We start from the raw sequence: 57,671 nt of genomic DNA on the forward strand, positions 1-57,671 counted from the left end.
TGGCTGTTAGTCAATATGTACCCCGGTTTTCTCAGTCCCATTTTTGAAGGTTGCCTGTTAAGGATAAGCGAAGTATTATTTTCCAGGGCGTAATTTTATTGTCGATAGTACCAGCAGTAGTGATCCGGCGAGTAATCCTATCGCTGCAAACCACAACAGCCATTTGTAAACAGCATGAGCTGTGCCTAACAGCAGGCCAATACCCTGCACCAGTAAAATAGTTTCTTGTAAAAGAACCGCGGAAGTAAAGATCGATAGTGAAAATCGAACAAAATAGTTTTGAACGTTTATGGCGCCTGCCATGATATAATTGGAGAGAATATAAAATGTAGCCAATCCCAAAAATACAAGGTGTAAGAAGCCGATAATGATAGGGCGCAATCCGAAAACAGCATTGCCCAGGCCTGGGATGACCGTGCCAATTTGTAAGATTGATTTAATAATAAATGAGACTAATACCAAAAAACAAAGTGTTCTGGCCAGCGTTGAGTTGTAAACCCGTTTAAGCGGGAATGAACTGCCCATCCGGAAAAAAAAGATCAAAGACGCAATGATCAGTGCCGCACCGGTTTTTGCAAGGATACTTATTATGGCACTATTGGAATGCCACAGTAATGCGAGAAAAAAAGAAGGGATAACACTTGCAAGTAGTAAGCTGGTAAACCACTTCGTGGCTTTTGGAACAATATTTCCCTTTACGGTATTGTAAGCCGCATGAAAAAGCAACGCAAAAACAGCCAATGTAAAAAAGCCATTATATTGAAAATGCAGGTAAAAGAAATTGGAATCTTTATATAATAAAACATTCTTATTGCCTGAAGCAAGCAGATAAGTGAAAGTAAATGGGCCGGCGGATGAAATTACCAGGCATATAATGGCGCCCAGCGCAAGATAATTGGCAGGTCCCTTTGGGTTTACTGATAACAGGTCTTTTATAAAACAGCCGCTGTATCCGTAGGTGAAAAATATAAAAAAGGTGGAAAAAAGCTCCGCAATTACTCCATTCCCCAGGAAAAAGAATGAGAATAACATGCCAAAGGAAGTAATGAGCAACCCCCATAGCATACGTTGATACCACGATCGCTGTTGAAATGGCGGCGGCAACAGGGTATAGGTCAGCAGGTTTAACAAAGCTATAGTGACCCAGCCGCCCAAGGCAAAATGTGAATGAGCGCCCAATAAAAAGTCGTAATTAATAACCGGTAACGGAAATAATATTTTGCTCCGGAGTAAAAATCCCAGTATCGCTACAAGGCTTAGGCTGACCAGTGAAATGTTTATCCAAAATCTTTTGTTGCTCATTGCTCGCAGGTATAATTTCTTTCCGTTGTTTTTTACCCATAAATTAAATGCAAAGATCTTGATGTTTTTATATTCTTTTAATGACTATGGTCATATAGCGAAATGACGTTCTTTTATTCAAATAAACTTATCAGGTCTTTGTTATTTGAATCTTTTGCCAGCCTGCTTCCCATTGTCCAGATTTCCGACTCCCACTTTTTCCACTCAGCAGAATTGGGGTTATTAACGTGAATGAATGTGTCGATATTCGATGCAAGTATTCGTATCTTATAACTCACGCCGTCCAATGCAATGCCTTTGTTAGCGTCAAACAGGTTTAAATTGAAATGCCTGATCATTTCATGGGAGGTGTCAGTCGAACTTTCAGTATATAAACTTTCTATTCCGTTGTTATTCGAAATATAGGCGCCCTGGATAATTTCTTCTTTGTTGGCGTATTCACGGAATTTGTTTTCGTTAAACCTGATCCCAAAAACACCGCCCCAGCCAACAAATGAACGTGACACCTGAACGATCCAGCTATACGCTATTGACTTTTCGTTCTCGCGCCAGCCATTTTTGTCTCTGATCACCTGGATACCACTGCTAAGTTCTGTTAACCCGAGATTTGCTGCAAGCGATCTTTCCAGCTTTTGAAAGTATTCAATGCTATTGTAGTAAATGTCAGGATTGTCTGATTCTTGTCTCATGCTGACTTTTTAGTAATAGTAAAGAATCGGTATTATACGTTTCTTTTGGCAGAAAACAATATTTGTAAATTGTTATTTCAGAGTTTTTAGCGATCAGCTTAGTGCAGTATCGTTAGATTCAAAATATACAGGTTGCTTATTTTTTTGTAATTTTATTCTTCCAATATCTGTTACCGGGAAAGGGAAGTGTCAGCGTGAGGTGGGGAAAATGATTACGAAATACCTGAAAGTAATAATTACTCAATAAATAAATTTTAGAATCCTTGGAAAGCTACAAAGATAAATTACTAGAAGCGATGTTTCCGCTGGTGGACGATCTTCTTGAGAAATATGGCGAATTTTTTCCGCTGGGCGCTGCAATACTACGAGATGACGGCATAGCCAGTTTGGCTACTTATGATGGTGATGAAAGACCAAAGTCTGATGCTGTAATTGCCGATTTAAAAGAAGCCATCAAGGCAGGGTTTAAAAAACGTGAATACAAAGCTGCAGTGATTTTTTACGATATTTACGTTACACATCCCGAGACAAATATTAAGTCAGCTGCTGTGGCAATAAATTATGAAAGTGTAGGGGAGAACTCAGGATTCATATTCTTCTTCCCATATAAATTCAGTGAGGATAAAGAATTGTCTTATGATCCTGGCTGGTATGATGAAGTTCCCAAAGAATTATTTATAGAATTTAGCTAAGTAGGATGCTGCCCCGGTAAACGGGGCAGTTTTTTTATCGGTATGTGGTTTTCTGATTGGAAGATCTTCAATTATGGGGCGACAGATTATAGCCATGGCGGCTGTAGATCCGGGGCCAGCCAGTTTTTTCTGGCTTCTTTACTCATTAATAATTCCCGGGTGTAATATTTAAGCGGAAAATCTTTCCTTAAAAAATCCTGTTGCCAAAGCCCGTTCAGTTTGCTGTCAAAATCTTTGGCTGCATCCGTTTGCACGATATAGTTAATAATATGCCTGGTGTAAAACAGGGTGATCGTTTCGTGATAGCCTGAGTGATCGGTGTTTTCTCCACCAATACTAATGTTGAATTTCTTTATTCCTTCTTTGATTGAGTCAATTGCCTGTGGTAATGGCTGCCGGCAACAATACCAAAGCGCCATTACAAAATGCGCTTCGTGCGTCCATTTTTCTTTTGGTAATCGGCCAATTTCAAATTGATGGACCAATTCTTTTGCTTCCGTGGTTGTCATCTTAAAAGTTTTTTGTGTTGACCTCTTCTTTATAGGTGTTGAGGATGATGGTGGTATTGGTACGGGTGATCGCTTTTATAGATTTTATCTTTTTTACCAGCAGTTCTTCCAGGGCCAATGTGTCTTTTACGAGAACTTTCAACAGCAGATCATGATCGCCAGCGGTATGGTGGCATTCGAGCACTTCGTTTAAGGCAATAAGGTTCTCTTTTACCGATCCGGTTTTGGTATGATCGATCCAAACCTGGATAAACGCCAGCAATTGCAGATTTACTTGTTGCCGGTTTACTTTTATCGTGTACTTTTCTATATACCCCGATCTGTCAAGCTTGCGTAATCTTTCTGTTACCGCAGGCAGTGATAGGTTTATTTTTCGAGCTATGTCCGCACCGGTAATGCGGGCATTTTCTACGAGCAACTGCAGTATTCTGCTGTCATAGCGATCCATCATTGTTCATTATTTATCCCGAAAGTAATCTTTGTCTTTATATTATAATGTAAATGTTGTAAAATGACAGCAACTATTAAGGAAAACTGATAAGATACTTTACAATAGATTGAAATAGTATTGTTTTGTTCCCAATGCCAGCATTAATAAGGAGGCATTTTCGGCGCGGGCTGTTTCATTGCGTCGATGCTGTTGTATGTAACCGGCGATCTATCGTGTTTTTAATGTTTTGCCATTTACTGAAGATCACTGTACTGAATGTGCGCCATTTTCCGGGATGCCTCATTGTTGAAGTAGTAGCCATGCAAAGTGTTTATAACCGATAGTGGCGAAATGACATACAGCTGAAAATTGCGGTTGTGATCAAAGGTTGGAATGATGTAGGAATTAAGTTGGCCTTGTGCAATCGTTTGCGTTAAATTTCGTTACAGATAGTTAAAAAATATCATAAATCAGCAGTTGCTCCGTTTATGTACGCTGAAACCGAAACGTGAAATTGATCTGAAGAATTTTTTACCTTAACCCTACCCGAATTAAGGTGACTGCTTATACCCAATACACCGACGTCCATCTGTTAGAGTTGCTGGCGCAAGGCGACCGTGTCGCTTTTGACGCAATTTACGATCGTTACTGGCAAGTAATGTATCAGCCCGCCTATAAACGTCTCCGTAATAAAACTCAGTGCCAGGAAATTATCCAGGATGTGTTTATCGATCTCTGGCTAAGAAGAGGGCAGGTGGAGATCAATAATATAAAGGCCTATCTTTTAACCGCAGTTCGTTTTCAAATCTATAAAGCAGTACCGAAGGAAAAAGCAAGCCCGACGTTTTTCGAGCTGCATGAAGCCGCACATGTTTCATTTTCTGGTGCAGAAACTAATCTTATTGAAAAGGAATTCATGCGGTTTGTAAAGTCCTGGATAAATGTGTTGCCCGAAAAAAGAAGAAGAATGTTTTTGATGCATATCGAAGACAATCTATCTACAAAGGAAATTGCAAATCGTTTAAGGGTTTCACAAAAAACGGTGCAAAATCAGGTGGGTACTGCCATGCAGGGATTACGTGTGCACATTGCTGGTTTTTTTTCACGTTCTTAATAATAGAGATCTTCTTCTTTTTTGTCCAATAATATTATCGATTACTATAAGTGTTATACATTAGTTGTTAAAAAATCTTAATTTTTGTTTGGGAGTTTTTCCTGTTTCCGGTACTTATAAGTAAAGGAATGTAAATGATTGCTGTCAATACCATAAAGACATTGAATTGTCTCCAACAAAATCTTCTCCTGCGCATAGAAGAAGAACATACCGTGGTGTTGTAGAGTGACCGTCTGTTCATGCCTTGTTAATCCTGAAAACAACTGTTTACCTCTTTAAACCCTTAAAATACTTCCCGACATGATCACACTGACTTCCGGTTAATTACCAAATCAAATAACGAAAACAAACATTTCGACTGGCTATCAGGATAGACTCACATAGCCAAGAGGGATTTTTTTGCACTTTATAACCCTAACGTTAACCTGGGAAATGAGCGCTGCAAAAGAAATGCAATCGCCATGTCTCAACAATCTTGAAAAATCTATGTTCCTGAAAAATCCTTGCCTTATGTCTTCATGCCGAAAGGTGTTGAAGGCGAACGGGCTCGTATCCAGAACAACCATGCTACTGGCGTTCAGTGTTGTATGCTTGCTTGCTGTTTGTTTGCCAGTGCATGCCAACGTACCGATATTTGAAGATGTTCGCGGTGTGGTTCAAAATTCTATTACCAAAGAACCTTTGGCCGGCGTTACTATTTCTGTTAAGGGGGCATTGAATAGCACCCGCACCAATTCAAAAGGAGAATTTATTGTAAGGGGCATTGAGGCAGGTGTTGTGTTGGTCTTCACTTATGTTGGATTTGAAGAGCACGAAGTAAAAGTTATGGATCCCTCTCAACCCCTTACCATCATGATGGAAGTGGCGCAGCAAGGTATGGATAATGTAGTAGTGGTTGGTTATGGAAGTGTTAAGAAACGTGATCTTACGGGTTCCGTTGCCCGTTTATCAATAGATGATCTGCAGAAGGCGCCTGTACGGGCTTTTGATGAAGCCCTGGCCGGCCGCATTTCGGGCGTAATGGTGTCTTCTACCGAAGGCCAGCCCGGTTCGCCCACTACTATCGTCATCCGCGGGAATAACTCAATTACCCAGGATAACTCGCCTTTGTATGTAATTGATGGATTTCCCATTGAAACGCCGGATAATAATATTCTTAATCCAAACGACATTGAATCGATCGACGTATTGAAAGATGCGTCAGCGACCGCCATTTACGGGGCCAGGGGCGCTAATGGTGTTATTATTGTGACTACTAAAAAAGGTAAAGATGGACCGCCGGTAGTAAGGTATAATAGCTATTATGGCGTGCAGAAGAATTTAAAGACAATTCCGGTAATGAACCCTTATGAGTTCGTTAAGCTGCAACAGGAAGTGCCTAACGTTAACGACCTCGACGCTACTTACCTGGCAAATGGTGTAACGCTCGATGATTATAAAAGTGTAAGTGGTATCGACTGGCAGAAACGTTTGTATCGTCAGGCTCCCATGCAGGATCACAGCGTGTCTGTTACCGGCGGTGCGGCTAAAACAAAATACAGTATGTCTGGTGAAGTATTTGACCAGGATGGTATTGTGGTAAATTCATCTTTCAAGCGTTACCAGGCCAAGCTCAGTCTCGATCAAACGGTGAATGATAAATTGAAAACAGGGGGCTATGTTTTATTTACAAATACAAAGCGGTACGGCAACATCCCTTCGTCGATGTCAAGCTCCTCAATGAATAACCTGTTGTACAGTACATGGGGGTACCGGCCCGTTTCACCAATTAACTCGGTAAAGCCATTCAATCCGTATTATGATGAGACTTTGTATGATGATATGGTTAACCCAACCACCGATTACCGGTTAAATCCGATCATTATAGCCGAAAATGAATACCGGTTAAAAAATGTAAATAATCTTATTGCCAATGCCTATGTTGAATACAGCGTTTTAAAGAATTTAAAGTTACGGGTGACAGGGGGGCTTAATAAAACCATGCAGCGTAACGATGAATTCAATAATTCACGCACCCGTTCGGGTAATCCAGGCAGCCTGTATGGAATGAATGGTTCTGTGATGTATAATGAAATCAATAACTGGTTGAACGAAAATACCCTTACTTATAATGGATTCATCGGTAATGATCATAAAATAAACGCAGTGGGCGGCATTACCCTGCAGGGTAACCGTTATCAGTCATATGGATCAATGTCGAACCAATTACCTTATGAAGAGCTGGGTCTGGCCGGTTTGGGATTCGGGGAACCACAACCTGTTTACCCGGAGTTGGCAAAATGGTCATTGGTTTCGGGGCTGGCAAGGGTTAATTATTCTTTTAAAGAGCGTTATTTATTGACTGTTTCTTTCCGTGCCGATGGAAGCTCAAAGTTCAGGGAAAATAGTAAATGGAGTTATTTCCCATCGGGTGCGTTTGCCTGGCGGATAGGCGCCGAGCCATTCATGCAAAGATTAACGTTCCTGTCTGATGCGAAAGTACGCGCCAGTTGGGGTATTACGGGTAATAACCGAGTGCCCGAATACGGAACTTATGCTAAGGTCGACTTCCCGATCAACAACTATTACTCATTTAACAATGTATACGGCCAGGGCGCCATACTGGCGGAAATGGCAAACCCTGATCTCAAATGGGAGAATACTGCGCAAACTGACGTAGGGTTGGATGTTGGATTGTTGCATCACCGGGTGCAGTTTACTGTTGATTATTATAAGAAGATAACGAAGAACCTGTTATTGGATGCCGGTCTTCCGCCAACAACTGGTTATCCTTCGGTGTACAGGAACATCGGGAAAACCAGCAATGAGGGTATAGAGCTGAGCCTTTCTTCCATCAATATTGATCGTAATGATTTCAAATGGCGTACGGCGTTCAATATTTCTTTTAATAGAAGTAAAACACTTGCATTGGCGCAAAACCAGGAAAGCATGACCTCTTCATTGGCCTGGGACCAATGGTATGCATCGATACCGCTGTATATAACCAAACTGGGTATGCCCTTAGGTCAGATCTACGGTTTTATCTGGGATGGCGTTTATCAGTATGATGATTTTGACAAATTAGCCAATGATACTTATGTATTAAAGGATGGCGTGCCTGCCAACGGCAACGCCCGTAATAAAATTCAACCCGGCGATATCAAATACAGGGATATGAATGGGGATGGTGACGTAGACGATTATGATCGTACCATAATCGGTCATGGTTTCCCGGTGCATATAGGTGGTTTTACGAACAACTTCAGCTATAGAAATTTCGACCTGAATGTCTTCTTTCAATGGTCGTATGGTAACGACATAGTAAATGCCAACCGCCTGATCTTTGAGACCGGGAATAAATCGTATTTGAACCAATATGCCAGTTTTAAATCACGCTGGACGCCTGAAAATACCAATACAACCATGCCCAGGGCCGGTGGTCAGGTTGGATATGCTTACTCAACCCGCATTATTGAAGACGGTTCATACTTACGTTTGAAAACCGTACAGCTTGGTTACACGTTGCCGGAAAGTATCATGAAAAATAGCAAAATAAAAAGCTGCCGGTTTTATCTGGCTACCCAGAACCTGTATACCTGGACTAAATACAGCGGGAACGACCCCGAGGTGTCTGTCGGTTATTCCGCGCTTACTCCGGGGTTCGATTATTCGGCTTATCCAAGAGCCAGGACTGTTACACTCGGTGTGAATTTATCATTATAAAAATAATCACGCTACCTAACTACCAATACTTATGAAACGAAGATTTCTTTTTCTGGCTTCGCTGATTGCGATGATTGCAGCGGGCAGTTGTAAAAAATTTCTGGAAGAGAGTCCTACATTCCTGGTAAGGGATAATTACTATTTAAACGACCAGGAGGTTACTGCTGCCTTAAATGGTGTTTACGATATTTTGTCGCAGGAGACAATGTGGGGCGGCCAGATCCCTATTCGGCATAATGCTACCACCGATGAATCCTATTTTTCGTATCAGACTTTTCCAACGGGACCATTCCGTAATAACCATGACCCCTCGGATACCTACGTAACAACGCTTTGGAGAAATCTGTACACCGGTATTGAGCGGGCGAATACGCTGCTGTCGAAGATCGATAGTACAAACATGGACGATAATAGAAGATCGATCGTGAAAGGGGAAGCACTTTTTTTACGTGGCTTTTATTATTTTACCCTGGTCCAGTATTTCGGCGATGTTCCTTTAAAACTTACGCATTCTGAATCGATCGATGAACTTGATATTGAAAGAACGCCTGTTAAACAGGTGTATGAGCAGATCATTTCAGATATGAAGGAGGCGGAGTCGAGGGTTCAGCCAGCTGCTGTTATTAAAAATAGCGGGGAAATATCCAGGTCAGCAGTTCGTGGTATTCTCGCCAGAGTGTATCTGACTATGGCAGGAGCGCCCTTGCATGATACGGAGAAATTCAAAGATGCACTTGAATATGCAAAGAAGATAAAAGAATCAGGCGATCATGTGTTGAATCCCGTTTATAAAACGATATTCATTAACGAATGCCAGGATATTGAGGACTATAAAGAGTGTATCTGGGAAGCCGAATGTAAAGGCGCCAACGAGGATGAATTTCGTGAGGGCGGCCGGATCGGTAATGAGAATGGCGTGTTATGCCGTGCCAACAGCTTCTCGGTCGTTGGTTATGCTTATGGCTTTAACAGTACCACGTACAAACTCTTCAATTTGTTTAACCCGCTTGATGTGCGGCGCGATTGGGCAATATCCACATATACCATGGATACTGCCGGCGTGAAAAAGTCAATTGCGGCCACCAATATTTACGGACGTAACTGTGCCAAATGGCGTCGCGAATATGAGCTGGTATCCCCTAAAAACAAGAATTATACGCCTACTAATTTTCCCATGTTGCGTTATGCAGATGTACTACTGATGCATGCTGAGGCTGAAAATGAAGTAAATGGAGCTACCCCTGTTGCACTCGGATCGCTGAACCTGGTTCGCAACAGAGCCGGTTTGCCCGATACAACTATCGCAGACCAGGACGGTTTACGGCTCGAAATACGCAATGAAAGAGCCCGTGAACTTTGTTTTGAGGGTTTGCGCCGTCACGATCTGATCCGTTGGGGAATCTATGTTCAGACTATGCAAGATGCTGCAGATGAGATCGTGACCATGAAGGGACCGGCTTATGCAGCAATCAATGCATCGAATGTAAGCCAACGCCACTTGTTATATCCTATTCCGCAAGTGGAAATGTCGTTAAACAAAAAAATGATCCAAAACCCGTATTGGTAATGGTAAGGTCAATTAAATAAAAAAACAACATGCGAAAATTATATATTATAGCAATATTTTTTTTGGTTGGCGCAGCCTGTACCAAAAAGGATGTAGGCAGCCCCAACTTTTCGGTTGCTGCCAATAAAGAATCCTATACCACTGCCGATACTGTTTTTTTCGCTTTAAGCGGAACACCCTGGTATCTTACATTTTACTCTGGCGAACCCTATCATAAATACGAGAACCGATTACGGGTTACAGCTGATGGAATACCCACATTTCAATTTGGTTCTACTGTAACAACAGGCACCCAGGCAAATACGCTTCGTTTGCTGGTGTCTTCTGATTTTAATGGCACATACGATTCCGCAAATATTTACCAGGCTACCTGGTCAGATATCACGGACAAAGCAAAACTGGCAACCGGTTCCGCCACTGTATCATCAGGTGTTATTGACCTTACTCCGTTTATTAATGAGGAACACCCTGTATATATCGCCTTTAAATATATCGGCAATGCCGGCTCCGCCCAAAGGAACTGGACTTTAAAAACATTGACGTTGAATAACGTATTACCAGATAGTACCAGTTATAATCTGCTGGATATTTCAGAATCTACTGCTGGTTTCAAATCAGTGGCCATGAAAAATACAGCCGTTAAATGGACCGTTTCAACTTCTCAACTGAATTTTAAAGGCGGAACCACCACTACCAGCCCTGAAGCGGAAGGCTGGGTCATCTCCAAACCGCTTAACTTAAAAAAGGTAGTGCCTGACTACGGCGTTCCCTTAAAGAACATGACAACTATTATGGATGCTTACTATTACATTTATACAGCCCCCGGCAGTTATACGGCCACGTTCGTAGCATCGAACGCCAGCCGGTACGACAGTAAAGACGGCGTGTATGAAGTGCCTGTAACAATCCAGTAATTCACCAAATATGTCCTGTCACAACCGTAGTGGCATTGTATCTGAAAACCCCATTATTTTAACAAACACGTACGCAATGAAAAAGAACATGTTGGTTTCCCTTTCGCTATCGTTATTATTAGCAACCGCATGCACCAGGCAATTGAATGATTCTCCTGTTATCGACCATCTGAATGAGAATGCATCGGAACATGCTGCAGCTGCTCTGGAAGACGCCGGCTCGAAAATTATCATCGCCGCTGACCAATTGAACGAGCGGCTGGTTATGATCGACCTGAACCACGACAATAAAGAAACGTGGGAATGGAAAGCTGCTGAAGATCCAAACGTATTGCCCGAACACGCAAAATGGTTTATTAATCTTGATGAATGTAAACCGGTATTTGATGGCAAATATCTTATAACTACTGCATCTGGCGGTGGAGTTGGTTTGATCCATATTGCCTCCAGAAAAGCTGTTTGGTATGGCTTTGCAGGTGGTAATACCCACTCGGCAGAAGTGCTGCCCGACGGTAACATGGTGGCTGCTTCTACAACCGGTAACTATCTTACGCTGTTCGTTACTGATCCGGAAGATACCACACATCGTACTATTAAATACGATTTCCCTGATGTACACAATTGCACATGGGATAAAACACGTGAACTGTTGTGGTGTGCTGGTAAAAACAAGATCAGGGCTTACAAGTACAACAACGATCGCAAGAATCCGGCGCTCACTTTGTTCAAAACAGTTAACATGCCCCAGGGCAATGCGCATGATCTGTTCCCGGTTTATGGATCTACCGACGAACTGTGGTTGAGCAACTCCAGTCACATTTACAGATACAACATCACCAGGAACAAATTTACTGAGTTTAAAACATCAACTGGCGCTACTATTGCAAGTGTAAAATCAATTCAGGCTGGCCCTGAAGGGTATGTGACATTTATGGACCAGGCAAATGGTATCGGCGGTGAAAGCTGGAGAACCGATCGTCTTACAGATTTTGATGGCAATATTGTTTATCAAAACGATAGTGTTGGTATCTACAAAGCACGTTACTTCCTGACGAACTCGTTCAGCTATCCCGATAAACACAAATTCCAACAAGTATTTAATGGCAATGGTGGCGGAAATGATGATGATGCTCAGGATCAAACTGCAAGCATCGAGGAAAATGACAGCCATGTAAAATAGGTTTTTATTCAATAGCAGTGTTTAAGATCAGGCGGCCCCGTATCATCCGGGGTCGCATCTTTTTATATTCAGGGCCGATCTATGCGGTTTTGCATCAGTGGCTTTCGGGGGCCGTGTATATTAATTTCGATTGTCAGTATTAACCTGTTTTTTTTCTGTAAAGTATTGAATAATTAGCTTTACATTTATCCAGCTCAAAGAAACAGTCAATTGTTTTTCAAATCCCGGTTAATGGGAATATGATAGGCGAAGCCATTTCCGATGTCCAACTCTCCTGCTGTGATAAGAGCCACAGCAAAAGCGATAGGAGCTTTATATAATACAATCTTTACAAATTATTTACTTATGAAACAAAGAAGCAGTTGCTTCCGGGCCGCGCTCGGTGTACTGTTTTGCGCATTCCTGTTTTCTGCCTGTGCCAGTACGAAAAATGTTGTTTATCTGAAGGATGCCAAGGATTCGGAAATTGGTATTAATGACAATCTGGAGCCTGTTATTCAAAGAAATGACCTGCTTAGCATGACGGTTACCAGTCCCAATGCCACTGCAACCCAACTCTTTAATACAACTGTAACGGTATCTACAAATGTGGTAGGTTACACCAGCACCCAGGCCTCTGGTTACCTGGTTGATCAGGATGGCTATATTGACATTCCTATGCTTGGCCGGATGAAAGCAGCTGGATTGACCAAAAAGGAGTTGAAAGAAAAAATAACGAGCAGCCTCGTTGATAATAAATTACTCATGGATCCGGTGGTCAGCGTCAGGTACCTGAATTTTAAAGTAACGGTGCTGGGAGAAGTTGCCCGCCCCATGGTGATCAATGTGCCTGATGAAAAAATAAATATCCTGGAAGCATTGGGGTTTGCCGGGGACATGACGATCTATGCAAAAAGAGATAATGTAGTACTGGTCAGAGAGGAGGGCGGAAAACGGATAACGAAACGCCTTAATCTGAATTCAGATGAGGTGTTGCGATCGCCTTATTATTACCTCAAAACAAATGACATCATCTACGTAGAGCCCACTAAGGCCAAGGTAAATTATTCAGGCAATACCAAAACCTGGCTGCCTGCCCTTCTTGCCGGACTGTCTGCAGCAGTGGTTATTATAGATTATGTGACAAGGTAACGGGACGTATATGCTGGTTAGTTGTCATTTTTTGTTGGTTCATAATAAAGCGTTACCACGCCATTGCTAAAAGTTTTGGTTCTTACAAGTGTAAGATCAATTTTATTGTTGATGCTTTTAAATAACGGTAATCCGCTTCCTATTATGACCGGGTGAACACTGAGTTGGAACTCATCAATTAAATTAAGGTTCATTGACTCCACAATTAAACTGGGACTGCCAACTAAAACATTTTTACCTGGTTGTTGTTTGAGTGATAATAACTCTTCTTTTATACCTCTATTTGCCAGTCTTGAATTTCTCCAGGTTACATTTTGCAAGGTGCGGGAAAAGACAATCTTGGAAAGGTTGTCTATTGTTATTGCAAATTCATCCATCGATTTATTGCCAGTAGGATTTTTTACTACAGTGGGCCAATATTCCATAAGCTGGTATGTTATCCTTCCAAATAAAATGGTGTCTGCGCTATTTAATAACTCCGTATAATGTTGGTGTGTTTCATCATCTGCAATTCCTGCAGTATGATCGCAAAATCCATCCAGTGTTACGTTGATCGCTGCAATTATTTTTCTCATAGCTGTCGTTAATTATCTATAAATGAAATTTGATTCATCCAGCAGTGTATCATAGGATAACTTTTTTCATAAAAGCATACAGTTTAGGTTAGTGTATCTCTTTGTCAATATGAGAGGTGAGTTTTGTATCTCTTACAACTGCATATACTATAAGAGAGATAAGGATACATCCCGTCACATACCAGTAAAACAGCGGCTCATTGCCTGTCTTCTTGAAGTATAAGGCAATATATTCAGCGGTGCCCCCAAAGATCGCCACGGTAAGTGCATAAGGCAATCCTACTCCCAGCGCCCTTACCTCAGCTGGAAACAGTTCTGCCTTAACAACCGCATTGATGGAAGTATATCCGCTTATGATGATCAGCGCGGCTAATATCAGAAAAAAAGCACTCCACTCAGTAGTCGTATGGCTGATCGCTGTAAGAATAGGCACGGTGAATAAAGTTCCCAGGATACCAAAACCCAATAGGAGTGGTTTGCGGCCTATTTTATCGCTTAACATACCGAACAATGGTTGTATACATGCGTAGATCAGCATTAACCAGAAGGTTAGCTGTGTAGAACGTTCTTTGCTGAGGTGTACCGTATTTACCAGGAATTTCTGCATGTAGGTAGTATAGGTATAAAAGGCCAGCGTTCCACCCATGGTAAGACCTACCACAGTCAGCACCGCACGCGGATGTTCTTTTAATAACGTGATAACGGATCCGCGTTTTACATCTTTTTTCTCCACCACAATTGTCTCCTGCATATGCCGGCGAATAATAAGCGCAAATAAGGAAAGTACTGCGCCAATAACAAAAGGGATGCGCCAGCCCCAGTCGTGTAACTGTTCAGGGGTCAGGAAAACCTTTTGCAGCAACATTTGTACACCCAGTGCAATAAGCTGACCACCTATAAGGGTAACGTACTGAAAGCTGGAATAGAAACCACGTTTTCCCGCCGTAGAAATCTCACTTAAATAAGTGGCGGAAGTACCATATTCTCCGCCCACGCTAAGGCCTTGTAATAACCGGGCAGTGAGCAGGATAATAGGAGAGAGGGCGCCGGCAGCTGCAAAGGAAGGTGCCAGTGCTATCATAAGACTTCCGGCCGACATCAGCAAAACAGAAAGCGTCATTGCCGTTTTACGTCCGGCCCGGTCTGCAATACTACCAAATAACCAGCCACCGATTGGCCGCATAAGAAAACCTACCGCGAAAATGGCTGCTGTATCCAGCAGTTGAGCGGTGGGGTTGCTTTTGGGGAAAAATACAGGTGCGAAGTATAAGGCAAAGGCCGCATAAGCGTACCAGTCATACCATTCCACCAGGTTACCAATGGAGCCTGTTAAGATGGCTTTCAGCCGTTTTGCCGTATCGCGTTTTTTAACATTTGTGGTGTTCATACTGGGTAGTAGGCAGGGATTTATGGAATGACAATAAAAGCATTTATATTGAGTCTAGTAATTGCATGGCCAGTTCTTTCTTTTTTTCATTTTCCATTTCAATGATCACGGATGGTGCAGCGGCGCGTTCTTTGCAATCCATAATGCCACATCTTTCACAGGTTGTATGGACCATGTAAGCCGGGATAGCGGGGTCCTTCACAAAAGGCATGGTGTACTGCAATTTTTGATCTATTAACAAGCCTATGGTCACACTGACTGCATCCGTTTCTTCTTTAACGGCAGGTTTAGCAATAGATATACACAAGTATTTATTGTGTGTTTGCCAGTACTCCGAAATTTGCGCTTCTATGATAGGGGCCCGGTATTTCTTATTTTTTACGAGTTCTGCTACCCGTTTTATGGATTTGATAGAGACCCAGCGGTGGCAATAATGTTCATGCAATGCGTTGGCATATGGGTTGTGTAATTGCGATAAATGCAATTCCTTGGTCATCTCAAAACGGTTCTCCTCTTTATTGCCATTCATTCTTAAGAAAAATAGATTTTCGATCCCAAAATGCTTCGGCAGGATGTTCGTTAACCGTTGCATCATCATCTCGGGTGTTACATTATAAAAAGCTATCAGGTCTGCCCATGATTTTGGGCTCCATTTTGACTGCGTTATGATCCTTTTAATATCCTCTGTAAAATGTTCTTCAGGCATTAGCAGGGCTACTGCGAAATAAGATGCTTTGAAATTATTCAGCATGGTATCAAAGGAAGAACTATGGTTATTTACCGTATCATAGGGTCTGTCGGTAAGCGTTTGAAACTGGAATCCCAATTCCCTTGCTATTAAAAAAAGTTCCTGGGCTTTACTTAATCCTTTATTCAGGAATAACGTTTTTGTTTTTAAAGAATAATATGACCGAAGAGTAGTCAATGCCTCCATACTTCCCATCTTCTTTTTATTGATCCTGATCCCAAAACGCAGCAGGATCGTTGTGAGCCGGTCTTCTTCCACTGGGATCATTTCTTCCAGATCATACTGGGCCCTGAATTGTTGCACCGCCTCTTCTATCTCTTCGAAATAGTTATCCCGCAAATGCTGGTATGATCTCAGTGCCGCTTTGTAAAAGCTTTCTTTTGACAGCTGGTAGCTTCTCGAGATCTGTAACAGGGTACTGATAAAGGCCGTGACCTTATCGGGGGTATTGGAAAAAAGATCGAGCAGGGCGGCTGGGGTTAAGCCGAAATGTTCCCAGGGAATGGCATTGATAAAATCTGAATTGATCAGGTCAATGATCGGCTGCAGTTTTTTACTGGCGCGTAATGAAACAAGATAATCATAATCTACACCCAGGGTTTTTGCCAACATAATGATCTTGTCAGACTTTGGGAATTTTTTACCTGTTTCTATATCATGCACATAGGAGAGTGATAATCCGGTTTTATCGGCTAACTGCTGGTACGACAATCCTTTTTCCTGCCGCAGCGATCTTACTTTCAGGCCAAAGATGAGGCGAATGCTTTCATTTTCTGAGATCATATGGCAAAATAAGCCAAAAACTAAAAACTGTCGAAAATAAATTTATTAGCGAAAATTTCGCTTTCAAGATATTTTTCTATATTAGTATAAAATTAGGCGTATGAGAAAACCTTCAACACCATCCCCCCGCGATGTAAATACAGCCTGGCATATTAAGGCACCTCTGCCTGCAGCTTACAAGGACATACTTACTGATGATGCGTTACTCTTTTTAGTTGAATTACAACGGCGTTTTAACCAGGCCAGGAAAATTTTATTAATGGAAAGAACAACCATTCAGCACCAAATTAACCATGGCTGGAAACCTCATTTTCTGCCAGAAACGGCAGCCATTAGGAAAACTGACTGGACCATCGCCCCGGTGCCTGCCGATCTGCTGGACAGAAGGGTTGAGATAACAGGCCCGGTAGAAAGAAAAATGATCATTAATGCCTTAAACTCTGGTGCCAGTATATTTATGGCGGACTTTGAAGACAGTAATACGCCCACCTGGGACAATACCCTACAGGGGCAGATCAATCTGAAAGACGCCATTAATGGGGCCATTAGTTATGTTAATGATAACGGGAAGGAATACCGGTTACAGGAAAAGGTAGCCACACTGATGGTACGTCCCAGGGGCTGGCATCTGGAAGAAAAACATCTTCTCATTGATGGAGAACCCGCCAGTGCCAGCCTGATCGATTTTGGGCTGTACTTTTATCACAATGCAAGGACCCTGGTCAAAAATGGAACAGGCCCTTACTTCTACTTACCCAAGTTAGAGAGTTTCAAAGAAGCAAGGCTATGGAACAATGTGTTTGTGTTTGCCCAGGAGTATTGCGGAATTCCCCAGGGAACGATCAAGGCCACGGTACTGGTAGAGACCATCCTGGCTGTTTTTCAGCTTCATGAAATATTATGGGAACTGAAAGATCATTCTGCCGGCATGAATTGCGGCAGATGGGATTATATTTTCTCTTATATTAAAAAATTCCGGAACAGGCCTGGTCATGTTTTTCCCGACCGTTCACAGGTAACCATGGCAGTGCCGTTTATGCGGATGTATATTCAGCTGGTAATACAATCCTGTCACCAAAGACAGGCGCATGCAATTGGTGGCATGGCTGCTCAAATACCAGTCAGGAATGATAATGCTGCCAACGAAATAGCCTTTGAAAAAGTAAAGGCCGATAAATTACGGGAAGTCAAAGATGGGCACGATGGTACCTGGGTAGCGCATCCGGGTTTGGTGCCTGTTGTCCTGGAAATATTTAATGACCACATGCCCGCTGCCAACCAGTTACATCGCAAACGGGAAGATTTTAGCTGCACGGAAGCTGACTTGTTACAGGTCCCGGAAGGTTACATAACTGAAGAGGGAGTACGTACCAATATTTCCATTGGTATACTTTACATGGAAAGCTGGCTGCGTGGCAATGGGGCCGCTGCAATAAATAATTGCATGGAAGATGCGGCAACCGCAGAAATATCAAGAACACAACTTTGGCAATGGTTACGCGGTAATGTCACGCTTGCTGACGGACGAATATTTAACCTGGCATTATATGAAGATTGGCGTGACGAAGAAATTGAAAAAATAAAACAGGTAGTTGGGTCATTGCAATATCAGCAAGGGCAATTTGTGCAGGCAATCTGTTTATTCAACAAACAGGTGGTGAATGATGAATTTGAAGAATTTCTCACTTTATCGGCATATGAGTCCATTCTTTCAAATGGTGAAAGCACTGCCAGCCAGGAACAGCCATACAGGGCGGCTGGCGAGCTGCAAAAGAAACCTGCAGCATAAAAGATATAGGGTAACGGTACTGAATTATGTCACTTAAAAAATACGGTTATGACCAGGGATCAACAATTATTGCAAATGACAAATGATTGGGAGAATAACCCCAGATGGTTTGGGATCAGGCGTCCCTACACCGCTGCCGAAGTCTTAAAATTAAGAGGCCGGGTAAATATTGAATATTCTCTGGCCAGCCAGGGGGCAGAAAAGCTTTGGAAATTATTGCATACACAGCCATATGTGGCAGCCCTTGGTGCACTTACCGGAAATCAGGCTATCCAGGAAGTGGCTGCTGGCTTAGATGCCATTTATTTAAGCGGCTGGCAGGTAGCGGCAGATGCCAATTCCGCGGGCACTATGTATCCCGATCAATCTTTATATCCTGTTAATTCAGTTCCGGATGTGGTGAAACGAATTAATAATGCGTTGCTTCGTTGCGAACAGGTAGACTCGGTAAACGGCATTACCGCTACTGATTGGATGTGCCCAATTGTAGCTGATGCGGAAGCGGGCTTTGGCGGAAACCTGAATGCTTTTGAATTAATGAAGGCAATGATTGAAGCCGGAGCCTCTGGCGTACATTTTGAAGACCAGTTGTCGAGTGTAAAAAAATGCGGGCATCTTGGTGGTAAAGTACTGGTGTCAACCCAGGAAGCCATTAATAAACTGGTGGCCGCCCGGCTGGCGGCTGATGTAATGAATACTTCCACCCTGATCATTGCAAGAACGGATGCCGAAGCAGCCAATTTGTTGACGTGTGATATTGATCCAAGGGACCAGCCATTTGTTACCGGTGAAAGGACCAACGAGGGGTTTTATCATGTGCGCAACGGGTTAGCGCAATGCATAGCGAGGGGCATTGCATATGCGCCCTATGCCGATATGCTTTGGATGGAAACGTCGCATCCTGATCTTGGGATGGCAAGGGAATTTGCCCAGGGTATTCATGAGCTGTATCCTGATAAGTTACTTGCCTATAATTGTTCTCCCTCCTTTAACTGGAAAGAGCATTTAAGCACTGGAGAAATGGAATCTTTCTGCGAGGAACTGGCTGCCATGGGCTTCAAATTCCAGTTTATAACGCTGGCCGGTTTTCATGCATTGAATCTTTCCATGTTCGAATTGTCCAGGTCGTATAAAGAAAAAGGAATGGCGGGTTTTTCTGAACTGCAGCAAAAAGAATTTGCGCTTCAGACCAAAGGTTTTAAAGCGGTAAAACATCAAAGTTTTGTTGGTACCGGTTATTTTGACACAGTTCAAAATGTTATTCAACAGGGCGCCTCCTCTACTATTGCTATGAACAATAGTACAGAAACAGCGCAGTTTCAATAAGGATGCAAATAATACAGCAAACACGGTTTGACGAATTATAAAGCCACAGCGATCGCTGTGGCTTTTATTTGTTGTTTAAAAAAGGTGTTTTAACGGGTTATAAGTAGATAGGCAAGGCGTAACTTCAAGCTATAGAAAGGATATGTCAGTTTTAAGGAATAGTTGCCTGGCAGTAATTATACAAACGGAGTGGATCTCGATCAGATAACAATCAACTTCTAACTAATAAAATTTATTGTATGATTGACTTTCAACAAAATCTCCAAACAGAGGAGCACGACTTGCAGGAAACCTTTGAAACCAGCAGGCATATCCCTGGCCTGGCAATGGGAATACCTACTTCTAAAGAATTAACAGGCATTGAAGTTCGTCTTCAAAATATAACCGTTTTGGACAATAAGACCCCGAAAGTCCCTCCATTTCCGGGTTTGGCAAAAGTATATCTTATTGCCCTTGCGGCGTCCGATGTTAATGTTCAGCCAATAACTGTCGATCTCAAAAGCTTTGAAAAGGTTGATGATGGAAGTAATCTAAATATAGATGAAGCGATGTTTTTTTGGGAAAAGAAAGAGAACAACATCGATGCACCCAGCCAGATCCATTGTTTTGTTTCATTGATAAAAAGCAAACAACCGTTGCGTGATGTAAGCAAAATAATGACAGAAGTGCAAAACGATAGCGGGTTTAAAGAAACTGTATCTACTTTAGGGGCACTAATAAGAACAGGTAGTAACCTTACTACTGTCAGCGGACTTGTATTTCAGACTGCTGGGATAATAGGGAAATTCTTAGGGCGGGTAGATGATAAGCCTCTTTTAACCTGGGTACAAAGCTTTACAAATATCCATGGCGATTTTGATGCAGTGGGTGAGCTTAAAAAGAATGCAAATAATAAATTTGCGACCATGGACCTCGCGATGACGGTTCGTGATAAAGAGAGACAGCAGGCTGCTGTTGCTGCTGCAAATGGTTAATAATAATAAGTTTCCGATAAAGAGCTGCTTCCATTTATACAAATGAAAGCAGCTCTTTATTTTTTTAATTAGCTGTTGCCGGATTGCCAGGAGCAGGGACTAATTTTCTTTCTTTGAGATCATAACGTTGTCCCTTACCCAGGAAGGTGAAAGGCTTTGCTTCTTCAGTAGCTGTTTTTGTGGCATGGCCGTCGTAAACGGCAACATAAGAATTGCCTATTACCTCAAACGTATTCTTTTGTACCACCACAGCGGTATTTTCATCTATTCCTATGCCTAACAACTCCGGACGTGTTTTAATAAACCCGGCCAGATCGAACTGGCGGTTACGGCGTAGTATGTGCTGGTCAATGGCAACATTATGAATAAAATCGAGCCCCTGGGTGTGATCGCCAACAAGTACGTTATTTCCCTTCGTGTCGCCGCGGAATAAGAATGAGCCCTGAATGGTAGCGCCGGCAGAAGTGCCGCCAATAACGCCACCCCGGTTTAACAGCGCATTAAATTCTTTATGGGCCAGCGTATTGAGGTAAGCATCTGCCAAACGCCATTGCCGGCCGCCAACAAACCAGATGCCGGTTGCTTTTTTTATGGGAGCTACAAAGCTGTCGGTATTGGCGATCTTTGGATTACGGGTATGCAGCACCACTACATTCTGTATGCCCAGGTTCTGTAATAATTCTTTTTCAAATGATTTGCCAATATGGAGCGAAGAATCTTCGCCTGCTGTTGGGATCACTACAATACGCGCATCAGGGCCGCCAGCCAGTTCTATAAAACGGGCCCAGATGTCGGGGCCCAAACGGCCGCCACCCACAATTACCAGCGACCCTTTTTCCGGCCCTATAAATTCGGTTGCTTTTTGTTGAGCGAAGTTGTTTGTTGTTGTCAATGTCAGGCTTAACGCCAGTATAACTTTATTAATTCGTGTCATGTTAAGTAGGTATGGTTTTAAGTTAGTAACCTAAATTGGGATCCAGGTATTTATCTGCAATAATTTCTGAGATCGGGATCGGAAAAACAAATTTATTCGGGTCGCTTATGTTTAGAACACTTGATACCCGGCCTGTACGAACGAGGTTGAACCAGCGGTCGGCCTCAAATGCAAACTCAAACCGTCGTTCGTTTTCAATAGCCAGTAAAATTGCTTCGGGTGTGGCAGCGGTAGCCGGTGATAAACCAGCACGGTCACGCACTGCATTTAAATCTGTTAAGGCCTGGGTGAGTTTGGTTTGTTTTACCCTTGCTTCCGAGCGAATGAGGTACAATTCCGCCACACGCATCAGATAAGCAGGATCGGTGCCGGTCGGATTTCGATAGTACAGTTTACCATACCATAAATTGCCGGGAGGTGCTGTTTGTGCAATAAGGGAATTACGATTGCCACCAATGGCCGGATCATTTAATAAAGTTACCAGGTTATTATTAGGTGCCCATTCCCGGCGCCCTCCCAGTGCTGGTGGTAACCACCAGTTATAATGACCGTTCTTGAACGATGTGCTATAGGCCAGTTCAAAAACCGATTCAGCCGTAGCAGTTACATTGTTGGCAAAAAAGGCGTTGTAAGGTTTAAGCAATTTGTAGTTGGCCGCGTCATCGATAATTTTGGAGGCATAGCTTTCTGCTTTCACCCAATCCTGCTGATATAAATAAAAGCGGGCTTTCAATGCCCATACTGTTTTTTGCGTAGCCTTGTTACGGTTGACCGTAGCTGGTAACAGCGCTTCTGCTTTGTCAAGATCACTTAATACCTGTGCATAGGTTTCTGCTAAACTGCTTCGGCGAATTCCTTCCTGGTCAGTTTTTGAGTAGGTAGGGCTTGTGATCAACTGCACACCGCCCCAGGCCCTTGCCAGGTCGAAATAGGCCAACGCCCTGATAAAGTAAGCTTCTCCCTGGTATTGATTTTTCTTTGCCTCCGTAAGTAAAGGGTCGGTTAAACGGGGAACAATATCTATGATATAATTAGCTGAGAGAATGGTTCGGTAAATGGCCATCCAGGCACTGGCAATATTTGAATTATCAGCCGTTAATGCCCGTGCTGCGATTTGCGAAGGCGCTGATTGGGAACCGGTCCATTGAATGTCGCCTCCCATTAAATAGGAGAGGGAAATGAAATTAGAACCATAGTAGCCATCGCTGCCCAGGCGGTTATACAATCCATTTACAGCAGCTTCGGCGCTTACTGCATCGGTAATGGCCACGGATGCATCTACCTGCTGCTGCGGTTGCACATTCAGGAATTTCCTGCAACTGGTTGTTAGAAGAAAAAATGCCAGGTATAGGTATAGATAACGTGTCATGATTTTTATTTACAGAGATATATTAATGCCAAACTGAATGGTGCGTGGTTGTGGAGGCGTACCAAGGTCATAACCCTGTACATTAGGGTCTGAGGTCACATTGATCTCCGGATCGGGGCCCTGGTATTTCTTCCACAACCACCAGTTGGCGCCGCTGGCATAAATGCGGATTGAATTGGTGTGTATTTTAGTTGTTAATTTTTTGGGAAGTGTATAGCCCAATGTTAAAGTGCTCAACCGAATGAATGACCCGTCTTCAATAAACCGGCTTACAGGGCTTAAAGTATAGTTTGTGCCCAATGTAGTAATACGGGGCACCTCTGTAATATCACCAGGCTTTTGCCACCGGTTGAGCTGGTTTTTATTGATAGCACGCCGGTCGTCCCGTGTACCACCCGATTCATGAAAGAAACGGTTGTTGTTAAAGATCTTGTTGCCAAACTGAAAATTGAAGAATACGGAAAAATCAAATCCTTTATACCGCAGGTTGTTGTTGAGACCGCCAAAGTATTTTGGTTGGGCATTTCCTGCTATCTGCCGGTCGTCCGCAGTGATCTTTCCATCTTTTACATAATCTTCATATACGGCATCACCTGTTTGCGGATCAACGTATAATTGGTTATATACGTAAAAAGAATGCATGGAATACCCCTGGATCATTCTTTCCGCGGAATAAGAAGCATCAACCGGGATATCCAGCTTTTCAATTTTATTTATATTGTGGGCAATGTTAAAGCTGGTTGTCCAGGTGAATTGTCGGTTGCTGATGTTGGTGGTAGAAATGCCTAATTCAAATCCTTTGTTACTGATCTCTCCGGCATTGCTCGATATGGAGGAGAAGCCAGTGGTTACTGGTAAGGGCAGACTTAACAACAGATCACTGGTGTATTTTTTATATAGGTTGAATTCGATGCTGATGTGGTCTTTCAATAATCCAAGGTCAATGCCAAGGTTGGTTTGCCGGGTGGTTTCCCAGCTTAAACCGGTGTTGCCCAGTTGTTGGGGTACAGTACCGGGATTGTCGAGATAATTTGCACCGCCATTCCATAAATTACGGGAAGCAAAATTACCAATACCATTCTGATTTCCGGTTATCCCAATATTCGCCCGCAATTTTAACGTACTGATGGCATTAACATCCCTGATAAATGATTCCTCACTGGCCAGCCATGCCAGGCCTACAGATGGGAAATAACCCCATTGTTTGTTGGTGCCGAATTTGGAAGAAGCGTCGCCACGTACATTGAACTCGGCAAAATATTTACCGCCATAGTTATATTCCAGTCTGCCAAATACCGATACCTGCCGGTTGCCGGCACTGCTGCTGGAGGAAGTGGTGGTTGCTGCAGAAGCAATTTGTTTATAAGAGTCGTTGGGAAAATTGGTGCCCTGGGCCGAGGTCACTGTTTCTACTGCTCCCTGCACTGAATTCCCCACCAGCACACCCAGGCTATGCTGGCCCGGTTTTGCTTTATAGGAAAGCGTTTGTTCTGTTATCCAGATGGCATTCTTACTGATGCTGGAAGTAGCAAGTCCTTTACTGGCGCTGCCGCGGTTGGTAAGACTATTCCAGTATTCATATTCGTTATAATCATTATAGTCAATGCTCCAGCTTGTTCTGAATTTAAGGTTGCGTAAAAGATCCGCCTCACCATACATATTCCCAATGTAGCGGATGCTGGTGCTGTGCATGTCAGTGTATTTGATCAATACATCCAGGTTATCGAATCCGGCCCATTTGGCGTAGGTGCCATCGTCGTTGAATTTAGGCAGGTAAGTGGGCGTGTGCAGAGCAGCTTGTAAGATGCCGCCTTGCGGGCCATCACCCACCCGCGCATTGGTACGGTAAGAACGCGATAATAAATTGCTTGATCCTATTCGAACTTTGCTGTTTATCTGCTGGTCGAGATTGAATTTAAAACTGGCCCGCTGAAAGTCATTTGTACGCAGGATAGCTTGTTGTTTGTTATACCCTCCCCCTATATAATAGCGGGTTTTATCATTTCCGCCTGACACAGACAGGTCATAGTTTTGCAGATTGCCTGTTCTGAAAATATCATGCAACCGGTCATAGGTAGGTTGTTCTTCCGGAAGTCCGCGCCCGCCTTCAGATTTAAGGCGGAAGGGCCTGGTTGAAGCCGGTTTGCCATCATTGATCCAGGCTTCATTGATGATGGTTGCATGTTCCGGGCCGGTAACCAGGTCCCATAATTCCGGTGCCCAAGAGGAACCGTAATAGGCATTGGCGTTCACTTTTGGCAGGGTATTGTATTGACCACGTTTTGTTGTGATCAATATAACGCCATTGGCTGCGCGGGCGCCATAAATGGCAGTGGCTGAAGCGTCTTTTAATACCGAGATGCTTTCAATGTCCGCGGGGTTAATGTCTGCAAGCGGATTATTAGCCTGCCCCTGGGTGGTTATTTTTTGTAATGACTGATTATTGATAAAAACACCATCTATCACATACAACGGATCATTGCCTGCATTGATAGAGGTTGTGCCTCTAATGCGAAAGAAGATGCCATCGCCGGGAATGCCGGTATTAGCGCTTATCTGAACGCCGGCTACCCGGCCCTGCAATTGCTGGTCAAAGCTGGCTACGGGTTTATTCTTTATTTCATCTGCTTTTACCGTGGCTACTGCACTTACCAACGATTTTTTACTTTGTGCGCCATAACCCACCACTACCACTTCTCCCAGCGCATTGCTGGTAGTAGCAATAGTTACGTCAATGAGCTGTTGGCCATTGACGGGTTGTTCAACCGCTGTATGGCCGATGGCGGTGATCAATAAAATATCATTTGATGGGACCAATAAACTGAACTGGCCATTTTCATCAGTGCTGGTGCCTATGTTAGCCGTTTTTGCTTTCACCGATACACCGGCTACAGGTTTTTGTGTTCCCGTTTCCCGAATGGTACCCTTTACCGGAATGGTTGTTTGGGCATAGACTGCTATTGTAACAAAAAGAAAGGTTGTTATGAATAAGAATGGCTTTGGTAGTGCTGTCACATGTCGGTTTCGGTACATACAATTATTGTTATAGGGGTGTTACTCGTGTTCGTTTTCTTCGGCGAAATTTCTACCACCGCTTACCAGGTTAGCAAAAAAGATACTGTTCAGGAACAACCGGGTTGTGCCCAGCCAATAACTACGGTAAGTGGGATCGTCGGCAAACAACACTACCTGTCCGTTGCCACTGTTGCTAAACAAAATAGTTGCTGAATTGCTTACTTTTTTAATGTTCTCTTTGGATGCATAGCCATTTACAAACGGTTTGCTGTCATACAGCGCTACGGTTGCATACTTGTTGGTGCTGCTTTGTAAAAAGGTATTGCTGTTCTTGTTGACAAACAATTTGCGGGTGGTAATGCCAAAAGCCAAGGGATGGGTAGTGTCGAGATCGGCAGTGAAAATGGCGCCATTGATACGTTTGGCGCCTTCTACATCCTGCTGCGCGTCATAGTCAAGCCGATTGTTTTTGCCTTTTGATCCCGGTTCAATCTCGGGTCTTTCTACACTGCTTTGTCCAAATGAAGTTTGCTGAACAGGACGCAAGGGGCGATTGTCTGTTGCTGCCACAGTAGTTGCAGGCGATGCGGGTTTGCCTTCGGGCTGCGCATCGGGGAGCAACTTCTCTTTTGTGAGCTCGTTTTGGATGGCCCAGGCGCTGGCGTTTTGCAGGGTGATGAGCACACCGCCTTCAGCTACCCAGTCCTTTATTTTTTCAATGGTGGCTTTATTCCAGGCACTGTAATTCCCGCCAGGCAGTATCAATGTATTGTAACGTTTCAACGAGGCCCGTTCAAAGTTTTGCAGGTCCAGTTTTACCACAGGTAATCCTAAGTGCTGATTCAAAAGAAACCAGACCTGTCCAGCTTCTGATGAGGTGACGCCCTGACCAAATGCCAGCGCCACTTCGGGTTTTCGAATGGCTTTTATATTGCTGCTGCCTAAGTCGATGCCTTCTGCACTAAAACCAGTGGAAACTGCAGTGAAGGTGATGTTTGCATTTTCCGCCACTTGTTTTATAAGTTTGTACAGGCTGTCTGCTGCAATATTTTGTCCTGCTACGGGAATGATAAGTGTGCCATTGCCAAACGCCTTTTTGCTGTTGTTATAATTAATGGTAAAGGGCCTGAATGCCGTTTTTACCAGGATCTCTTTTTGTAATAAAGTATACAGGGCTTTGGTGGCATTGAAATCAGTATAAGCGGTTATATAGGCGAGGTTTGATTGTCCGCCCAGTACTTCCCCTTTTGCTGAAACGGGCGTGGTTACCTGTTTGCCTTTTATAAAAGTGGGTGCATTGATGGCGGCATATTGTAAACCATAAGCGTGTATCACACTCCACCCGGTGTTGTCGTAAAAGATACTATCCTTTAAAATGTTCTCTTCAAACAGGGAATGAACGATCAGGTAATTGGGTTGTTCTGCCGGAACAAGGTAGCTTTTTCCCTTTTCGAACTTTTTACCATCCTGTAGGGTATTTCCATCCAGTTCGTATACCTGGATGTGATGTTGCAATAACAGGTTCAAAAATTTAATGGTGAGGTTTTCGTCACGACTGTCGCCAAAAATGTAAGCTTTTGTTTTGCTGGCTTTAGCTTGGTCCAATGCGTTCTTAAAAAGATTCTTCTGCACCCTGAATAAATTGGCTTTTTCCGCTACTGAACCCCGAATGGTTGATAAGCTGGTGGTTACATGGTTGCGAATGGAAAAAGAAAAGGTGAGCAAACCGTTGGTTGATTCTGTTACCAGTCCGCGTGAACCGGCTTCTTCAAATGTAGCTGCTACACTGCCATAAAACTTTGGATAGGTGCTGCCATAAATGGGCGAGAGGTTATCGTAATTTTCTTTGGTGAAATATAATGAACCGATCTCATCGAGGGCTTTTGCATGATAGGTGGCCAATACGGCGTTCTCATCATACAGGAACTGTGGTACGATAGGGCTTTCATGGCGCTTAGGGGTTGGTTCAAAATAATAGGTGGCATTGGAGCCCTGTTCATGAAAATCGATCTGTACGTTGGGATACCATTGGTGAAAGAACTGTACCCGGTTCCGGCTTTCAACATGTACCAGGTTCAGCCAGTCTCTATTGAGATCAGCAAAGTAATGATTGGTTCTGCCACCAGGCCATTGCTCCTGGTGTTCTTTATCCAGTGGGTCGGCAATTGGTGGAAAGGAGGCATAACTATTGAACCAGTTGGCAGCGCGGTCGCGGCCATCAGGGTTTAATGAAGGATCAATAAAGATAACGGCTTCCTTTAGCCACTGTTGGGTTTCCGGGTCGTTGTTGGCAGCAAGGTACCAGGCGGTGAGCATGCTTACTTCTGCGCTTGATGATTCATTGCCGTGTACATTATATCCGAGGTGAATGATCACCGGCGCTTTGCTGTCGATAATTGGTTTGGCCGGATCAACGAGTGTGAGGTGCTCCTGTCTGATCTCCTCCAGCCGGTTATAATTGTCGGACGATGTAATGGTGGCAATGATCTGTTCTCTTTCTTCATACGTTTTGCCGATGGTTTGTACATGTATGCGGTTGCTTACCCGGGCCAGCTCGCGGAAGTAAGCAACAATCTGTTCGTGTCTTGTATAATGGGTGCCTATTGCATAACCGAGAAAACTTTCGGGCGAAGGAATAGCTGCGTCAAAAGTGGTTGCCCTGGGAAAAAAGTAACTGGTTTGTGCCAGACCGGAAAATGCCGGCAGTAATAGTAGCAGGGGTATAATATTTCGAAGTTTCATAAAAACGATTTTTGTGTCAATTGTTTTGGTTTATTAGTAACCATCGTTTTGCTGCGCGTCGGGGTCTGATAAAATATCGGAATAGGGCAGAGGAAATACCCAGTAGTTTTTATTAGTGATCCCCAGGATGTCATCCACTCTTTCGGTACGCACCAGGTCGAACCAGCGATGGGCTTCAAAAGCGAACTCGATACTGTTCTCATTTTCTATAGCCTGAAGCAAGTCGCCTTTGGTAGCGGCTTTTGAGTCAGCTACCCCTGCACGGTTCCTGATCCTGTTCAGATCGGATAGGGCGCCATTGAGGTCCTCTAACTGTGCCCTGGCTTCTGCTCGTACCAGGTACAGTTCGGCTATGCGGATTATATAGGAGGGATCGGTGCTGGTAGCGCTGGTGTTGTACAGTACGCCGTATACATTATCGCCGGTGCCGGCGATAAGACTGTTCCGGCTGCCGCCAATTGCCGCATCGTTTATTTTGCTTACAAAGGAGGCGGAAGGTTTTAAGGTATACTGTCCACCGGCGGAACTGGGGTACCACAAATTCCAGAAAGAGTTTTTATCATTGGCCGAGAAGGTTAATTCAAAAACAGATTCTGTTGTGCCGAAGGGTGTTGTAAAGAATGCTTTAAAAGGTGTTACCAGGGCGTACTTGGGATTGGTGATCACCTGTGAGGCGTATTTGTCGGCTTCTGCCCATTCTTTTCTATATAAATGTAATCGTGCCCGCAATGCCCGGGCCGTACTTTTTTGCGCCCGGTTACGCGTGCTGGCATCTTCGGGTAATAGATCTTCTGCTTTTATCAGGTCGTTCAATACCTGGTCATAGGTTTGTTGCAGTGTACTGCGTTTTATTCCCCGTGCTGCGGAGAGGTTGGTGGTTGGTTGTAATTGTAATTGCACCCCGCCCCAACCGCGACCCAGGTCGAAATAACCCAGTGCCCGAATAAAGTAAGCTTCGCCAAGCAGTTTGTTTTTTTCTGCAGCCGATAATAAAGGATCTGTAACCTCCGGTACATATGCTATTGCACTGTTGGCGGAGTTGATTGCCTTGTAAATATTCTGATAGGCAGCCACAGTGGTTACATTGTCTGCCGGTATGGCGTTCTGGTCTAGTTGCAGATACTGGCTTAACGTACCATAAAAGATCACATTATCGGCTGTTATAGTACCCAGGGTAGGGTAGCTGGCCGCATAGTAATCCTGCACCGAGTTGTAGGCGCCAATAATAGCCGCTCTGGCAGTAGCGGCATCGGTAATGCTTTTGTTAGTGGGTAACGCATTGTTAGGCGTTTCTTCCAGGAATTTTTTGCAGGAAGAAAGAAGGAATAAACCGCCTATAAGTATGATAGAGCTGATACCTGATTGCATAATGTATTTTTTCCCGTTAAAAAACAAGGTTTAAACCTATCTGAATTGTTTTTGGTTGTGGCACTGTAGCCCAATCGTACCCAGCTGTGTTTTGATTACCGCTTTGTGAACTTACTTCCGGGTCGGGGCCACCGTATTTGGTGATAGTGATGAGGTTGGTGCCCTGGATATATGCCCTGATGTTGTTGAATTTTAGTTTATTGATTATAGATGAAGGCAGGGTATAGGAAAGTGACAGGGTCCGTAACCGTATAAACGAACCATTCTCAAGGTACCTGCTGCTTAAATTGGCTACGTTACCGCCATAATTATTGGCAGCGCTGTTATTGGCTTCAATATTACGATTGGAAGTAGTTACGCGTGGGATGTCGGTAATGTCGCCTGGTTTTTGCCAGCGTTCCAACTGCCGGGGCACAAACCCGATATTGGCCTGGGTATTTCCATGCACCAGGAAGAAATCGTTCATGTTCATGATCTTGTTTCCTTGCTGGAAATAGAAAAAGATGTTCAGGTCAAACCCTTTATAGCTGAAAGAATTGGTAAATCCACCGGTGTAACGGGGCAGTGCATTGCCAACGATCTGGCGATCGGCTGCTGTGATGTTGCCTTCTTTGGTAAGATCTTCATACACTGCATTTCCTGTTTGCGGATCAACATACAATTGTTTATAGAGCTGGAAGGAGTTCACCGCATACCCTTGTCGCAGAATGGAAATATTGCGTCCTGATGCGCCCAGTGTAATATCCGAGGCCAGCTTTTCAATACGATTGGTGTTTTGTGAAATGTTGAACTCGGTTGTCCATTTGAAAGTGCGGGTATTGATATTGGTTGAACGGATAGCCAGTTCAAATCCCTTGTTGCTCACAGCCCCATAGTTTTGTAAGTAAGTGGCAAAGCCTGTTCTGTTGGGCACTGGAACGTTTAACAATAAGTCATAAGTGTACTTGTTATAATAATCAACAGACACAAACAAGCGGCTGTTTAAAATACTGAACTCAGTACCGAGATCGGATTGGCGGGTAGTTTCCCAGGTAAGATCCGGATTGGCCAGTTGTGATGGGGCAATACCGGGCTGGTCGAGGTAATTACTGCCTGATTGCCATAGTCCCTGTGCTGCATACGGACCAATCCCATTCTGATTGCCTGATAAACCAATACTTGTCCTAAAGCGCAATTCATTGAACAGGTTTAAGGATTGAATAAAATCTTCCTGATCGGCCCGCCAGGTAAAACCACCCGAGGGGAAATATCCCCACCGATGGTTCTCCCCAAATTTGGAGGAACCATCTGCGCGGAAACTCGCATCAAGGGTATACCGGTTGTTATAGGTGTAACTGGCTTTTGCAAATACTGATAATAGCTTAGACCTGCTTTCCGCTGATGATCCGGAACGTACAGAAGCCACGGATACTGCTGTAAGGTCATTGCTGGCAAACCCGGTGCCTGTAGCGCTGGTGCTTTGAGACAGTACCGTATTAATGGTATTGCCCACCAGGGCGTTGATGCTGTGTTTGCCGTCCTCACCAAATGATTGTATAAACGTAAGTACCTGTTCGTTGGTGAGCACCAGGTTCTTGGTTTCGTAAGAAGCGGCAGACCCATTACTGGCCACACCAGCTGCCAGTAAACTACTGGTGAAATTATTTTCATATTCACTGGCATTATCAAGGCTCCAACTGGTACGGAGTTTTAATTGAGGCAGTATGGCATATTCACCATACACATTTCCGATCGTGCGCCAACCCACTGCATTATTTCCCAGGTAATTGATCAGGGCCAGATGATTATCAAAGCTACCATAACGGGCATAGGTGCCATCAGAATTAAAAACGGGCAGGTAGCTGCGCACAAAAATGGCGGAATTAATGACACCCTGAGGGTTATTATCATTACTACTAACATTACGCCAGGTACGGCTGATGTTTACACTGGTACCGATCTTTACTTTCTGGTTCAGGTAATTGTCATAGTTCAAACGGCCCGAATACCGTTCGAAGTTCGAAGGGCGTACAATGCCTTCCTGTTTAATGTAACCGAATCCGGCATAATAGGCGCTTTTGTCGGTTCCGCCCTGAACAGCCACTTCATAATTGCTGGTATGTGCGGTGCGGAACAGATCGGAGATCCGGTCAAAAGTGGGTTGTGAATCGGGTTCGGCAATAAGGGAAGGTGGCGGCAATGCCGGATTGTCCTTCACTGTATTGATCCGTGATTCATTGGTCAGCAGGGCTGTTTCGGGTCCGGAGGCCACTTTGAACTTTTTAGTGGCTGTACTCCAGCCATGATATCCGTTCAAACTGACTTTAGCCCGGCTGTTCAAACGGCCACGTTTGGTAGTTACGATCACCACGCCATTGGCACCCAATGAACCATATATGGCGGTAGCATTGGCATCTTTTAAAATAGTGATGTTCTCTATGTCTGAAGGGTTTATGTCTGCGATGGGATTAGAGCCCTGTTGCTGCCCCATACCGGTTTGAATAGGATCGGTATTGGAAATAAAAACACCATCGATGATATATAAGGGATCAACCGAAGCATTGATGGAATTATTACCTCGTATTCTGAATGTTATACCGCCACCTGGAACGCCCGAGTTGGCATTCACCTGTACACCGGTTGCTTTTCCCTGCAGCAATTGATTGAACCCGCTGGCCGGCACATCGCGGAAAGCCTGGCTGTTAATAGTTTGAATGGAACCGGCGATCAGTTTTTTATTCTGGGTGCTGTAGCCGGTAACCACTACTTCATCGAGGTTCCTTTCATTTCTAATGAGCCTGAATGAGGAAGGCGTTATGGTTGTAATATTAAATTCCCCTTTTTGATAACCGGTATGGCTTATCAATAATAATACCGGTAGTACTGGTACAGTAACTGTAAAGCCGCCTTTGCTGTTGGTGAGGGTTTGAATGGCTTGTCCTTTAACCTGGATGGTCACTCCTTCCAATGGTGTTTGTTCATCGGACAAAACAGTGCCGGAAATAGTGGTTTGGGCTACCAGCATATGCGAAACAAGCAGGAATAGTAATAGGTTAAACCCTTTTGGGTAGAGCCGGTTCATGAAGCAGTTTTTTTAAATGAATGAATTGCCGTACACAAGGTGTACAGATTAGAACTTATAAGTCATTTCAATAACGGCAAGAAAACGCATTCATTCAGCTTGGTACGAAAGCACATTCATTCAAGGAGGGGGATGGTGATCAACAACAACAGGTGAAAGAGAAATATTTTTTCATTGTGTGCCTTTTGAATTGTAAAACCTACTAATTTAGTAGACAAATATAACGTCATCTTTTTTGTATCGCCAAAAAAATTATATACAGCGTTTGTAATATTAAATATTTATAGTTTATGAAACCTCTTGCTATCTATCACGAACATCCGGATTGGTTTAAGCCCTTATTTGCAGAATTGGAGAAAAGAGGGATGCCTTACGAGCGTATCAACCCCGCTCAACATAGTTTTGATATAACCGATACCGTAAACAGATATTCGTTATTTTTTAATCGTATGAGTCCATCGGCCTATTTACGGGATGGTGCATAGGGGATATTCTTTACGCTTTCATACCTGCAACACCTGGAATTGTTTGGTACTAAAACAATTAATGGGTACAAGGCATTCAGCTATGAAGTATCAAAAGCGGCACAGCTCTCGCTGTTAAAAAAGCTGGGCCTGGGTTATCCGCGTACGGTGGTGATCAATCATACTTCACAATTATTGCGGGCAGTACAAGGGCTTCGGTTTCCGGTTGTAGTGAAGGCTAATATTGGTGGCAGTGGTGCCGGAATTACAAAATATGATTCTGTAGTATCATTACGGGCGGCTATAGAAGACAACGAAATATCACTGGGCATAGATAACACGGCGTTGGTGCAGGAGTTTATTCCGGCTCGTGGTGGTTATATAACGCGGGTAGAAACGCTGGCAGGGCGCTATTTGTATGCAATTAAAGTTTACACCACCGGAGAATCTTTTAATCTGTGCCCGGCCGATATCTGCCAGACAAGCGATGGGAAAGAGTTGTTACGAAATGCCTGTGCTCTGGATGCGCCTAAAAACGGACTTAAAGTAGAAGGATACACACCGCCTGCTGAAGTTATACAAGCCATTGAATCCATTGTGCAACACGCAGGTATTGATGTAGGGGGCATTGAATATATGATAGACGACCGCGACGGTAAACTGGTATATTATGACGTAAATGCCCTGTCGAACTTTGTGGCCGATGCGGTGAATGTTATTGGGTTTAACCCGCATGAGAAACTGGTTGACTTTTTAGCAACCCAGGCCCTGGGTAAAAAGACCTTACAATCAATAAATGCCTCACTAACTCAATAATAATATACCATTATGAAATACGGATACTGGCTACCCGTCTTCGGCGGCTGGCTGCGAAATGTAGCCAATGAGAATATGCAACCGACCTGGGAGTATGTAAAAAAGCTGGCCCAGCGAAGCGAACAGTTGGGCTACGATCTCTCCCTGATCGCTGAATTGAATTTAAATGATATTAAGGGTGTTGAGGCCCCCAGCCTCGACGCCTGGAGCACGGCAGCGGCGCTGGCAGCGGTTACCAGAAAGCTGGAATTGATGGTGGCTGTTCGGCCCACTTTTCATAACCCTGCCTTGTTGGCAAAAACTGCTGCCAATATTGATCACATCAGTAATGGCCGTATTTCCCTGAACGTGGTGAGCAGTTGGTGGAAAGATGAAGCGGAAAAGTATGGCGTTCAGTTTGAACAGCATGATGACCGGTATGCCCGTACGGAAGAATGGCTGACGGTGCTGGATAATATCTGGAAAAAAGATCACTTTAGTTTTGAGGGCCGGTATTACAAAGTAACCGATAATATCCTGCAGCCAAAACCTGTTTCAAGACCCCGGCCATTGCTTTATGCTGGTGGTGAAAGTGAACGGGCCAAAGACCTGATCTCCTCCTTATGCGATGCTTATGTAATGCATGGCGACAGTCCGGAAACCATCGGGAAACGCATAAAGGATATGAACGAAAGGCGTGATAAAAAAGGGTTGCCACCATTACAATATGGAGTGGCGGCATATAGCATTATCCGAAATTCAGAAGCAGAAGTGAAAAAGGAATTAGAACGTATAACTAATGTACAGGAGGGGAGCCCCGGGTATAGTAATTATCAGCAGTGGCTTGCCGGCACTCAATTGGAACAACGGGTATCCCTGGAAGATTATTCTGTCAGCAACCGGGGCCTACGAAGCGGGCTTATTGGAACGCCACAACAAGTGCAGGACCGGATCGGAGAATTTGAACGGGCAGGCGTGAATTTATTTTTGTTGCAATGCAGTCCGCAGTTGGAAGAAATGGAGCGTTTTGCGGATACTGTTATTCAATATCAGGAGGAAATTGAACATGTCAAATAATAACTTTCCTTTTTTGTGGGTAGCAATTGTTCTGACAGGGATGGCCATGTTGATACATTACTGGCATTTGATCAACCGGTTCTTTACATCAAAAAAGGAACCATCGGTTCCTAATGAAGAAGATGCTGTTCCCTGATGTCTGTTTACAGGGAAAATTTAGCAGGCAGGAATGGAGTTAAATAGATATCAATATCAGTTTCTATTACATTATTAAAGATATTGGTGGCTATCATTTGCCCGGCAAATGCTATCAAAAGAACCATTTCCTCTTTATTGTGATATTGTTCCAGGCTATTATATACATGGTTGGCTATACAACCTTTGTGTTCGGCAATGGCACTTCCAAAATCGATCAGTGCTTTTTCGTGGTCATTTAATAATAACCGGTCAGGGTCTTCGCCATTTTCGATCATTATTTTCCTGAAATAAGCGGCACATAAGGAACAGTTGGATGCATTGGAAACTGCCCATGCATACAGATAGGCAGCCCTTTCGCCAATTTGTTGTTTTACTTTTTCATATAAGGGATACCATTGCATGTAAATGGTAAATGACAGCATGGAATGCCCTAATGTAGCTTTCGAATTTGTAATGGGCGTGTTGTAATCATTCACGTGCTCATCAAACGCCTCTCGGGTAACAAGTGGCAGATTGTCTATAGTAACCGGAGCGATCCTTGCCATAATAGTGTTTTTAATATTGTATGTTAACGTGATTCTTTGGGAATTATTATTGCGTATATTTGTCCACTAAATATGTAGACTAAATTACGAAATACTGATGAAATATTTAAATATTCCTGGCTTATATAATTCGGGAGATGATCACTGGCAAACAAAATGGGAGCGTTTATACCCGGACCGTTTTGCCCGGGTGCAGCAGGATGACTGGGATACGCCTGTTAAAGAAAGCTGGGTAGATCGATTAGATAAAACCGTTAAAGAAATTGATACCCCCACCATTCTGGTTGCTCATAGCCTGGGATGTATTACTGCGGTTCACTGGGCAGTTACGCATTATTCACCGTTTATTTGCGGGGCATTGCTGGTAGCGCCAGCCGATGTGGAAAATTCAGACAAGGCGATCCTGAAGAACTTTGCCCCGGTTCCGGTAGAGAAATTATTTATGCCAACCATTGTTGTTGCCAGTATGAACGACCCCTATTGTGCCATGGAGCGTGCGGCAAAATGGGCTGCGTATTGGGGCAGTCGTTTTGTTGGGATAGGCGATAAGGGGCATATTAATGGCGAGTCTGATCTACAGGATTGGAAGGATGGCTTAGCTCTTTTAAAAACGCTCGAAGGGGGTGTTGTAGCATGATTGAAATAAAAGGCCTGACGAAATATTTTTATCAAAAGAACAGGGAGGTGGCAGCCTTGCAGGATGTATCGTTGACTGTTCCGCCGGGAAAAATATATGGCATTATCGGTGCTTCCGGCGCAGGAAAGAGCACATTGATCCGCTGCGTTAATTTATTGGAGAAACCAACGTCGGGAGAGGTGGTTGTAAACGGTATATCGCTGTCAACACTTTCCAGCAGGGAGTTAACCCGTGAACGAAGACAGATCGGCATGATCTTTCAGCATTTCAATTTATTGTCATCACGTACCATATTTGACAATGTGGCGTTTCCGCTTGAGCTTACCCACACGCCAAAAGCGGAAATACGGGAACGGGTAAATGATTTATTGCAGTTGGTAGGTTTGACAGACAAGGCGGCTGATTACCCGGCCAGTTTATCGGGCGGTCAAAAACAACGTGTTGCCATTGCCCGGACCTTAGCGAATAATCCCAAAGTGCTTTTATGCGACGAGGCTACAAGCGCACTCGATCCGGCAACTACCAAATCGATCCTGGCCTTATTAAAAGATATAAACAGGCGTCTGGGAATAACCATCCTGCTCATTACACATGAAATGGAAGTGGTTAAAGCGATCTGTGATTATGCGGGTATTTTGTCGCAGGGAAAATTGATAGAACAGGGGACGGTGAGTGAGATCTTTGCCCACCCGAAAACCGGGGTTGCCCGGGATTTTATTTCTTCCACTTTTCATGTGGAGTTGCCAGGATTCTATACAAGGCGGTTGCAGGCGTGTCCCTATGTTGACTGCGGGGTTTTAATAAAGGTGCAGTTTGCCGGACAAGCTGGTATAGATGTGCTCATCAGTGAGGTGGTAAACCGGTTCCATATTCAATCAAAAATAATAAAAGCCCAGGTAGACAGCCTGGATGAAGTGACGTTTGGCGTTGTGCTGCTTGAGTTGAGCGGCAATGCAGCAGCCAGGGAGTTTACATTACAATATTTTACTGACAATCAATTAAAAGTGGAGGTATTGGGCTATGTCTGAAGCTATGTTACCCTTATTTTTAAAGGGCATTGGAGAAACAATTGTCATGACGTTTGCCGGCGGCTTCTTTGGCTTTGTGCTCGGCCTGCCTGCGGGTGTATTGCTATTTTTAACCCGTAAAGGGCAGGTGCTGGAGCATGTGCTTTTTAACCGTATCACCTCCGTGATCGTGAACATCTTCCGTTCTATACCTTTTATTATTCTAATTGTTTGGATGATCCCGTTTACAAGGGCATTAGTGGGAACATCTATCGGGGTAGCAGCGGCCCTGGTTCCATTAAGCATTGGTGCGGCGCCATTTATAGCACGCATGGTAGAGAACAGTTTGCTGGAAGTGCCCGGCGGATTGATAGAAGCGGCAAAAGCGATGGGCGCCACACCTTTTCAAATAGTGTATAAAGTATTATTGCCTGAAGCCCTGCCATCATTGATCAATTGTGCTACCATTACCCTGATCACCCTTGTCGGTTATTCTGCCATGGGCGGGGCGGTAGGCGCAGGTGGCTTGGGCCAGATCGGCTATCAATACGGTTATGTTGGTTATGATGTGCTGGTAATGAATGCGGTATTGATCCTGCTGGTAATTCTTGTATTTATTATTCAATTCACAGGTGATCGAATTGCCCGGGCTGTTGATCACAGGTGACACAAATGGTTAGCTGATAAATCCTATTAATGTTTAGAATATGAAAATCCAACAATTCTTTCCTGATTTTATTGTATTCATTGTAACTGGCCTGTTGATCAGTCTATTGATCAGTTGTGCGGGAAGTGGTAATAAAAAAAATGCCAAACATCTTAAGGTGGGCGTTGTATCGGGGCCTGAATTTAATATCGCCAATGCCGCCAAAGAAGTGGCCCTTAAAAAATATAATCTCGATGTAGAACTGATAACTTTCAATGACTATGTTATTCCCAATGAAGCATTAAGTCAGGGCGATATTGACCTGAATGCCTTTCAGCATAAACCATACCTGGATGCGCAATCAAAGCAACGTGGATACAAACTGGCCATTGTGGGTAATACATTTGTATATCCCATTGCCGGCTATTCCCGAAAGATCAAGAGCCTTGGTGAATTGCAGGCGGGAAGTACTATTGCTATTCCTAATGATCCCACTAATGGAGGCCGCTCATTGCTGTTATTGCAAAAGAATAACCTGCTGCAATTGAAAGAAGGGGTGGGGCTGCTGCCAAAGATCACAGACATTGTTGCAAATCCGAAAAATATAAAAATTGTTGAGCTGGAAGCGCCCCAGTTACCAAGGTCGTTAGACGATCAGCAGATCACGATTGCTATTATCAATAATAACTTTGCTGCGCAGGCAGGGCTTATCTCTACCCGCGATGGTTTGTTTGTTGAAGATAAAAGCTCTCCTTATGTAAATCTTATCGTGGCCAGGGATGATAATAAAAGCGATGAAAAAGTTAAACAATTTGTTGCTGCTTACCAGTCTGTTGAGGTTGAGCAGGTGGCTGAAAAAGAATTCAAAGGAGGAGCTATAAAGGGTTGGTAAGGTCTTTTTGCTGCTGGTTGTTAGGGGCCCTTCCTGTTGTCGTTAGATATTATTTTTTTTCGGTTAAATAATCTTTTTATATTTGTCTACATAAATAGTGTACTAATCCTGTTTTATTCCTCACTGTTAATCGCCAGCAGTTCGGGGAGGGAAAATTAACCTTTAAAGTTTACAATAATGGACACCCAGAGCCATTTGGCAAACACCTGCATGGCGATTAAATTCCGTTTTCGTTCTTCAGCGAATTTTTATTGTTGCTGTTGTTGTTGAACAATACAGTCTGATTATATAATTCATGCAGTCTGCATGAATGTTTCCCGCTATCATTCTATTTCCTGGTCAACAGTCAGTAGTATTCCTGTAAAGTCGGCGATTGGCTTTATATGAATGCCGGCTGTTGACCAGGGAAAGATTATGCTGCATATTCTTTAAGTAACTCCCAACGCAGTAAAACCTGCACAATGAAAAATTTTACCAAACCAAAGCTGACTGGCTTATTATTTCTTTTCCCATTTATAGCCGCTTTATTTGTTTCGGTCATAGGGTTTGCACAAACCAGTACCCTTGCCGGCCGGATAATTGATGAGCGTACAAATGTCCCCCTGGCAGGCGCCACCATTCAAATAAAAGGCAGTACACATAAAGTAGTTACAAACGATAAAGGTGAATTTACCTTCATCACCGCACAACATCTGCCGTTGACATATATTGTAAGTTATGTAGGCTATCAGACCATTGAAGCCATTCAAGATGGGCCCGGTCTATTTACAATTACGTTAGTACAAGCCAATAATAAACTAAAGGATATTGTAGTGGTAGGCTATGGAACGCAATCAAGAAAAAACCTGGCAAGTGCGGTGAGCTCCGTAAATACTTCTCAAATAGAAGACGTGCCTGCTGCAAGTATTGATCAGTTACTGCAGGGGAAAGCAGCGGGGGTTCTGGCTTCGGCCAATTCTCCTGTGCCAGGCACTGGTATTTTTCTAAGGGTACGGGGTTCTACTTCTATTAATGCTACCAATGATCCCCTGTATGTGGTGGATGGGGTGTTCATTAATAACAGAAGCCTGCAATCTGTGTCAACGGGTGGACAGGTAACCAACCCATTGGCTGATCTGAATCCGGCGGATATTGAATCAATTGAGATCCTGAAAGATGCCAATGCTACGGCTATATACGGATCAAGAGGTGCAAATGGTGTTGTGGTGATCACAACAAAGCATGGTAAACTGAACAACAAGGCTAAGGTGAATATTGGCTATTATTATGGCTCTTCTTCTGCAAGGAAATTCTGGAAAACACTTGCCGGGCCCGAAGAAGGTATTCTTCAAAATGAAACCTGGCTCAATGATGGCAAGCCATACGCTACAAGGCCATTTCGTCCGGTCGCTGAAGGCGGTCTGGGATTACCGGAAGAACAACCGACCAATGACCGGATCGGGATCATCTTTCAGGATGCGCCCACGCATAACATAGATATCTCAACAACAGGCGGTGATACCAAAACAAGTTTTTATATTGGCGGGAATTATTACGATCAGGAAGCTATTGTTAAGCCTGATGCTTTCAAACGGTACAGCGTTCGGGTAAACCTTGACCATCAACTCAGAGAATCAGCAAAGATTGGATTTTCAATTGATGGGGTAAAAACAGACCGGATAAAAAGCCCGAACAACAATGTGCCCTATGGCGCAGTAAACGGAGCTTTGTACACGCCTGCCTATCTTCCTTTGTTTAATCCAGATGGGTCATATGCCAGGCCATCACTTTTTGAAAACCCATACGCAGCTATACGGGAAGTAAACTTCACTGATATTGGTGCCCGGTTTACCGGCAATGGGTTTGGTGAGTTTACGATCGTAAAGGGATTGAAGTTCAGAACAAGTTGGAGTATTGATTTTAATGAATCGAAGGAGGATAATTTTTATAGCTCTAAAACCTATGTGGGGCAGGCGCCTACAAATGGTTCTGCCACTTCTGCCATCACCCGCAATCTTACTTTAATAAATGAGCAGTTGCTCACGTATAATAAAACTTTCAATGGGGTGCATTTATTAAGCCTGACGGCAGGGAATACGATACAAAAAGAACGTTTTGAAATAACAAGTGTTACGGGGATCGGCTTTCCTACTGATGAATTTTCAAAAATTGCTTCTGCTGCGATACAAACGGGCACCTCTTCCTCTTCGGATGCCGGATTGGTTTCTTATTTCAGTCGGGTTAATTATATTCTCAATAATAAATATTCCATTGATATTAATTTCAGGGCGGACGCTTCTTCACGTTTTGGTAAGGACCACCGGTGGGGCTATTTCCCTGCTGCTGGCGTATCATGGCGGGCCGGGCAGGAAGATTTTGTCAGAGCGCTTGGTATTTTTACCGATCTGAAATTCAGGGCGAGTTACGGTAGCACCGGTAACCAAAACGGCATTCCCGATTTTGCCGCGAAGGGCTTATGGTCTGGCGGAAATAACTACCAGGATGTTTCAGGTACAGCACCTAATCAATTAGCCAATCCTGACCTTCGTTGGGAAACCACCAAACAGGCGGACATTGGTATAGATGCCGGTTTCCTGGCCAATAGAATAACTGTTGGTTTTGATTTCTATCGTAAGTATACCACTAATCTTTTACTGCAATTGCCAATAGCCAGTCAAACTGGTTATAACAACATTTTTGCCAATGCGGGAGAAATGAGCAATGAGGGATATGAGCTGAATATAAATGCCGATCTATGTCAATATAAAAATTTCACCTGGAGCTTCAATTTGAATGTAGCTACTAACAAAAACAAGATCCAAAAACTGCCTGCCCCTATTATTAAAACCGGGGTTATCATTCTGCAGGAAGGTTCTCCTTTGTATTCTTTTTACCTGCATAAACAATTTGGAGTTGATCCCCAAACGGGTAATGTGTTGTTCGATGACCTTAACAAGGATGGAAATGTTACAGACGCCGATCTGCAAATCCTTGGCAATGCATGGCCAAAATATTTTGGTGGCTTAACCAATGAATTTACCGTCTTCAAAAATTTCGATGTACAAGCATCGCTCTATTATAGCCTTGGTAATGATGTCTGGAATAATACCCGGTACCGGATGGGTCATGGTGGGTCAAGAAATGGGGTGTTTGCTATGTTAAAGGAAGAATTGGGCCGCTGGCAAAAAACAGGAGATATAACGGATGTGCCGCGTTTAACTGTTGCAGGCAATAATGCAGCTATTATTCCAAGCCGTTTTCTGGAAGATGGTTCCTTTGTTCGCCTGCGTAATCTTTCTGTTGGTTATTCAATACCTAAATCGTTGCTTAACCGCTGGAGTATTACCACGCTGCGCCTATATTTCTCTGCCACCAACCTGTTTACCCTTACCAAATATAAAGGTGTTGATCCCGAAGTAAATGTTTCAAATGGTGATCAGAATATTCTTGGGTATGATCAGGCCATTGCACCGCAACCAAGGACGTTGCAGGTTGGGTTTAATATTGCTTTCTAAAAATTGAATTACAATGAAATACTTAATAATACGCTATCTTCTTGTAAGCATCGCACTCCTGACTGCCTGCAAAAAGGTGTTGGATACAAAGTCAGAACTATATATCGATCAGTCACTTTCCATTGTTGATAAACGCAGTGCCCAGGCAGCATTGGTTGGCGCCTATAATGTATTGTCGCAAAATACTTATCAGGGTAATACTTTTAGGTATATCACCAATTTGCTCAGTGATAATATAAAATGGGTGGGTAATACACCTACTAATCGTGAATTTGATGTATATAGTGTTTTTACAACCAACACTCGCGTTCAGGAGTTGTGGACAGCAATTTACAAAACCATTAATATCGCTAATAACCTTATTGATAAAGTTCCTGCGGTAAATGATGTGACATTTGATCAATCTGAACGGAACAAACAAAGGGGAGAAGCCTACTTCTTACGGGCATTATGTTATTTCGACCTTGTTCGTTTATGGCGTAATGTGCCAGTTGTGACCCAGCCAACTAAAACTGCCAGCGATAATAAGGGTATTACAAATAGTACTGGTGAGGAAGTATATCAATTCATTGAAAACGACCTGGATAGTGCCGAGGTTTTGCTTCCGGCAACAATTAATCGCAACCGGGCGAATCAATATACAGCCAAGGCATTGAAGGCAAGAATGTACTTGTATCGGGAGAATTGGAAGAAAGCCGAAGAATATGCCAACCTCATCATAAATGATTCTGCTGATTTTAAATTAACGAAGCCGTATAGTCAGTTTTATACGGCAAAAAATTCAACGGAATCTATTTTTGAGATCGATTATACTATAAATAACAAGAACAGTTATGCCAGTAACTGGTTTCAAAATCCCACCACAGGCGGGAAAAAGGAATTTTTGCCCACAGACGAATTTGTTAACCTATTAAAAGACCCGAATATTGGCGGCGCCCGTTCAGCGCTGATGTTTACTGTTAGCGGAGTTACTTATGGAAACATGAATTTCAAGATCGCTACCGGTGAAGACCAGTCCTATGTATTACGCCTGGGTGAAATGTATTTAATAAGGGCCGAGGCAAAGGCGGAGCAGTTGAAATTGGAGGAAGGTCTGAAAGATCTGAATGTTATTCGTGCCCGTGCCAATATTCCTTCCATACCGGTCGTGGGTTCGAAAGAGGAACTGATCGACAAAATTCTGCTGGAAAGGAGAGTGGAATTGGGGTATGAGTCCCATCGCTGGTTTGATCTAATAAGAAAAGGAAAAGCGCAGCAGGTATTAGGGATCAGTGATGCCAATAAATTACTATTGCCGTTGCCCAGACAGGAAGTACTGATCGCAAACCTTACACAAAATAAAGGTTATTAAACCAATCATGTAAACTGATAAATTACTTAATCATGAAATTAGTATCATACAAGCTATTATCAACCATCGTACTGGTATCAGGTGCAGTTATAATAAGTTCATTTATTGAAAAACAGCACCCGAAAAAGGATGAAAAGAAAATTATTTATATTACGGGTACCCGTTTCTTTTACCCCCTTATTGAGAAATGGGGCGAGGAATTCAGGAAAGATCATCCTGATGTAGAGATCGTGGTGAAATTCGGTTTGCAGAATAGCGATATTTCTATGACAGGTACTCCGGTTGATAAAGAAAATCCTGAGAAGGGAACGTATTCGGTTGTGAGTAAATTCGCCATTGTTCCAATTATAAATGAACGAAATCCCGCCTGGAGCGAACTTCAGAAAAAGGGTTTGTCAGGCGCTGATTTTCAAAGGATCTATTTCCGGGGAGATCAGCAACAAAATAGTTTTGCGCTGAATAGTGGTGTTACTGTTCCTGTAAGGGTATATGCCAGAGGCGCCTGTGCATCTGCTACCTTTTCCAGGCATTTTGGTAAACAAATAAATGATCTGGCGAATCTCGATACAAAGATTGCCGACGACAAGGTGCTGCTTCAGAATGTATTAAATGACAGCCTTGGTTTGGCGTACAATAACCTTGGGTTTGTATATGACCTGCAAACAAGGAGGCAAAAGCAGGGGATAAGGGTAGTGCCGGTGGATTTAAATGGTAACGGTAAAATTGATAAGGATGAAAGTTTTTACGATAACCTTGATCAGTTAATTCAAAAGTTGGAAACATCCCATATAGACCTGCCTCCTGTTGGTAAAATGATCTTTGTGTATAAAGAAGATAAGCCTGAAGTAAAGGATTTTGTAAACTGGGTACAAACAAAAGGACAACAGTATAATCATGCATTGGGCTTTCTGAATACCATACAACAAAGCACGGCCCAGGTGAAATGATAATTTTAATGCCTCTACCGCCCGAATCTGAATTAATAGCCTCCGGTAAATCCCCGGAGGCTTTTTTTCTGAAAGGCCCTCAAACCATTGTGTGCCATTTTACGGTTACTAACATAAGTAAAACGCTTTTCAGCGGAGCCTGTGTTTATCTTGCACCTGGGAAAACGGGATTCATACCATTCAATAATAACTTGATCATGAAAAATAAGAACATGAAAATAGCCATGCTGGCAGGTATTATAACTTATATCTCCGCTTGTAATTCTGTAAAACAGGAACCCCAGGCAGCCGCGGTTGACAAGGAACAAATTAAAAAAGAGATCCAGGCCAAAGAGGATGAATATGCGGCTACTTATAATTCAGGAGAGCTTAAGGATATTGGCTATTATGCGGATGATGCCACCACCTTTTATCAAAACAGAACGCCCTTGGTGGGCAAGGAGGCCATTATAGAATTTCTGAGGTCAGACCTGGTTAATAACTCCAATAAGATCAAATTTAAGACCAATGAGGTTTTTGTCTCAAATGATGGGAAACAGATTGTAGAGATTGGCTATTTTCAAGTAGTTGACTCCAGTAATACAGCTATTAATTCCGGAAACTATATGAGCCTGTTCGAAAAAAGAGGGGACAAATATGTGTGTGTAAGAGATATGAGTGCATCTGATATCACTTTTCAATAAGCTATAAAATATACCTGCCAATAGTTGAGTGAAAACGATTTCACCAGGCCGTTTTTTTATTGGTATTAATTAATGATCCTTTTATTATCTTCTTCGGCCTCCTCCACCGCCGCCTCTCATGCCACCGCCACCGCCGCTACGGCTCATGCCGCCACCACCGCTCATGCCGCTTCCACTGCTCCTGGTCCTGCCTGATCCGCTGGAATAGTTAGATGTTGAAGGGCGGGTAGATGGGCGATTGGATGCTCCTGCCCCGCCGCGATCACCAACACCGCCGCGATCACCAACACCACCGCGATCACCAACACCGCCGCGATCGCCAACGCCGCCGCGATCGCCAACGCCACCGCGATCACCAACACCTCCGCGATCGCCAACGCCTCCACGGTCACCAACGCCTCCGCGGCCATTGGCGGGGCGGGTTGATGCACCCGGCCTGTCCCCCCGGTTTCCAGTTCTATTACTACCATAATTACCATTATTCCTGTTATTGGATACGGTATTAGACCGCATTTTATTGTTATTGTAATTATTAAAGTTGTTGAAATTGTTATTGTTGATGACTACGTTGCCGCCTCCATAATGCCCGCCATAATAACCCCCATGGTAATAATGGTTAGAACGATAAATACCAACCGCCATAACAGTTGCAAATCCAAACCAGGGCGGGTAATATCCATAATGATAAGGAGGAACATAAGGCACGTAGGCAGGGGAATACACATATTGTACGATCGGTGCTGACTGAACCACTACCGTAGTAGTTGGAGCCGGAACAGTAACGGTTACCGGGTTTTCTCCGGTATAGGCCGGATTGGGTGTTACCGGCGAATTTCCTTTTGGCTCTATGACATAATCTTTTCCATACAATTCCTCACTACCCACTATTTGCAAAGAAACTTTATCGTTTTTGTCTTTGTCTAATAGAATGACCGCTACGTCCTGCGTTTCATCTTTCGTGACATCCACCTGAAGTATAAATTGATGGGAGTTGCCATTTTTCTTGGAAACCACTTTTATAAAGTCAACTTTTTTATCAAGGTTTAGATCCAGGTTATTGATCTTTGTTTTTTCATCATTTAAAGTTTTTTCAAACTCTTCAATGGTCTTTGATTTTTGAAATACCGTTAGCACTGCATAGAGATCCAGGTTGTCGCCTGCCATGCCTAAGGCAGCGGTATCCTCCTGAGAGAAAACAGGTTGATTTAGCAAACTCATTACGGCTGCTAAATACAGTATAATGATCTTTTTCATTGCAGGTGTAATTTAAAAGGAGTGTAAGCAAGTTAAGTTAATAGCCTGACTCTATGACTGATCTAACGGAACTCCAACACAAGTCTGTATTAGTTATCTGTTTATGGCTTTTTATTTTACGGTTAAATCTCCAGGCTTGCACCTGCATCGGATAAAAAAGCGTACATTTTATTGGGTTGTGAATATTGACGAGTGGTAGCTGTTGAGATACAGGATTCTGTACATTGGGGAAAATGTAGCCCGCATGCAATTTGTCCCCACTGAGATCTTAAGGCCGTATGTTAAGAATTATACCTTGATCTCCATTGACCATGATCTGGTTGATGAAGTGTTCTATCCAAGCGGTTATGTTGACCTGGTTATAAATGTTTCAGCAGGCAATGCCATCACGTTAATTGATGGCCGAAGGAGAAAACTTCCTGAGGTTGAAGTGCTCGGCCATCTTACCTCACCTTCCAGGCTTACGGCTACAAAAGGGACCTCCGTATTAATTGCCAGGATCTTTCCATTTGCAAGCTCCTTGTTTATTACTGATTCCATGTCGGAGTTCACCAATTTCGCTACAGATGCCGCTGGTATCTTTTCGCGGGAGATCAGCACTGTTTATTATAGTTTGATGGAGGCTGTTTCCCTTGAGCAAAAGATCGCTGTGTTGGAAAAGTTTCTGATCGGGAAGCTTATTAAGAATGAAAAACAACATAGGAAGTCTATGTTGATCGGACAGGTTTGCAGGGATGTTTTTTCTATGGATACATTCGAGAGTAAAACCCTGTCGTCCGCTTATGGACTTTCAGAAAGATATATAGAAAAGCTATTTGTAGATAGGGTTGGAATCTCACCTCGTGCGCTGTTCTCAGTACATAGATTTAATAAAAGCCTCGGGCTGGTCCTTACATCCGGGCGCAAATTGACAGCAATTGCCTATGACTGTGGATACCACGACCAATCTCATTTTATAAAGGATTTCACCAAATTTACCGGGATCACTCCTTTTGAGGCCAGGTCCCAACTGCTGACAAATGGAGAGGAGTTTCAGCAGGCAGTGAATATTGGTTTTTGAGGAATGATAAGCATCCGGAGATGCTTATCACGATCTTTAGTGTTGTGTTGCATGATTGCTGCTGAACATATCCCGATGCATCTTCCAGCCGGTTGGTGTTTTTTTCCAGATAACCAGCACCTTCCCCTCATCTATTTTATTATTGTTTAGGTCAAACAATTCATAGTTGCTTTCTTCCGTCACGTAGTCGTTCCCGTCCCCGTAAATGTGTTGTATTATAAATTTACTATGTACTTTGGGGCCACTTTTGAAGAAATTCAGAATATTGTCCCGGCCACATATAGGGGCTGAGTTTGGTGGCAGGAGACAGGCATCATCTGTATATCTGGTTAAAATGGACCCATCGCCTTTATTTGCCAGGTCCGAATAGATGGCGTTGCTCGCAATAATAGCTTTTCGGGCGGCTTCCAATTGCTCGTCCTTTTTTGATTGAGCATGGCCACTATTGACTCCAGCCAGGAGGGACAATAAGAAAATAATTCTTTTCATATACTAATTTTTGACAAAAAAACAGCCTGGGGAGCACATAAAATTGTAAGATTCCGCACAAAATGGAATGCCAGGTGCGCAAAAAATGATACTTTGCGAAAATCTTTTCCGGCTAAGCGGAGCAGCCATCATTAAAAAGCGCTAAAGAATTAGTTATGATTATAGAACCTAAAATGAGAGGATTTATTTGTTTGACTGCACATCCTACAGGTTGTGAGCAAAACATTTCAAATCAAATAGCTTACACCAGGAGCAAAGGACAAATTTCCGGTCCTAAAAACGTATTGGTAATTGGGGCGTCAACAGGTTTTGGCCTGGCTTCGAGAATTGTAAGCGCATTTGGTGCCAATGCCGGCACGATAGGCGTTTTCTTTGAAAAGGCGCCATCTGAAGGCAAAACTGCTTCTCCGGGCTGGTACAATACCGTTGCCTTCCAGAATGAGGCAAAAAAAGCAGGTCTTTATGCCAAAAGCATCAATGGCGACGCTTTTTCAGATGAGATCAAAAAACAAACCATCGAGCTTATCAAAAAGGACCTGGGTAAAGTAGATGTGGTGATCTATAGCCTGGCTTCACCGGTTAGGACCAACCCTAAAACCGGTGTTACCCACCGTTCTGTTCTTAAACCTATCGGACAGACCTTCACCAACAAAACGGTAGATTTTCATACCGGAAAGGTCTCCGAGATCTCCATTGCCCCGGCCGCACCGGAAGACATTGACAATACGGTAGCCGTGATGGGTGGGGAAGACTGGCAAATGTGGATGGATGCGTTGTTACAGGCCGATGCGCTGTCTGAAAATGCATTGACCCTGGCGTATTCTTATATTGGACCAGGCCTTACAGAAGCCGTATATCGCAAAGGGACCATTGGAAAAGCAAAAGACCATCTGGAAGCAACCGCCTTTACAATAACCGACAGTTTGAAAAAGGTGAACGGCAAAGCCTATGTATCCGTAAACAAGGCATTGGTAACCCAGGCCAGCTCTGCTATCCCTGTCATTCCTTTATATATCTCGCTTCTTTATAAAACAATGAAGGAAAAGGGCATTCATGAGGGCTGTATTGAACAAATAGATCGGTTGTTCAGAGAGCGCTTATATACTGGTCAGCCTATACCTGTAGACGGCAATAACCGCATCAGGATTGACGATTGGGAAATGAGGGAAGACATTCAGAATAAAGTTGCTGAATTGTGGATCCAGGCAGATACCGAAACACTTCCGGCTATTGGCGATCTCGCGGGGTATAAAACTGATTTCCTCAACTTATTTGGTTTTGGACTGGCTAACGTGGATTATGCTGCGGATGTGAATGAGAATGTAGCCATTGATGGGTTGCAATAAGTAATTCAACAATAATGATGAGGCGGTTTCAAAGCAATTTGGGACCGCCTTTTTTAATGTTTACAATATACCTCAACATCTGTGATCGTTATTTTTCAACCAGCAATCCCTCCACACCGGGTTCTTCCACCCGCACAGGAATGTCAACAGCTTTAATGGCCATCAGCTTTTCATCGAACTCGCTTGCAGAATAGATCGACTTGGCCTTTTGCCGCATTTTATACACATACACCGTTTTGGCAGAGTATTGCAGAATGCGGGCAATTGATTCATTATCGGAAATGCCTAAACGAATAAGGGCAAAGATCCTGAGGTCGGTGGTCAGCATGTCGTGGTGGCCGGGCCAGACCTGGTCTTCTTTTTTGAACAGGGCATTGAAGCTGGTAACGAAATTGGGGAAGATCTTGAGGAACACTTTGTCGAAGGTCTGGAAGAGCGCCTCCCATTCTTTATTCACCTGGATCTCGTTTGTAAGGGTTTGGATATGGTCCAGCTTTTTCTGGATCACCTTGGCCTCAATGGAGACCTTGAGTTTTTCCAGTTTAGCGATATAACCTGAAATGATGTTGAAGAAGTAGCCAATGTATTCTTCTTTGATGTGAGCATCCTCTGCAAACTTCCGGTTGGCTTCCACCACCTGTGCGTTTACCTGCATCAGTTCCTGGTTCATGGAAGCCAGTTTGGCATTGTTACGCTGAATGAGCAGTTCCCGGGCGGCGCGTTGCTGCAATTGCTTATACAACAAGAAAGAGATCAGGCCGATAACTAGTAAAAGAAAGATGGTACTGCTTAGGTAGATAAGGAAACGTTTTTTCTGGCTTTCTACAAAATTCAGTTTCGCTGCCGCGATGATGGGCAGCACTGCGCTTATCTGGATCTGTCGTTGACGGGCACCATAAAATTCCGCGTCTTTGAGCGCTTCCTGGATATAAATATAGGCGTTATCAACATCGCCATTGGTGGAGGCCAGTTCTGCCAGCTTAAAAATTGCAAGGGTTTCTTTGGTAGAAGACTGCAGGTCGGCAATCACGGCCCTGATCAGGTAATTGGTGGCGTTTTTGGTATCGCCCAGCCGCTGGTACAATTCGCTGAGCAGGGACGTGGTAATGGCGTCGTCGTGATCGGCAGGTTTATATTGTTGGTAAAAATCCAAAAATTCTTTCAGGGCAGCGGCATTGTTGCCGTTGTTATAATCACGATAACTAATAAGAAAGCGGGCGCCATAAGAACCAGGATGGACCAGCTTCATGGAAGAGTCGCTGTAACTCAGGCCTTTTGCCCGGTAGGCAGGCGACCAGGTCGCATCGTTGTTATAAGCCGCCAGGTCGCACCAGGCGCGCCCCATAACCGCATAATAAGCCTCCAGGTTGGCATCATCAAAGCCGGCATGGTCGATGGTCTCAATAACCCCAAAAGCTTCTTTGTATTTACCGGCTGAGAGCAGAATAAAGCCCAGCTTCATTTTGGTATAATTGACCTTTACAGCATCGTGCATGCGATCGGCCAGGGCTGCCATAAGGCTGACGTATACATAGGCCGAATCATACTTATAGGATTTGTATTCTTCATACAACCGGCTGCAAAGCTGGAACTGCTGCGCGCTGTTATCAACGGGTAAAAGGTGGAGGCTGTCCCGCATTATAGAAATGCGTTGTTCTTTTTGATGGTCGTACATCGCTTTTTGCTCAATCTCGGCCTTCAGCCTCGTGAGCAGCGAATCGGTCACATCGTTCGCAAATACACCAAGGGAAAATATAAGCAGGCAAATAGTCAGTAAGGCAGCACGCATGTTAGTTAATTCAACACAATAATAACCATATCATGCAAATTTCAATGGGGCGATAGTCATTTCTTGTTAAATAAATTCAACCCGTCCCTGCCTGGTTAGAAAATTACTAAGTTTACAATCAATCTGTTGTAAAAGCTAAAACGGTTATAAGGTTTAAATAACCATTCAATGGGAATGCGAAGGCTTTTTTCGATTTTCCGCAGGCAGTAATATCGGGGCATGAATAAGACCATTGCTTTGCTGTTGTTGCTGGTAATTTTTAGCCGCACTTTTAGTCAACCTGTTTATTCCGGGACCGATCTCGGGGTCCGTTTTTCACCATCTGCTACTTCCTTTAAAATATGGTCGCCTGCCGCTACCGATGTTATGCTGCGGTTGTACGGGGCAGGGGAGGGAGGAAATGCCCTTCGGTCTATCCACCTGCAAAAAGGCCAATCAGGGACCTGGGCCATATCGTTACCAGGCAATTGGGAAAATCAGTACTATACTTTTCAAACCTGTATTAGCGGCAACTGGTCGCAGGAGTGCCCCGATCTGTATGCCCGGGCGATTGGCATCAATGGGCGCCGGGGAATGATCATTGACCTCAACAAAACAAACCCACCCGGGTGGGCGCACGACAAACGACCGGCGTTGAAAAATTATACGGACATCATTATTTATGAACTGCATGTACGCGACCTCTCGATCAGTGCCGGTTCAGGGATCGTTCACAAGGGCAAATTCCTTGGACTCACAGAACGGGGAACCCACAATGCAGCCGGATTGTCAACCGGTCTGGACCATATAAAAGAGCTCGGCGTTACGCATATCCACCTGATGCCTTCGTTCGACTTTAATTCCATCGATGAAGCAACACCCAATGGAAATTATAACTGGGGCTATGATCCTGTTAATTATAATGTGCCCGAAGGCACTTATGCTACAGATGCGTATGATGGGCGGGTGCGCATCCAGGAGTTGAAGCAGGCGGTCAGCACCCTGCATGCGAATGGATTAAGGGTCATCCTTGATGTGGTATACAATCATACAAGCGATATTGCCGGCTCCATCTTTACCCAGCTGGCGCCGGGATATTTTTACCGCCATCATGCCGATGGCAGCTATTCAAACGGAAGTGGTTGCAATAATGAAACGGCTTCCGAACAGGCAATGATGCGGAAGTTTATGGTGGAGTCGGTAGCCAGCTGGGCCAGGGAATATCATATAGATGGATTTCGTTTCGATCTGATGGGATTGCATGATATCCCAACCATGAAAGCAGTGTCGGACACCCTGCACAAAATAGATCCGGCCATTTTTATATATGGAGAAGGATGGACCGCCGGCGCAAGTCCTTTACCCGAAGCGCAACGGGCGGTGAAACAACAGGTAGCCCAACTAAAGGGGGTGGCAGCTTTTAGCGATGATATCCGTGATGGATTGCGGGGTGGCATCGGCAATGTGCGGGAAAATGGGTTCGCCAGCGGGCGTCCGGGTACGGCGGAAAGCATCAGGTTTGGGATTGTGGGTGCCACAGCTCATGTTGATATCGATTATCAGCGGGTCTGCGATTCCAGAACCCCCTGGGCAAAGGAGCCGTCTCAGGCAATCAATTATGTTTCCTGCCACGACGACAACTGTTTATTCGACCGGCTGATGATCTCCAACCCGGGGGCTTCTGAAAAGGACCTGATCAAAATGGACAAGCTGGCTGCAGCCGTGGTGCTTACTTCACAGGGCGTTCCATTTCTGCTGGCCGGTGATGAAATGCTCCGTACCAAACAAGGTGTGGCAAACTCGTTCAACGCGCCCGATTCCATCAATGAATTGAACTGGGACAGAAAAACCCGCTACAAGGAGGTGTTTGAGTATTATCGAGGGTTGATTGCTTTGCGTAAACAGCATCCGGCCTTTCGCATGCCTTCCGCTGAAATGATCAGGAAGCACCTGACGTTTATCAACTCTTCACAAGACAGCCTGCTTGTTTCTTACCTACTCACTGGTTATGCCAATGGAGATAAATATAAAAACATTTTAATAATACTTAACGGCAACAAAAATGCTCAAAAACTGGCCTTGCCGCCGGGCCGTTGGGTGCAGGTACTTAACGAGGAGCAATATAAAGAATCAGGTATCGGCGCCATCAAAATGGGTGAAGTAGAAGTGGCAGGCACCAGCGCAAATGTGTTTTTGGCTCCCTAAACCACCTCGTTTTTAGCACTATTCAGCGGTTATAAAGTTTAAATATTCCGCCATTGATCTTTAACTAAAGATTTGATTGATAATTATTTAATTTTTAAAAGGCTTCAATTTTCAGCATTTATTCTTAAACAGCTAGGAAAAGTTTAGCACTCGGTTTTCATTTGTGTTAACCATACACGATAAGTGTTCAGTTTAAGAATTCTCTGTTCAACTAAAACTGTAACTAAATGCTTAGCCATTATTTAAAAAAGGTATTATGCCTTCCCATTCTTCTTTTTTTGCATATTTACACCTATGCACAAACCGGAAGTATTTCCGGTAAGATCCTCGATGACAAACAAGCTGGTTTGGCCGGAACTACGGTGCTGTTAAGCGGCGCCTCCGGCGGTGTGCTGGCCAACGACGATGGCAGCTTTCTGTTGTCAAACCTTTCTCCGGGAAAATACACTGTCCTCTTTGAACATGTAGGTTACATCAGTCAACAGAAAGAGGTGACGGTTACCGCAGGAGCTACCACTTCAGTGAAAATAGTGATGATCGCTGCCAACACCTCGCTTACCGAGGTGGTGGTGATTGGTTATGGATCAGAACGTAAAAAAGATGTAACGGGCGCTATTGCATCCATTACCTCGAAAGATTTTCAACAGGGCCAGATCACAACGCCGGAGCAACTAATTGCCGGTAAAGTGGCGGGTGTATCTGTTATTTCAAACAGCGGAGCACCCGGTGCGGGTAGCACCATCCGGATCCGCGGAGGTGCTTCCATAAACGGGAGCAATGATCCGCTGATCGTACTGGATGGCGTTCCGCTCAATCCTTCTTCCATTGCGGGTGCTGCAAACCCACTCGATCTCATCAACCCCAACGATATCGAACGGGTGGATGTATTGAAAGATGCTTCAGCGGCGGCCATTTATGGTAACCGTGCTTCTAACGGAGTTATCCTCATCACTACCAAAAAGGGGCAACGCGGTAAACCAAAGGTCAGTTTTACCACGCAACTCTCGGTTGCGCAGCTGTCGAAGGAAGCCGGTGTTTTGTCACCGGGCGAATTCCGCGATTATGTAAAGAGTCATGATACTACTGCAGCAGGAACCTTCAGGTCCTTGTTGGGTGAATACAATACCAACTGGCAAAAGGTGATCTACCAAACGGCGGTGAGCACCGACAATAACCTAAGCGTGTCAGGATCTGTAGGCAAGAAACTGCCTTACCGGGCATCAGTTGGATATACTAATCAGGATGGTATTTTAAAAACGTCGAACCTGACGCGTTACTCAGGCGATCTCAGCCTGGCGCCTGTTTTTTTTGATGATCACCTGAAGGTGGCCGTTAACCTGAAAGGGGCCCAGGTAAAACAGCGTTTTGCGAATGAGGGCGCTATCGGCGCTGCGGTTAGTTTCGATCCTACGCAGCCTGTCTATTCGGGTAAGAACCTGTATGGCGGTTACTTCGAGTACACCGACCCCAGCAGTGTGACCGGTTTAAAATCGAATGCGCCGCGGAACCCATTGGGATTGTTGGAAGAGAATCACAATGTCAGTAGCGTATATCGTACTGTTAGTAGCCTGGCATTCGACTATAAGCTGCATTTTCTGCCCGATCTGCACATTAATGTTAACCTGGGTTACGATGGGGCTAAAGGCGATGGCACGCAAACCATCCCTGAATACGCAGCCAGTAACCTGAAAACATATACTGATAGCAACGGGGTTAGCCACAGTGGTTATTCGCACTATTACAAGCAGATCAGCAGTAACCTGTTACTTGAAAGTTTTCTGAATTATAATAAGAACATCGCCGCCCTAAAGAGCCATGTTGATGTAGTGGCCGGTTATGCCAACCAGAAATTCAGGAATACTACTTATAATTATGCTTCCTACTTTGCAGACGGCACCCTGAACCCGCTTTCGGTGCCTACCTATGCATCAAGCCTTAATGAGTATATCCTCACTTCATTATACGGGCGTATAAACTGGGTCTACAACGACAAATACATCCTCACCGCTACTGTGCGTAACGATTACTCTACCAAGTTTGCACCGGCCGACAGAAGCGGGGTTTTCTCTTCTGCCGCCTTTGCATGGCGCATCAATGATGAAAAATTCCTGCAGAACAGTAAGGTTATATCTAACCTGAAACTTCGGTTGGAATATGGGGTTACTGGTAACCAGGAAGGCATCGGCAGTTATGATTATCTGTCAGATTACAGCCAGGGTACTGCTACCGGGCGGTATCAACTGGGACAAACCTATTATTATGTATATCGTCCGGGAGCTTACTATCCCGGTCGTACCTGGGAAACAACCACTACCCAAAATATAGCCATCGATTATGGTCTGTGGGGCGATCGTATCACGGGTAGTGTAGATCTATACTTCCGTAAAACCAAAAATCTGCTGGCCAGGGCCACACAATCGGCGCTCACCAATTTCAGCAATCAGATCACTGCCAACATCGGCAATATGAAGGATGAAGGGGTTGAGTTCAACCTCAACGCAAAAGCCATCGACAAACAGGACATGGGCTGGACGGTTGGTTTTAACATTACTTATAACCATAACTCCATTTCTAACCTCACTGCGCTTTCCGGTCAAACGTCAAGCGGTTTATTAACAGGTGGTATTACCGGTGGTACTGGTAACACCGTTCAGATAAACCAGGTGGGCGCAAACAAATATTCTTTCTACTTATACGAGCAGGTATATGATGCAACAGGAAAACCAATTGATGGTTTGTTTGTGGACCGGAAAAAAGACGGTGTTATTAATCAGAACGATCTGTATATTAACAAAAGTCCCGATCCCAAGGCCTACCTGGGTTTTAGCACCGACTTTCGCTATAAGCGCTGGGGGGCCGGGTTAGTAGCTCGTGCCAGCTTTGGCAACTACGTGTATAACAACGTAGCCAGCTATACAGGTATTCAGCATTATATACTCAACCCCATTGGTACGCTCAACAATGGCAGCCGTACGGTTTTATCAAGTGACCTGATCGGCTCCAACGATAAGAGCCTATTGTCAGATTACTGGTTGGAAAATGGTTCTTTCCTGCGTATGGATAATATACACCTCTCATATAACCTGGGTAAGATCATTGCTGGTAAAGGCGATCTGCGGATCTCTGCCAACGTACAGAATGCATTTCTTATTACCAAATACCAGGGAGTAGATCCGGAAGTGTCATCGGGTATCGACAATAACTTCTATCCAAGGCCAAGGACGTATGTACTGGGAGTAAACTGGAGCCTTTAATCTAAACCTGTAAACACAATTACAATGAAACGATTTGCCAATAATATCTTACTCATTACAGCGATCTCCGTTACGCTGTTGGTTTCGTGTAACAAAAATAAAATCCTTGAACCTAACGATCAGTTGACCTCAGAGGCGGTGTATAGTACTGCTGCAGGTTATAAATCGGTGCTGGCAAAAGTGTATGGGTCGTTTGCACTTACGGGTAATAATGGCCCTGCGGGCAGTGCCGATATTGCAGGCATTGACGAAGGTACTTCCGATTTTTTCCGGCTGTTCTGGTGTGCGCAGGAATTGTCTACCGATGAGGCCGTGGTG

43 protein-coding genes (1 of these 43 running past the window's edge) are annotated in these 57,671 nt (G+C 43.9%); 26 read left to right on the forward strand and 17 right to left on the reverse strand.

Annotated elements, in window-relative coordinates:
• Window positions 1-75: 75 nt before the first annotated feature.
• Complete coding sequence (locus J7I42_RS28375; RefSeq protein WP_209142598.1) at window positions 76-1,302, reverse strand: hypothetical protein; 1,227 nt, start codon at window positions 1,300-1,302, stop codon at window positions 76-78.
• 113 nt (window positions 1,303-1,415) lie between these two features.
• Window positions 1,416-1,991, reverse strand: coding sequence for a hypothetical protein (locus J7I42_RS28380; RefSeq protein ID WP_209142600.1), 576 nt, complete (start codon window positions 1,989-1,991; stop codon window positions 1,416-1,418).
• A 263-nt stretch (window positions 1,992-2,254) separates the two neighbouring features.
• Between J7I42_RS28380 and J7I42_RS28385 the strand changes: the two genes are divergently transcribed.
• On the forward strand, window positions 2,255-2,683 hold the full coding sequence (locus tag J7I42_RS28385) for a hypothetical protein (RefSeq protein ID WP_209142602.1): 429 nt from the start codon (window positions 2,255-2,257) through the stop codon (window positions 2,681-2,683).
• A gap of 86 nt (window positions 2,684-2,769) precedes the next feature.
• Here the strand turns inward: J7I42_RS28385 and J7I42_RS28390 are convergent, their stop codons facing one another.
• Window positions 2,770-3,192, reverse strand: a complete 423-nt coding sequence (locus J7I42_RS28390; RefSeq protein ID WP_209142604.1) for a hypothetical protein — start codon at window positions 3,190-3,192, stop codon at window positions 2,770-2,772.
• 1 nt (window position 3,193) lies between these two features.
• Complete coding sequence (locus tag J7I42_RS28395) at window positions 3,194-3,643, reverse strand: Lrp/AsnC family transcriptional regulator (RefSeq protein WP_209142606.1); 450 nt, start codon at window positions 3,641-3,643, stop codon at window positions 3,194-3,196.
• A gap of 535 nt (window positions 3,644-4,178) precedes the next feature.
• Between J7I42_RS28395 and J7I42_RS28400 the strand changes: the two genes are divergently transcribed.
• The 6 genes from J7I42_RS28400 (at window position 4,179) to J7I42_RS28425 (ending at window position 13,230) form a co-directional block, all read left to right on the forward strand.
• The gene (locus tag J7I42_RS28400) at window positions 4,179-4,736 is read left to right on the forward strand and encodes an RNA polymerase sigma factor (protein WP_209142608.1); all 558 of its coding nucleotides are present in this window, start codon (window positions 4,179-4,181) and stop codon (window positions 4,734-4,736) included.
• Between the two features lie 510 nt (window positions 4,737-5,246).
• Window positions 5,247-8,438 carry a SusC/RagA family TonB-linked outer membrane protein gene (locus J7I42_RS28405; protein ID WP_209142610.1) on the forward strand — a complete coding sequence of 1,064 codons (3,192 nt, stop codon included), beginning with the start codon at window positions 5,247-5,249 and terminating at the stop codon, window positions 8,436-8,438.
• Window positions 8,439-8,469: 31 nt separating this feature from the next.
• Complete coding sequence (locus J7I42_RS28410; protein WP_209142612.1) at window positions 8,470-10,005, forward strand: RagB/SusD family nutrient uptake outer membrane protein; 1,536 nt, start codon at window positions 8,470-8,472, stop codon at window positions 10,003-10,005.
• Window positions 10,006-10,034: 29 nt separating this feature from the next.
• A complete protein-coding gene (locus J7I42_RS28415) occupies window positions 10,035-10,919 on the forward strand; it encodes a DUF5017 domain-containing protein (protein WP_209142614.1) in 885 nt (294 codons plus the stop codon).
• A gap of 76 nt (window positions 10,920-10,995) precedes the next feature.
• On the forward strand, window positions 10,996-12,099 hold the full coding sequence (locus J7I42_RS28420; protein WP_209142616.1) for a DUF6528 family protein: 1,104 nt from the start codon (window positions 10,996-10,998) through the stop codon (window positions 12,097-12,099).
• A 345-nt stretch (window positions 12,100-12,444) separates the two neighbouring features.
• Window positions 12,445-13,230 carry a polysaccharide biosynthesis/export family protein gene (locus tag J7I42_RS28425; RefSeq protein ID WP_209142618.1) on the forward strand — a complete coding sequence of 262 codons (786 nt, stop codon included), beginning with the start codon at window positions 12,445-12,447 and terminating at the stop codon, window positions 13,228-13,230.
• Window positions 13,231-13,247: 17 nt separating this feature from the next.
• On the opposite strand, the gene J7I42_RS28430 is transcribed toward J7I42_RS28425, so the two are convergent.
• From J7I42_RS28430 to J7I42_RS28440, 3 genes are all read right to left on the reverse strand, one after another.
• Window positions 13,248-13,805 carry a dihydrofolate reductase family protein gene (locus tag J7I42_RS28430; protein WP_209142620.1) on the reverse strand — a complete coding sequence of 186 codons (558 nt, stop codon included), beginning with the start codon at window positions 13,803-13,805 and terminating at the stop codon, window positions 13,248-13,250.
• An 88-nt stretch (window positions 13,806-13,893) separates the two neighbouring features.
• On the reverse strand, window positions 13,894-15,192 hold the full coding sequence (locus J7I42_RS28435; RefSeq protein WP_209142622.1) for an MFS transporter: 1,299 nt from the start codon (window positions 15,190-15,192) through the stop codon (window positions 13,894-13,896).
• A gap of 43 nt (window positions 15,193-15,235) precedes the next feature.
• Window positions 15,236-16,723, reverse strand: a complete 1,488-nt coding sequence (locus J7I42_RS28440; protein ID WP_209142624.1) for a helix-turn-helix domain-containing protein — start codon at window positions 16,721-16,723, stop codon at window positions 15,236-15,238.
• Between the two features lie 100 nt (window positions 16,724-16,823).
• On the opposite strand from J7I42_RS28440, the gene aceB reads away from it, so the two are divergent.
• The 3 genes from aceB (at window position 16,824) to J7I42_RS28455 (ending at window position 20,812) form a co-directional block, all read left to right on the forward strand.
• Complete coding sequence (gene aceB, locus J7I42_RS28445) at window positions 16,824-18,512, forward strand: malate synthase A (RefSeq protein ID WP_209142626.1); 1,689 nt, start codon at window positions 16,824-16,826, stop codon at window positions 18,510-18,512.
• A 48-nt stretch (window positions 18,513-18,560) separates the two neighbouring features.
• Window positions 18,561-19,838: an isocitrate lyase gene (gene aceA / locus J7I42_RS28450; protein ID WP_209142628.1), complete on the forward strand. Its 1,278-nt coding sequence runs from the start codon at window positions 18,561-18,563 to the stop codon at window positions 19,836-19,838.
• Window positions 19,839-20,077: 239 nt separating this feature from the next.
• Complete coding sequence (locus J7I42_RS28455; protein WP_209142630.1) at window positions 20,078-20,812, forward strand: hypothetical protein; 735 nt, start codon at window positions 20,078-20,080, stop codon at window positions 20,810-20,812.
• A gap of 64 nt (window positions 20,813-20,876) precedes the next feature.
• Here J7I42_RS28455 and J7I42_RS28460 read toward each other — a convergent pair whose 3' ends face one another.
• The 6 genes from J7I42_RS28460 to J7I42_RS28485 are packed head-to-tail and all read right to left on the reverse strand — an operon-like array spanning window position 20,877 to window position 33,301.
• Window positions 20,877-21,746, reverse strand: a complete 870-nt coding sequence (locus tag J7I42_RS28460; RefSeq protein ID WP_209142632.1) for a cyanophycinase — start codon at window positions 21,744-21,746, stop codon at window positions 20,877-20,879.
• A gap of 22 nt (window positions 21,747-21,768) precedes the next feature.
• The gene (locus tag J7I42_RS28465; protein WP_209142634.1) at window positions 21,769-23,115 is read right to left on the reverse strand and encodes a RagB/SusD family nutrient uptake outer membrane protein; all 1,347 of its coding nucleotides are present in this window, start codon (window positions 23,113-23,115) and stop codon (window positions 21,769-21,771) included.
• 9 nt (window positions 23,116-23,124) lie between these two features.
• Window positions 23,125-26,148: a SusC/RagA family TonB-linked outer membrane protein gene (locus tag J7I42_RS28470; protein ID WP_209142636.1), complete on the reverse strand. Its 3,024-nt coding sequence runs from the start codon at window positions 26,146-26,148 to the stop codon at window positions 23,125-23,127.
• Between the two features lie 21 nt (window positions 26,149-26,169).
• Entirely contained in the window at window positions 26,170-28,872 is a 2,703-nt protein-coding gene (locus J7I42_RS28475; protein ID WP_209142638.1) for a M14 family zinc carboxypeptidase, read from the reverse strand.
• 33 nt (window positions 28,873-28,905) lie between these two features.
• Window positions 28,906-30,240, reverse strand: a complete 1,335-nt coding sequence (locus tag J7I42_RS28480) for a RagB/SusD family nutrient uptake outer membrane protein (RefSeq protein WP_209142640.1) — start codon at window positions 30,238-30,240, stop codon at window positions 28,906-28,908.
• Window positions 30,241-30,256: 16 nt separating this feature from the next.
• Window positions 30,257-33,301: a SusC/RagA family TonB-linked outer membrane protein gene (locus J7I42_RS28485; RefSeq protein ID WP_209142642.1), complete on the reverse strand. Its 3,045-nt coding sequence runs from the start codon at window positions 33,299-33,301 to the stop codon at window positions 30,257-30,259.
• 290 nt (window positions 33,302-33,591) lie between these two features.
• Between J7I42_RS28485 and J7I42_RS28490 the strand changes: the two genes are divergently transcribed.
• The 3 genes from J7I42_RS28490 to J7I42_RS28500 are packed head-to-tail and all read left to right on the forward strand — an operon-like array spanning window position 33,592 to window position 35,637.
• Complete coding sequence (locus J7I42_RS28490) at window positions 33,592-33,786, forward strand: hypothetical protein (RefSeq protein WP_209142644.1); 195 nt, start codon at window positions 33,592-33,594, stop codon at window positions 33,784-33,786.
• 39 nt (window positions 33,787-33,825) lie between these two features.
• Window positions 33,826-34,581 (forward strand): ATP-grasp domain-containing protein, encoded by a 756-nt coding sequence (locus J7I42_RS28495; protein WP_209142646.1) that lies wholly within the window; start codon window positions 33,826-33,828, stop codon window positions 34,579-34,581.
• Window positions 34,582-34,593: 12 nt separating this feature from the next.
• A complete protein-coding gene (locus J7I42_RS28500; RefSeq protein ID WP_209142648.1) occupies window positions 34,594-35,637 on the forward strand; it encodes an LLM class flavin-dependent oxidoreductase in 1,044 nt (347 codons plus the stop codon).
• 143 nt (window positions 35,638-35,780) lie between these two features.
• Here J7I42_RS28500 and J7I42_RS28505 read toward each other — a convergent pair whose 3' ends face one another.
• Window positions 35,781-36,320 carry a carboxymuconolactone decarboxylase family protein gene (locus J7I42_RS28505; protein WP_209142650.1) on the reverse strand — a complete coding sequence of 180 codons (540 nt, stop codon included), beginning with the start codon at window positions 36,318-36,320 and terminating at the stop codon, window positions 35,781-35,783.
• Window positions 36,321-36,417: 97 nt separating this feature from the next.
• Between J7I42_RS28505 and J7I42_RS28510 the strand changes: the two genes are divergently transcribed.
• From J7I42_RS28510 to J7I42_RS28545, 8 genes are all read left to right on the forward strand, one after another.
• On the forward strand, window positions 36,418-36,957 hold the full coding sequence (locus tag J7I42_RS28510) for an RBBP9/YdeN family alpha/beta hydrolase (protein ID WP_209142652.1): 540 nt from the start codon (window positions 36,418-36,420) through the stop codon (window positions 36,955-36,957).
• On the forward strand, window positions 36,954-37,985 hold the full coding sequence (gene metN, locus J7I42_RS28515) for a methionine ABC transporter ATP-binding protein MetN (protein WP_209142654.1): 1,032 nt from the start codon (window positions 36,954-36,956) through the stop codon (window positions 37,983-37,985). Before J7I42_RS28510 ends, metN begins: the two co-directional genes overlap by 4 nt.
• Window positions 37,978-38,631, forward strand: a complete 654-nt coding sequence (gene metI / locus J7I42_RS28520; RefSeq protein WP_209142656.1) for a methionine ABC transporter permease MetI — start codon at window positions 37,978-37,980, stop codon at window positions 38,629-38,631. Before metN ends, metI begins: the two co-directional genes overlap by 8 nt.
• Before the next feature lie 40 nt (window positions 38,632-38,671).
• Window positions 38,672-39,502: a methionine ABC transporter substrate-binding lipoprotein MetQ gene (metQ, locus tag J7I42_RS28525; RefSeq protein ID WP_209142658.1), complete on the forward strand. Its 831-nt coding sequence runs from the start codon at window positions 38,672-38,674 to the stop codon at window positions 39,500-39,502.
• 461 nt (window positions 39,503-39,963) lie between these two features.
• Window positions 39,964-42,996 carry a SusC/RagA family TonB-linked outer membrane protein gene (locus J7I42_RS28530; RefSeq protein ID WP_209142660.1) on the forward strand — a complete coding sequence of 1,011 codons (3,033 nt, stop codon included), beginning with the start codon at window positions 39,964-39,966 and terminating at the stop codon, window positions 42,994-42,996.
• A 13-nt stretch (window positions 42,997-43,009) separates the two neighbouring features.
• Window positions 43,010-44,347, forward strand: a complete 1,338-nt coding sequence (locus J7I42_RS28535) for a RagB/SusD family nutrient uptake outer membrane protein (protein ID WP_209142662.1) — start codon at window positions 43,010-43,012, stop codon at window positions 44,345-44,347.
• Between the two features lie 32 nt (window positions 44,348-44,379).
• Window positions 44,380-45,294, forward strand: a complete 915-nt coding sequence (locus J7I42_RS28540) for a hypothetical protein (protein WP_209142664.1) — start codon at window positions 44,380-44,382, stop codon at window positions 45,292-45,294.
• Window positions 45,295-45,491: 197 nt separating this feature from the next.
• Entirely contained in the window at window positions 45,492-45,977 is a 486-nt protein-coding gene (locus tag J7I42_RS28545) for a YybH family protein (RefSeq protein ID WP_209142666.1), read from the forward strand.
• An 84-nt stretch (window positions 45,978-46,061) separates the two neighbouring features.
• On the opposite strand, the gene J7I42_RS28550 is transcribed toward J7I42_RS28545, so the two are convergent.
• Window positions 46,062-47,231, reverse strand: coding sequence for a hypothetical protein (locus J7I42_RS28550; protein ID WP_209142668.1), 1,170 nt, complete (start codon window positions 47,229-47,231; stop codon window positions 46,062-46,064).
• Window positions 47,232-47,475: 244 nt separating this feature from the next.
• Here J7I42_RS28550 and J7I42_RS28555 point away from each other — a divergent pair, with 244 nt between their 5' ends.
• Window positions 47,476-48,291, forward strand: coding sequence for a helix-turn-helix domain-containing protein (locus J7I42_RS28555; RefSeq protein WP_209142670.1), 816 nt, complete (start codon window positions 47,476-47,478; stop codon window positions 48,289-48,291).
• Window positions 48,292-48,327: 36 nt separating this feature from the next.
• Here the strand turns inward: J7I42_RS28555 and J7I42_RS28560 are convergent, their stop codons facing one another.
• Window positions 48,328-48,780 (reverse strand): YybH family protein, encoded by a 453-nt coding sequence (locus J7I42_RS28560; protein ID WP_209142672.1) that lies wholly within the window; start codon window positions 48,778-48,780, stop codon window positions 48,328-48,330.
• 155 nt (window positions 48,781-48,935) lie between these two features.
• Here J7I42_RS28560 and fabV point away from each other — a divergent pair, with 155 nt between their 5' ends.
• The gene (fabV, locus tag J7I42_RS28565) at window positions 48,936-50,126 is read left to right on the forward strand and encodes an enoyl-ACP reductase FabV (RefSeq protein WP_209142674.1); all 1,191 of its coding nucleotides are present in this window, start codon (window positions 48,936-48,938) and stop codon (window positions 50,124-50,126) included.
• An 88-nt stretch (window positions 50,127-50,214) separates the two neighbouring features.
• Here fabV and J7I42_RS28570 read toward each other — a convergent pair whose 3' ends face one another.
• Window positions 50,215-51,915: a DUF6377 domain-containing protein gene (locus tag J7I42_RS28570; protein ID WP_209142676.1), complete on the reverse strand. Its 1,701-nt coding sequence runs from the start codon at window positions 51,913-51,915 to the stop codon at window positions 50,215-50,217.
• Window positions 51,916-52,134: 219 nt separating this feature from the next.
• Between J7I42_RS28570 and pulA the strand changes: the two genes are divergently transcribed.
• The 3 genes from pulA to J7I42_RS28585 form a co-directional block, all read left to right on the forward strand.
• Window positions 52,135-54,099, forward strand: a complete 1,965-nt coding sequence (gene pulA, locus J7I42_RS28575) for a type I pullulanase (protein WP_209142678.1) — start codon at window positions 52,135-52,137, stop codon at window positions 54,097-54,099.
• A gap of 227 nt (window positions 54,100-54,326) precedes the next feature.
• Window positions 54,327-57,353: a SusC/RagA family TonB-linked outer membrane protein gene (locus J7I42_RS28580; RefSeq protein WP_209142680.1), complete on the forward strand. Its 3,027-nt coding sequence runs from the start codon at window positions 54,327-54,329 to the stop codon at window positions 57,351-57,353.
• 24 nt (window positions 57,354-57,377) lie between these two features.
• Window positions 57,378-57,671, forward strand: the start of a protein-coding gene (locus tag J7I42_RS28585; protein WP_209142682.1) for a RagB/SusD family nutrient uptake outer membrane protein. Its footprint extends 1,317 nt past the window's final position; only the first 294 of its 1,611 coding nucleotides appear in the window; the start codon lies at window positions 57,378-57,380; its stop codon lies off the right edge, out of view.

Source organism: Niastella soli, assembly GCF_017742245.1.
GTDB classification, from domain to species: Bacteria; Bacteroidota; Bacteroidia; order Chitinophagales; family Chitinophagaceae; genus Niastella; species Niastella soli.

What these genes read in the sequence shown, in the direction of transcription:
- J7I42_RS28475 (WP_209142638.1), bottom strand. Translation starts at nt 28,872, where the DNA reads ATGAAACTTCGAAATATTATACCCCTGCTACTATTACTGCCGGCATTT.
- J7I42_RS28550 (WP_209142668.1), bottom strand. Translation starts at nt 47,231, where the DNA reads ATGAAAAAGATCATTATACTGTATTTAGCAGCCGTAATGAGTTTGCTA.
- aceA (WP_209142628.1), top strand. Translation starts at nt 18,561, where the DNA reads ATGACCAGGGATCAACAATTATTGCAAATGACAAATGATTGGGAGAAT.
- J7I42_RS28555 (WP_209142670.1), top strand. Translation starts at nt 47,476, where the DNA reads ATGCAATTTGTCCCCACTGAGATCTTAAGGCCGTATGTTAAGAATTAT.
- J7I42_RS28440 (WP_209142624.1), bottom strand. Translation starts at nt 16,723, where the DNA reads ATGATCTCAGAAAATGAAAGCATTCGCCTCATCTTTGGCCTGAAAGTA.
- J7I42_RS28505 (WP_209142650.1), bottom strand. Translation starts at nt 36,320, where the DNA reads ATGGCAAGGATCGCTCCGGTTACTATAGACAATCTGCCACTTGTTACC.
- J7I42_RS28420 (WP_209142616.1), top strand. Translation starts at nt 10,996, where the DNA reads ATGAAAAAGAACATGTTGGTTTCCCTTTCGCTATCGTTATTATTAGCA.
- J7I42_RS28500 (WP_209142648.1), top strand. Translation starts at nt 34,594, where the DNA reads ATGAAATACGGATACTGGCTACCCGTCTTCGGCGGCTGGCTGCGAAAT.
- J7I42_RS28465 (WP_209142634.1), bottom strand. Translation starts at nt 23,115, where the DNA reads ATGACACGTTATCTATACCTATACCTGGCATTTTTTCTTCTAACAACC.
- J7I42_RS28380 (WP_209142600.1), bottom strand. Translation starts at nt 1,991, where the DNA reads ATGAGACAAGAATCAGACAATCCTGACATTTACTACAATAGCATTGAA.
- J7I42_RS28430 (WP_209142620.1), bottom strand. Translation starts at nt 13,805, where the DNA reads ATGAGAAAAATAATTGCAGCGATCAACGTAACACTGGATGGATTTTGC.
- J7I42_RS28480 (WP_209142640.1), bottom strand. Translation starts at nt 30,240, where the DNA reads ATGCAATCAGGTATCAGCTCTATCATACTTATAGGCGGTTTATTCCTT.
- J7I42_RS28485 (WP_209142642.1), bottom strand. Translation starts at nt 33,301, where the DNA reads ATGAACCGGCTCTACCCAAAAGGGTTTAACCTATTACTATTCCTGCTT.
- J7I42_RS28570 (WP_209142676.1), bottom strand. Translation starts at nt 51,915, where the DNA reads ATGCGTGCTGCCTTACTGACTATTTGCCTGCTTATATTTTCCCTTGGT.
- J7I42_RS28540 (WP_209142664.1), top strand. Translation starts at nt 44,380, where the DNA reads ATGAAATTAGTATCATACAAGCTATTATCAACCATCGTACTGGTATCA.
- J7I42_RS28580 (WP_209142680.1), top strand. Translation starts at nt 54,327, where the DNA reads ATGCTTAGCCATTATTTAAAAAAGGTATTATGCCTTCCCATTCTTCTT.
- J7I42_RS28490 (WP_209142644.1), top strand. Translation starts at nt 33,592, where the DNA reads ATGAAACCTCTTGCTATCTATCACGAACATCCGGATTGGTTTAAGCCC.
- J7I42_RS28435 (WP_209142622.1), bottom strand. Translation starts at nt 15,192, where the DNA reads ATGAACACCACAAATGTTAAAAAACGCGATACGGCAAAACGGCTGAAA.
- J7I42_RS28470 (WP_209142636.1), bottom strand. Translation starts at nt 26,148, where the DNA reads ATGTACCGAAACCGACATGTGACAGCACTACCAAAGCCATTCTTATTC.
- J7I42_RS28415 (WP_209142614.1), top strand. Translation starts at nt 10,035, where the DNA reads ATGCGAAAATTATATATTATAGCAATATTTTTTTTGGTTGGCGCAGCC.
- J7I42_RS28460 (WP_209142632.1), bottom strand. Translation starts at nt 21,746, where the DNA reads ATGACACGAATTAATAAAGTTATACTGGCGTTAAGCCTGACATTGACA.
- J7I42_RS28455 (WP_209142630.1), top strand. Translation starts at nt 20,078, where the DNA reads ATGATTGACTTTCAACAAAATCTCCAAACAGAGGAGCACGACTTGCAG.
- J7I42_RS28390 (WP_209142604.1), bottom strand. Translation starts at nt 3,192, where the DNA reads ATGACAACCACGGAAGCAAAAGAATTGGTCCATCAATTTGAAATTGGC.
- J7I42_RS28560 (WP_209142672.1), bottom strand. Translation starts at nt 48,780, where the DNA reads ATGAAAAGAATTATTTTCTTATTGTCCCTCCTGGCTGGAGTCAATAGT.
- metQ (WP_209142658.1), top strand. Translation starts at nt 38,672, where the DNA reads ATGAAAATCCAACAATTCTTTCCTGATTTTATTGTATTCATTGTAACT.
- J7I42_RS28510 (WP_209142652.1), top strand. Translation starts at nt 36,418, where the DNA reads ATGAAATATTTAAATATTCCTGGCTTATATAATTCGGGAGATGATCAC.
- aceB (WP_209142626.1), top strand. Translation starts at nt 16,824, where the DNA reads ATGAGAAAACCTTCAACACCATCCCCCCGCGATGTAAATACAGCCTGG.
- J7I42_RS28530 (WP_209142660.1), top strand. Translation starts at nt 39,964, where the DNA reads ATGAAAAATTTTACCAAACCAAAGCTGACTGGCTTATTATTTCTTTTC.
- metN (WP_209142654.1), top strand. Translation starts at nt 36,954, where the DNA reads ATGATTGAAATAAAAGGCCTGACGAAATATTTTTATCAAAAGAACAGG.
- J7I42_RS28545 (WP_209142666.1), top strand. Translation starts at nt 45,492, where the DNA reads ATGAAAAATAAGAACATGAAAATAGCCATGCTGGCAGGTATTATAACT.
- J7I42_RS28425 (WP_209142618.1), top strand. Translation starts at nt 12,445, where the DNA reads ATGAAACAAAGAAGCAGTTGCTTCCGGGCCGCGCTCGGTGTACTGTTT.
- metI (WP_209142656.1), top strand. Translation starts at nt 37,978, where the DNA reads ATGTCTGAAGCTATGTTACCCTTATTTTTAAAGGGCATTGGAGAAACA.
- J7I42_RS28535 (WP_209142662.1), top strand. Translation starts at nt 43,010, where the DNA reads ATGAAATACTTAATAATACGCTATCTTCTTGTAAGCATCGCACTCCTG.
- J7I42_RS28410 (WP_209142612.1), top strand. Translation starts at nt 8,470, where the DNA reads ATGAAACGAAGATTTCTTTTTCTGGCTTCGCTGATTGCGATGATTGCA.
- pulA (WP_209142678.1), top strand. Translation starts at nt 52,135, where the DNA reads ATGAATAAGACCATTGCTTTGCTGTTGTTGCTGGTAATTTTTAGCCGC.
- J7I42_RS28395 (WP_209142606.1), bottom strand. Translation starts at nt 3,643, where the DNA reads ATGATGGATCGCTATGACAGCAGAATACTGCAGTTGCTCGTAGAAAAT.
- fabV (WP_209142674.1), top strand. Translation starts at nt 48,936, where the DNA reads ATGATTATAGAACCTAAAATGAGAGGATTTATTTGTTTGACTGCACAT.
- J7I42_RS28375 (WP_209142598.1), bottom strand. Translation starts at nt 1,302, where the DNA reads ATGAGCAACAAAAGATTTTGGATAAACATTTCACTGGTCAGCCTAAGC.
- J7I42_RS28405 (WP_209142610.1), top strand. Translation starts at nt 5,247, where the DNA reads ATGTCTTCATGCCGAAAGGTGTTGAAGGCGAACGGGCTCGTATCCAGA.